Source organism: Streptomyces sp. NPDC093071 (genome assembly GCF_044754545.1).
Taxonomy (GTDB): domain Bacteria; phylum Actinomycetota; class Actinomycetes; order Streptomycetales; family Streptomycetaceae; genus Streptomyces.
Window position 1 is genome coordinate 401,822 of record NZ_JBIVPH010000001.1, and the last position, 57,671, is coordinate 459,492.

Genomic DNA, 57,671 nt, shown 5'->3' on the forward strand with positions numbered 1-57,671 from the left:
ACCAGGGACGGGTGGGCAGCCACGCGGCGAGCAGTTCCGTCTTGCCGGGCTGCATCGTGGTGCGGTGGACGACGGCCATCGTGCGCTTCTCCCTGTCGGTCGGGCTTCTCCGGATCACCGTACGAGGTCGCGCGGTCGGTCCTCGCGTCCCACGCGCACCACGCCTGATAACGTCATGAATTACTCATTTAGGATCTTCGCGGCATTCGTCCGCGTCCTCGTCTGAACGGGAGCAGGAATGACCGGTGGACCCGAGCCCATCAACGCCGTCGCCCGCGAGGAGCTGGAGAAGGAGCTGGCCCAGCTGCGCTCCGAGCGCGACGCGGTCGCCTCCACCCTGCGGGACGGCGGCGGCGACCAGACGGGCGACAGGGCCGACGAGGCCGACGAGTTGATGCGCGCCGACGAGGCCGACCGGCTGAACGGGCGCATCAGGGAGATCGAGGGCCGTCTGGAGGAGGCCTCCGCCGCCGCTCCCCCGCCGGCCGGCACGGTCGGCGTCGGCAGCAGCGTGACCGTGCGGTTCGACGACGGCACCGAGAGCACCGTGCGGATCGCCGAGCTGGCCGACGCGCTCGACCCCACCCTGGTGACCGGCGACAGCCCGCTCGGCAAGGCGCTGCTCGGCCACGGCGCCGGGGACACCGTGACGTACGAGAAGCCCGGCGGCCGGACGACCGCGACCGTGGTCTCGGTCGGCTGACCGCACCGTGCGGGAGGCGGACGCCGGGCGGGAGCGGAAGGGGCTCAGGGAGGCCGACCGCAAGGGCGGGCCCGGACACACCGTCCTGGTGGCCCTGCTCTTCGCCGTGCCGGTCACCAAGCTCACCTACACGGTCGGCGGCGGCGACGCGGTCCGGGACGTGCTCGTGGGCATGGAGCCGGCGAACTGGCCGGACATCCTGCTCGGGATGGTGATCACCGGTCCGCTGCTCGGGTCGGTGCTCGCCGTCGTCGTCTCCCGCGTGCTCTTCGCCCTCTTCGCCGCGCGCGGCGCGGTGCCGACGTGCGGCGGACGGACCCGGTCCCTCCAGCGACTCGGGCTCACGGCCGTCACCCCGATCGCCGTGGACGTCGTCGACGCCTGCTTCTTCGGGCCGTGGTGGGACTGGGCACCGGACTCGCCTCCTTCGCGCTGCGGCAGGGCGTGATCGAGGAGTACCGGACGGGCCGGCGCCGGGTGCACCGGCCGCGGGACGGGGAGGAGCACCACGACACCGGGTACCGGCCGCCGGGCCGGCTGCGCCGGGCCGCCGGGGCGGAGCAGGGGGTGGCGCTGGTCCTGACCGTCGTCGTGCTGCCGGTCCTGTTCTTCGTCTCGGCGCTCGACGGACAGGCGTGGACGTCGATCGTGACGTGCCGGGTGACGAGCGGCGCGGGGACGGCGGACGACCGGCTGATCGAGCTGAGCCGCAAGGGCGACGGCGTCGTGGGGTGGAACCTGGACGCCGCGGATATCTCCAACGGCCTCGACTGCGTGAGCGGGGAGAGCCGGTACGTCCGCGAACCGTGGTGGCGCGGCTGAACTCCCGGGGGCCCGGGGGGGGGTTCAGCCCGTGACGATGCCGGTGACCAGGTTGATGGTGGTGGCCAGGATGCTGGCCCCGAAGACGTACGACAGCAGGCAGTGGCGCAGGACGATCGCGCGGAGCCCGGCGGTGGAGACGTTGGTGTCCGAGACCTGGTAGGTCATGCCGAGGTTGAAGCTGAAGTACAGGAAGTCGCTGTAGCGGGGCGGGGCCTTGGTGTTGAAGTCGATCCCGCCGTCCGGTTCCAGGACGTAGTAGTGGTACGCGTAGCGGGTGGCGTACATCAGGTGGAGCGCCGCCCAGGCCATGAAGACGCCGCAGAGGGCCGTCGCGGCCGCCGCGTGGCTCAGGTCGGTGCTGCCGACCAGGAGCAGCACGACGATGCCGACCAGACCGGCCAGGGAGGTCGAGACGACGGCGAGTTCCTCGACGACGGGACGGAACTCCTCGCGGCGGACGTTGCGGTGGGTGGTGGCCGCGTCCATGGGCCACAGGACGGCCCAGCCCGCGACGACGAAGGCGGTCTCCGCCGCGGCGATCCCGGCGAGGACGCCGAGCGGGGCGTGGGTCGGGACGGCGACGAGGGCGCCGACCGCCGCGCCGACGAGCGCCGCCCCGACGAGCCGGGGCACGGCGCCGAGCAGCCGGGCGCGCACGGCTCAGACCTCCAGGACGACGACGGCCTCGTCCGTGTAGGCCAGAAAGGTCAGCGTCTCGTGGAAGTACAGCTCGACCGTGTCCGCGTCGTGGGAGGCGTAGCCGATGGCCACGTCCTCGCCGAGGCGCAGCTCGAAGTCGCCGCCCCGGGTGGAGAGGACGAAGCCGCCGTCGAGGGCGGGCGCCCAGATCGGGGGCCCGTCCAGCATCCGGGCGAGGTGCGCGGCGACGGGGTGGCCGTGGTCGGAGGTCTCGCTGACGGCCCGGTACTGGTCGGCGCCGAGGAGCAGCGCGTAGGGGCCGTCGACGCCCGCGAGCCGCAGCGCGGTCAGGGCGCGGCTGACCGCGTCGGGGTAGCCACGGGGCTCGGCCGGCAGCCGTACGACCGGGTCCGAGCTGCGGGCGCGCAGCCCCTCGACGCCGGCCGCCGCGTACCCCTCGAAGACCGTGCGGTCCTCCGCGAACGCCAAGGCGCGGGCGGCTTCCTTGACGGGCTGCCAGTCGGAGTCCTGGGCGCCGCGCTCGACGTCGTCGACGGCGGCCCGGGTGACGGTGAACGGCACCCTGAGCTCGACGAGGGGCCGCGCCTCGCGGAGCCGGGCCGTGACGCCGGAGGCGGGCGGGTCCACGGCGGAGAGGTGTCCGGTGCCGACGGCGGCGAGTTCCGGACCCGCCGGGTCGGGGACGTCCACGACGCGGCGGCCCGCGACGTGGCGCCGGAAGGTGCGGCGGGCCTCCTCCTCGATCCCGGCCCAGGCGGCCGGGGTGATCGGGGCGAGCGCGCGGTGCAGATTGGTGGTGCCCTCGGGGGTCGTCACGAGGCTCGGGCTCCTTTCAGGCCGCCGATGCCCAGGGACTCCCCGGGGGCGGCGGCGTCCGGCGCGCCGGGGAGGTCGTCGAGGAGGTCGGCGCTCGGCACGAAGAAGAGGCCGCCGGTCACGGCCCGGGAGAAGTCGAGGATGCGGTCGGTGTTGCCGGGCGGGTCGCCGAGGAACATGTTGCGCAACATGCGCTCGGTGACGGCGGGCGTCCGCGCGTAGCCGATGAAGTACGTGCCGAACTCGCCGCTGCCGACCCGGCCGAACGGCATGTTGTCGCGCATGATCTTCTGCTCGTCGCCGTTCTCGTCGGTGACGGTGTTGAGGGCGACGTGCGAGTTCGCGGGTTTGACGTCGTCGGGCATCTCGACGTTGGCCGCCTTGCTGCGCCCGATGACCCGCTCCTGCTCCTCGACGGGGAGCGCGTCCCAGGCCGCCATGTCGTGCACGTACTTCTGGACGACGACGTAGCTGCCGCCCTCGAAGCCCGGGTCCTCGTCGCCGATGTGGACGGACTCGGCGGCCAGGGTCCCGGAGGGGGTTCTCGCCGCCGTCGACGAAGCCGAGCAGGTCGCGCTCGTCGAAGTAGCCGAAGCCGTGCACCTCGTCGACGACGGCGACCGAGGGGCCCAGCCGGTCCAGGAGGAGCCGGGCCAGTTCGAAGCAGAGGTCCGCGCGCCGGGCCCGCAGGTGGAGGAGCAGGTCACCGGGGGTGGCGGGCGCGCGGTGACGGGGGCCCCGGAGGGCGGGGAAGGGGTGCAGGTCGCGCGGGCGCGGGTCGCCGACGAGCCGGTCCCACGCCTCGGAGCCGATGCCGACGACGCAGGTGAGGCCGTCGGCGGGGGCCCGGAAGGCGACCGAGCGGGTCAGCCCGGTGACGTCCTGGAGCGCGTCCCGGACGGCGGCCTCGGCGCCGGGGTGGACGGTCACCACCAGGAAGAGGGCCGCGCGGGAGGGCGGCATGAGGACGGGCTGGGGTACGGCCATGGCGCTCCCGCCGGAGAGGGCCCCGCAGAACAGAACGAGAACGATCAATCAGGCAAAGGGTGCTCAAGGGACAGCGCCAGCGTAGGCGGACGTGATCCCTCCCGCAGCCCGGCACGGCGGGCCCCTGCCGGGGGCCGGGTGGGGCGGGGTCCGTACGGTGGCCGCTTCCGGAGGCGAGCGGCGTGCGACCCGTACGGCGACCCCCGCCGGGCGGGCGGCGTGCGACCCGTACGGCGGCCCCCACCGGGCCGGGCGGCGTGCGACCCGTACGGCAGCCCCGCCGGGCCGGCGGCGCGCGGCCCCGTGTTGTCGGCCCTCCTCCGGGCCGAGTGGCATGGGCGAGGGGGCGGACATAGCCTGCCCGGAGGGGCTGTCCCGTCCCCGTACCGCCCGTGCCCCGGGGGGCGAGAGGGTGAGATCCTTGAGCACCGACCAGGAAAAGCCGGAGACCCTCCAGGACACCCCGGAGACCCTGGAGCCCCGTGTGGGCCCGGCCCCCGAGGGCGATCCGGAGTTCCACCCGTACCACCACCCCGCCGCCGGCTGGGGCGCCGCCAAGAGCGTGACCGGCTTCCTGGTGCGCGAGGGCGCCCTCCCGCTCGACGGGCCCCGGGCGATCATGAAGATGAACCACGAGAACGGCGGGTTCGACTGTCCCGGCTGCGCCTGGCCCGACGACACCAAGGGCCTGCACCTGGACATCTGCGAGAACGGGATCAAGCACGTCACCTGGGAGATGACCCGCAAGCGGGTCGGCCGCGAGTTCTTCGCCGCCCACTCGGTGACCGAGCTCGACGGGTGGAGCGACTACGCCCTGGAGAACGAGGGCCGGCTCACCGAGCCGATGGTCTACGACCCGGAGACCGACCACTACGTGCCGATCACCTGGAAGGACGCCTTCGCCCTCGTCGGAGAGACGCTGCGCGGTCTCGCCCACGCGGACGAGGCGACCTTCTACACCTCCGGCCGGCTCGGCAACGAGGCCACCTTCCTCTACCAGCTGATGGCCCGCGAGCTGGGCACCAACAACCTGCCCGACTGCTCCAACATGTGCCACGAGGCCAGCGGCCGGGCCATGCAGGCCTCCCTGGGCACCGGCAAGGGCACCGTCGACCTGGAGGACTGGCAGACCGCCGACGCGCTCTTCATCCTCGGCGTCAACGCCGCCTCCAACGCGCCCCGGATGCTGACCGCCCTCGCGGAGGCGTACCACCGGGGCGCGCAGATCGTGCACGTCAACCCGCTCGTCGAGGCGGCGGCCACCCGCACGATCATCCCGCACGACTTCAAGGACATGGCCACCTTCCACTCCACCCGCACCGGCACCCTCAACCTCCAGGTGCGCGTCGGCGGCGACATGGCGCTGCTGCGGGGCATGGCCAAGGCGCTCCTGAAGCAGGCCGAGACCGACCCCAAGGCCCTGGACCGGGAGTTCGTCGAGCGGCACACCACCGGTTTCGAGGAGTACCGGGCGCTGTGCGGGGCGACCCCGTGGGAGGAGCTGGAGACCCAGTCGGGGCTGAGCCGGGACGACATCCTGGAGGCGGCCCGCGTCTACCGCGAGGCCGACCGCTCCATCGTCAGCTGGTGCCTGGGGGTCACCCAGCACGAGCACGGCGTCGACACCGTCCGCGAGATCGTCAACCTGCTGCTGCTCCGCGGCAACCTGGGCCGCGAGGGCGCCGGCCCCTCCCCCGTGCGCGGACACAGCAACGTCCAGGGCAACCGGACCTGCGGCATCGACCACCGCCCGACCGCGGAGTTCCTCGACCGGCTCGCCGAGGTCTGCGGGATCGCCCCGCCCCGCGAGCACGGCAAGGACACCGTCGCGAGCATCGGGGCGATGCGCGACGGGAAGATCAAGGTCTTCGTCGGCATGGGCGGCAACTTCGCGCTCGCGGCCCCCGACACCCCGGCCACCTACGAGGCGCTGCGCGCCTGCGAGCTGACCGTCCAGGTGAGCACCAAGCTGAACCGCAGCCACGTCGTGCACGGGCGGCGGGCGCTGATCCTGCCCTGCCTCGGCCGGACCGAGAAGGACCACCAGCGCAAGGGGATCCAGAGCACCTCGGTCGAGGACTCGATGAGCATGGTGCACCTGTCGGTCGGCATGAAGCGTCCCGCCTCGCCGCACCTGCTCTCCGAGCCGGCGATCATCGCGGGCATGGCCCGGGCCGCGCTGCCGGACAGCGCCACCCCGTGGGAGTGGTACGTCGAGGACTACGACCGCGTCCGGGACACCATGGCCAGGGTGCTCGACGGCTTCGAGGACTTCAACCGGCGGGTGCGCCTGCCGCTGGGCTTCCGCATCAAGCAGCCCGCCCGCGAGCTGGTCTTCCTCACCCCGTCCGGCCGGGCCGAGTTCTCCGCCGCCGCGCTGCCCGACGTGGTGCCCGCCCCCGGCGAGCTGGCCCTGGGCACCATGCGCTCCCACGACCAGTGGAACACCACGATCTACTCCGACAACGACCGCTACCGGGGCGTCAAGAACCTGCGCACGCTCGTCTTCATGAACCGGGCCGACATGCGCGAGCGCGGCATCGCCGACATGGGCCCGGTCGACATCACGAGCACCGCGCGGGACGGCAGCCACCGGCACCTCAACGGCTACCTCGCCGTCCCGTACGACATCCCCCGGGGGTGCGCGGCCGGCTACATGCCCGAGATGAACGTGCTGTGCGCCCTGGGCGACTACAGCACCCAGAGCGACCAGCCGATCATGAAGCACGTCAGGGTCACGATCGTCCCGGCGGCCTGAGGACCGGGGGGCGGCGCGGGCCGACGAGCCGCGGTTCCGCCGCGGCCTGCTGTCCGGAGACCGACGTCCCGGTGCCGCTGGACGGCGTCGCCGACATCAGCGACTGCCCGACCTCCAAGGGCGTCGTGATCAGGCCGGAACCCGCGGATGCCCCCGTACGACCGGCGTGACACCGTGGACCCGGGGGTCCGGCGTACGGGTCCCCGGGCGGGATCACCGAGAAGGCCGGGCCGGAGGAAGGAAGAACCATGGGACGAGTGACCGCGCGGCGGCGCGTCCTGCGCGTGCGGGAGGGAGGGGCCTCCTACCGACCGGACACGCTGGCCGCCGAGGAGCCGATGGAGATCCGGGTCGGCGGGCGTCCGCTGACCGTGACGATGCGGACCCCGGGCGACGACTTCGACCTGGCGGCCGGATTCCTGGTCAGCGAGGGCGTGGTGCACTCCGCCGGGGACGTGGCGGGGATCCGGTACTGCGCGGGCGCCACCTCCGACGGCGGCAACACGTACAACGTGGTCGACGTCGTCCTGGCCCCCGGCACGGCCGCCCCCGACGCCTCCCTGGAGCGGAACTTCTACACGACGTCCTCGTGCGGCCTGTGCGGCAAGGCCAGTCTGGACGCGGTGCGCACCACGGCCGCCTGGTCCGTCGCGGAGGACCCGCTGCGGATCGGGACGGAGGTGCTCACGGCCCTTCCTGACCGGCTGCGGGCGGCCCAGCGGGTCTTCGACAGCACGGGCGGGCTGCACGCGGCCGGGCTCTTCTCGGCCGAGGGCGAGCTGCTCTGCCTGCGGGAGGACGTCGGCCGGCACAACGCCGTGGACAAGGTCGTCGGCCACGCCCTGCGGTCGGGACTGCTGCCGCTGCGCGGGACGGTCCTGATGGTGAGCGGCCGGGCCTCCTTCGAGCTGGTGCAGAAGGCGGTGATGGCGGGGATCCCGATGCTCGCGGCCGTCTCGGCGCCGTCCTCGCTCGCCGTGGACCTGGCGGCGGAGAGCGGACTGACCCTGGTCGGGTTCCTGCGGGGCACGTCGATGAACGTGTACTGCGGGGACGAGCGCCTGGAGACCGTGCCGGTGGCCTGACCGCCCTCCGGCCGGAGGGCCGACTGGTGTTCCCGGGGGCGGTCGGGTAGCCCCGGGGGGTGCTGTTCCGTCAACTCGCATACCTGGTGGCCCTCCCCCGGGCGTGCCACGCCTCCCAGCCCGCGCTGTCGGAGGCGATCCGGAAGCCGGAGGACGAGCTCGACGTCCCGCTGGTGCTGCGCACCGGGCTCGGCGGGCGGATGCGGATCGGCGCGGTGCCGACCGCGTCGGGGGCCGTCACCCTGCTCACGGCCCCGTTCTGCCGGGCGCACCCGCTGGTGACCGTGGAGGTGACGACGGACCTCCAGTCGGAGGGCGTCCCGCGCCGGCCGCGGAGCTTCGAGCTCGACGCCGGGATCACGTACCTGCAGGAAGGGCTCGCGGAGGGCTTCGAGACGGTCCCACTGTACGAGGAGCGGTACGTGCTCCTCACCGGCGCCGCCGACGGCGACGGCCCGCGCCCTCAGGGAGGTCGCGGGCCGTGCCGGTGTGGCCGCCGCTCTGGACCGCCTTCCGGAAGACCCCGTACAGCGGTGAGGAAAAAGGGGGGCCTACGCCGCTTCGGCGGGGCTCTCCGCGTCCTCGCGGTGCGCGCCGCCGCCGGTGTCGCCCTTGCGGACCGTGCAGTGGATCGAGTCGTCCACGACGTCGGCGACGATCGTGTCGCCGGGCTCGGCGTCGCCGCCGAGCAGCAGGGAGGCGACCCGGTTGTCGAGCTCCGTCTGGATGGTGCGGCGCAGCGGCCGGGCGCCGAACGCCGGCTGGTAGCCGTGGGCGACGAGGAGCTTCTTCGCGGCCTCGGTGACCTCCAGGGTCATGCCCTGCGCGTGGACGCGGTGCTTGCTGCGGTCCAGGAGGTGGTCGACGATCTCCGACAGGTCCTCCTCGGTGAGGCTGTGGAAGACGATGATGTCGTCGATGCGGTTGAGGAACTCGGGCAGGAAGCGTCCCCGCAGGTCCTCCATCAGCTGGTCCTTCAGCTCGGCCGCGTCGCCCTGGTGGTCGAGGATGCGGTGGGCGCCGATGTTGGACGTCATGATGACGACGCAGTGGCGGAAGTCGACCGTGCGGCCCTGCCCGTCGGTGAGGCGCCCGTCGTCGAGGATCTGGAGCAGGGTGTTGAAGACGTCCGGGTGCCCCTTCTCGATCTCGTCGAACAGGACCACGCTGTAGGGCTGGCGGCGGACCTTCTCGGTGAGCTGCCCGGCCTCCTCGTAGCCCACGTACCCGGGGGGCGCCCCGACGAGCCGGGCGACCGTGTGCTTCTCCTGGAACTCGCTCATGTCGAACCGGATCATCCGGTCCTCGTCGCCGAAGAGCAGGTCGGCGAGGGTCTTGGCGAGTTCGGTCTTGCCGACGCCGGTGGGGCCGAGGAAGAGGAAGGAGCCCACCGGGCGGTTGGGGTCGCCCATGCCGGCCCGGTTGCGGCGCACGGCCTCGGAGACCGCCGTGACCGCCTCGTCCTGGCCGACGATCCTGGCGTGCATCTCCTCCTCCAGCTTGAGGAGCTTCTCCTTCTCGCTGGCGGTGAGCTGGGAGACCGGGATGCCGGTGCGGCGGGACACGATGTCCGCGATGTCGGCGGCCGTGACGGAGACGACGCCCTCGCGGCGCTCCTCGATGCCCGCTAGCTCGCCCTCGACCTCGGCGATCCGCCGCTTGAGGCCGGAGGCCTTCTCGAACTCCTCGCCCGCGACGGCCTGGTCCTTCTCCCGGCGCAGCTTGGCGAGTTCGTCCTCGCGGCTGATCACCTCGGTGGAGCGGCCGCCGCTGCGCAGCCGCACCCGGGCCCCGGCCTGGTCCATCAGGTCGATGGCCTTGTCGGGCAGGAAGCGGTCGCTGATGTAGCGGTCGGAGAGCTCCGCCGCCGCCGCGAGGGCGCCGTCGGCGAAACGGACCTGGTGGTGGGCCTCGTAGGCGTCCCGCAGCCCTTCGAGGATCTGCACGGTCTCCTCGACGGTCGGCTCGGGGATCAGGACGGGCTGGAAGCGGCGTTCGAGGGCGGCGTCCTTCTCGATGTGCTTGCGGTACTCGTCGATGGTGGTCGCGCCGACCACGTGCAGCTCGCCCCGGGCGAGGGCCGGCTTGAGCATGTTCCCGGCGTCCATCGAGCCCTCGCCGGTGGCGCCCGCACCGACGACCGTGTGCAGCTCGTCGATGAAGAGGACGATGTCGCCCCGGGCCTCCTGGACGTCCTCGATGACCTTCTTCAGGCGCTCCTCGAACTGCCCCCGGTACTGGGCGCCGGCCACCATCCCGGAGAGGTCGAGGGAGACGACCCGCTTGTCCTTGAGGGTGTCGGGCACCTCGCCCGCCACGATGCGTTGGGCGAGGCCCTCGACGATGGCGGTCTTGCCGACGCCGGGCTCGCCGATGAGGACCGGGTTGTTCTTGGAGCGCCGGGAGAGGATCTCGATGGTCTGCTCGATCTCCTCGGCCCGTCCGACCACGGGGTCGAGCTTCCCGGCCTTCGCCTCCTCGGTGAGGTCCCGGCCGAACTCGTCGAGGGTGGTGGCCGGCTGCTTCGGGGCGGCGGGGGCGCCCTCGCCGCCGAAGGCCGCCTGGTCGGCGGCGCCGCGCAGCTTCGAGACGTCCATGTCCTCGGCGCGCAGGAAGCGGGAGGCGCCGGAGTCGGGGTCGCCGAGGAGGGCGCCGAGGATCTGCTCGGGACCGATGTACGAGACGCCGGCGGCCTGCGAGCGGGCGTGGGCGAGCGCGAGGGTGCGCTTGGCCGCCGGGGTGAGGCCGGGCTCCGAGGAGGGCTCGGCGGACTCCCGGGGCAGCACCTCGGCGATCCGGGCCGCGAGGGCGTCGGGGTCCACCCCGCCCTGGGCGAGCAGCCTGCGGGAGGGATCGACCTGGGTGGCGGCCCACAGCAGGTGCTCCGTGTCGAGGTCGGACGTGCCGTCCTCGGCCGCCTTGCGGGTGGCCAGGTTGAGCAGTTCGTACGAGGACTCCGTGAGCAGCCTTCCGATGGGCACACGCTGCACGGCCGGGGGCGAGGAGGCCGGCGACATGCCGAAGAAACGGTTCAGCATCTCGCTGAACGGATCGGAGGAACCGAAAGGTGAACCGAACGCCATCGACATGTCTGCTCCAGAGAAGCGTGGGGGGAACCCCTCTCACTGAAACGCCATGTCCACCGCTCCGCAAACGGAACGAACGCGGGCGGTCACCGGGGAGGACGGGGCCGCTCCCGGCCCCGTCCTCCCCTCCCCCGGGGCTCTCCCCTCCTCCTCTACTCCTCCCCTACTCCTCGTCCCACGGCGGTTCGGAATCGTCGAAGTCGAAGGGCGGCTCGTCGTCGTACGGGGCGGCGGGCGCGGGCGCGGATCCGGACGTCGTGGCCGCCCGGGCGGGGGCAGCCGGTGCGGGCGCGGCCGTCTCCCCCGACCCACCGGCCGGCGCGGCGGCCCCGCCCCCGGCCTCCGCCAGCGCCTCCAGGACGCCTTCGGCGTACTTGGTCAGCTTGGCCTCGCCGACCCCGCCGACGGTGCCCAGCTCCTCGACCGTGGTGGGAAGCAGCGTGGCGATCTCCCGCAGCGTCGCGTCGTGGAAGACGACGTACGCCGGGACGCCCTGCTCGCGGGCGGTCGCGGCCCGCCAGGCGCGGAGCGCCTCGAAGACCGGCACGGCCTCCGCCGGCAGATCGACCGGCACGCGGGCGCCCTTGCCGGAGCGGCTTCCGGACTCCTTCCGGGCCGGGGCGACCGCCTTCTCCTTGCGCATCTGGACGGTGCGGCGCCCGCCCAGGACCTCGCCGCTCTGCTCGGTGAGGACGAGCGTCCCGTAGTCCCCCTCCACCGCGAGCAGGCCCTGCGCGAGGAGCTGGCGGACGATCCCGCGCCACTCGGCGGTGCTCAGGTCGGAGCCGACGCCGAACACCGAGAGGGCGTCGTGGTCGAACTGGATGACCTTGGCCGTCTTCTTCCCCTGGAGGATGTCGACGATCTGCCCGGCGCCGAACTTCTGGCGCCGCTCCTTGGCGAGCCGCCACACCGTGGACAGCAGCTTCTGCGCGGCGACCGTGCCGTCCCAGGACTCGGCCGGGGTCAGGCAGGTGTCGCAGTTGCCGCAGGGCTCGCCCTTCTGCCCGAAGTACTCCAGGAGCCGCACCCGGCGGCAGTCGACGGTCTCGCAGAGCGCCAGCATGGCGTCCAGGTGCCGGGCGAGGCCCCGGCGGTGCTGCTCGTCGCCCTCGGAGCCGTCGATGAGCTTGCGCTGCTGGACCACGTCCTGGAGGCCGTACGCCAGCCACGCCGTGGCCGGCTCGCCGTCCCGGCCCGCGCGGCCGGTCTCCTGGTAGTAGCCCTCGACGGACTTCGGCAGGTCGAGGTGGGCCACGAACCGCACGTCCGGCTTGTCGATGCCCATGCCGAAGGCGATCGTCGCCACCACGACGACGCCGTCCTCGCGCAGGAAGCGGGCCTGGTTCGCGGCGCGCGTGCGGGCGTCCATGCCTGCGTGGTAGGGCACGGCGTCGACGCCCTGCTCCACCAGGAGCGCGGCGGTCTTCTCGACGGAGGACCGCGAGAGGCAGTAGACGACTCCGGCGTCCCCCGCGTGCTCGGTCCTGATCAGCTCCAGGAGCTGCTTGAACGGGTTGTTCTTGGGGACGATGCGGTACTGGATGTTCGGCCGGTCGAAGCCGGCGACGAAGTGCCGGGCGTCCTCCAGGCCCAGCCGCTTCGCGATCTCGGCGTGGGTGGCCTCGGTGGCCGTGGCCGTCAGCGCGATCCGGGGCACCTTCGGCCACCGTTCGTGCAGCATGGACAGGGCGAGGTAGTCGGGCCGGAAGTCGTGGCCCCACTGGGAGACGCAGTGCGCCTCGTCGATCGCGAAGAGCGACACCCGGCCCCGGTCCAGGAGCCGCTGGGTGCCCTCGGTCCGCAGCCGCTCGGGGGCCAGGTAGAGCAGGTCCAGCTCGTCCGCGAGGAACGCCTGCTCGACGGCCTGCCGCTCGTACGGGTCCTGGGTGGAGTTCAGGAATCCGGCCCGCACCCCGAGGGCCCGCAGCGCGTCCACCTGGTCCTGCATGAGCGCGATGAGGGGCGAGATCACGATGCCCGTGCCGTCTCTGACCAGGGCGGGGATCTGGTAGCAGAGCGACTTGCCGCCGCCGGTCGGCATCAGCACGAGCGCGTCGCCGCCGCCGACGACCTGCTCGATGATCTCCTGCTGCTCCCCCCGGAAGGAGCTGTAGCCGAAGACACGGTGGAGCACCCGGGCGGGCTCGGAGATCTCTGGGGAAGCGTCGGAGAGGACCATTCGTGAAGCGTATCCGCCCCCGCCGACACCCCGGTCCCGTCCGCCGCAACCTGTGGACAACCCGCCCCGGCCACCGTCCGGCAGCCTGTGGAAAACCCGCGCGGACCGCCGTCCGGCAGCCCGTGGACAACCCGTGCGGGGCGGTCCCCGGCCGCTCGTGGAGAACCCGCCAGGACCGGCCCCGGCGGCCCGTCATCGACTCAGGTCCGCCTCCTCGCGGGTGTCGTCGAGGAAGCCGCCCGACTGGTGCCGCCACAGCTTGGCGTAGGCGCCCTCCGCGTCGAGCAGCGCCTCGTGCGTGCCCTGCTCGACGATCCGGCCCCGGTCGAGGACGACGAGCCGGTCCATGCCGGCCACCGTGCTCAGCCGGTGGGCGACGACGAGCGCGGTCCGCCCCTCCATGAGGCGCCACAGCGCCTCCTGGACGAGGATCTCGCTCTCGGAGTCCAGGGCGCTGGTGGCCTCGTCGAGGAGGAGGATCGGGGCGTCGCGCAGGATCGCCCGGGCCAGGGCGACCCGCTGGCGCTGGCCTCCGGAGAGCTTCACGCCCCGCTCGCCCACCATGGTGTCGAAGCCGTCGGGGAGCCCGTCGACGAACTCCGTGACGTGCGCCGCGTCGGCCGCGCGCCGGATCTCGGCCTCGGTGGCGTCCGGCCGGGCGAAGGCGATGTTGTCCCGCAGGCTCCGGTGGAACATCGCCGGGTCCTGCGGCACGTAGGCGATCATGCTCCGCAGGTCGGCCTGGCGCAGTCGGCCGATGTCCTGGCCGCCGACCAGGATCCGGCCGCCGTCGACGTCCGTCATCCGCAGCAGCAGCCGGGTGAGGGACGTCTTGCCGCCGCCGGACCTGCCGACGAAGCCGACCTTCGCCCCGCCGGGCACGTCCAGGTCGAGCCCCTCGAAGAGGGGCTTCGCGCCCGCGTGGGCGAAGGTGACCTTCTCGAAGCGGACGCCGGTGCCCCGGGGCGCCAGGGGTTCCGGGGCCTCCGGGTCGAGCACGGTGGGCGGTTCGAGGAGCAGTTCGGTGAACTGCCCGGCCTCCGTCATGGCGCTCTCCAGGCGCCGGTAGATCTGGTTGAACTCGAACATGATCCGGGTGGCGTTGGAGTAGTAGGTGAAGGCCACGATGACGGCCTCCACGCCGTGCTCCCCGCCGCCGAGGGCGACGGCGAGGAGGAGCCCCAGGACGTTCGTCAGGACGGACATCGGCGCGACCAGCGTGTCGATACGCAGATTGCCGTAGTCCCAGGACCGCAGGGTGAGCCGCCGCGACTCCGCGACGCGGGAGCGGTGCTCGGCGGCCTCCCGGTCCTCGGCGGCGAACGACCGGACCGTGTCCATGTTCATGAGGGTGTCGGCGACGTGTCCCGAGACCCGGGCGATGGCCTGTTCCCGCTGGGCGACGAGCGCCTGGCGGCGGCGGATCAGCGGGGTGACGCACAGGCCGGTGAAGGCGATCAGCGTCAGGAGGCCGACCACGAGCAGCGGGTCGTACTGCCAGAGCACCACCGAGGCGAAGAGCAGCGGGACGACGTTGCCCATGACCGAGAAGGTCAGCGTGTCGACGAACACCTCGAAGCGGGAGGCGAAACTGAGGACCCGCTTGGTCAGCGATCCGGCGAAGTTGTCGTGGAAGAACGAGGAGTCCTTCGCGAACAGTTCGTCCATGCCGACGACGTACAGGTCCTCGATGCCCCGGGCGTCGAGGCGGTTCAGGCAGTGCAGTCCGACCCGCCACAGCCCCTCGCCGAGCAGCAGCACGCCGGCGAACCCGAGGACGTACGGAAGGTGCGCGCCGAGGTCACCGGCGTCGGTGCCGTCCCCGGCGACCTGCGCGACGAGCTTGGCGACGACGAGCGGCGCGACGTAGAAGATGCCGATGTTGCCGAGCGCCAGCAGCAGCATGGCCGGCGCGGTCAGCCACCGCAGACGGAGCAGTTGCCGTGCGTAGTGGCGCAGTGCGAGCAGCACCGAACCCTTGGACGGTAATCCTTCACGCGTTTCAGGTGATCCCATACCCAACCCTGTGGTGTCGTACCGAAGGTGAGGAAAGGGAGTCTCCCGCGCAAACGTCCGCGCGGTCCACGTGTTTTCGGCGGCCCTCCGGGGGCCGGGGCAACCCGTCGCGCCCGTCCCGCGTCCTTCCGCACAGGACCCGACGCCGCCCGGCGGCCACCGACCCAGGAGCCAGGACATCCCATGAGCGACAAGGCCCGGACCCTCTTCGACGCGCTCGACCTCGACCGGGACGGCACCCTGACCCGCGGCGAGGTCATCGACGCCCTGCGGTCCAAGGGGCCCACGCTGGCCGCGCGGGGCGTGATCCCCTTCTGGGGCGTGGGGACCGAGGAGGATTCCTCGGCCCTGTTCGACGAGGCGGACATGAACGGCGACCGCGTGCTGTCCTTCGAGGAGTTCGCGACGCTGGTGAACCGGCGTTTCGGCTGGTGAGCCCCGGGCCGTCGGCGGCCCGGGGAGGGGCGGGGAGGGACGGGTCAGACGGAGACCGCGGGGAGGACCCCGGTGACCGGCGCGGCCAGGTCGGTGAGCTGGTGGAGCTGCTGGAGGTCGTGGATCCGGTCGAGTCCGCCGAGCTGCTCGGCGAGGCCGGGGAGCTGTGCGGCCTGCTCCTCGGGGAGGCCGGTCGCGGCGAGGGAGTCGAGCTCCGTGACCGGGTTGACCGGCGGGCCGAGCGGGCCGGCGGCGGGAGCGGCGCTCGCCGCGGACGCGCCCAGGCAGGAGAAGGCGGCGGCGACGGCGAGGACGGAGGAGATGCGTCGTGCTGAGGTCATGCCCTCACCAACGCGTCCGGCCCGCCGGCGGACACGGCCGCCCCCGCCCGCACCGTCCGAACGGGGGTCGGCGACGGCCGGGGGGAAGCTGAGAGGCGAGGAAAGCGAAGGGACTAGTAATAACTTTTTGGAGAAGTTAGGAGAAGGAAGCCCCTTCATGGCCTCGCCCGGTACGACCGTAGCAGTCAGGCGGGGATCAGGTCGCGCAGATTTTCCGGGGTGAACACGCGCGAGCCCGGGGGCAGTCCGGCGGGGCGGTCCAGACCGATGTACGTGACGGGGCCGTCCGGCACCGTCGTCCCGTCCCACAGGGTCGTCGTCAGGGCGTCGTCCGCCATCAGGTCCACGAGGTGGCGGACCGTCAGCGGGGTGCGGGCGAGCAGTCCCCGGAGCAGGACCGCGACCGACACCCGGTTCTCCTCGACGCGGTTCGCCGCCGGGTGGCCCTTGAGGTACAGGTGCAGCCAGCGGGCGTGCCAGCGGCCGTCGTCGTCCCGCGCGAACGCGAGCGGCAGCGCGACCCGGCCGGGCCCGCGCAGGTCCGACTTCATGCGGACCGTGCGCGGTTCGAACGGGCGCCCCTTCTGTTCGGCGTCGCGCAGCATGAAGCCGAAGAACGACTCCTCGACCTCCTCGAAGCCCTCGCCGTCGTAGATGTTGACCTGCGGGACGACATACGTGCCGCGCACGGCTCCGAGCCGCAGGTCGATGAACTCCGAGGCGCCCTCGGGGGCGTCGGTGATGTCGCCTGAGTGCGCGCCCTCGACGGCGGTGAGGGCGGTGTACGAGAGCCAGGTGACGGTCTGGTGGTCGGCGTCCAGGACGAGGGCCGAGAGGTCGTAGTCGGTCCTCCGGCCCGTCTGCTTCCAGTACGTGAAGAAGCGCAGCAGGTCGCCCTCGACGGGCGAGACGGAGCCGCGCGGCAGGACGCCGAGGCCGTCGGCGGTGGCCCGGCCGCTGAGCGGGAGCGCCACGTCGAGGACGGCGGGGTCGACGAGCAGGTGGCCCGGGGCGGGGAGCCGGCGCCGGGTCTCGGCGTCGAGGACGGCGCACAGGCGCTCGCGCACGGCGGCCGGCAGCAGCGGCCTGGTGTCGGCGGTGACCCAGGCGCCGCCGAGCCGGTTGACGAAGACCCGGGGCTCCCCCTCCCCGTCCGTCCGGTTGCGGAGGTGGTCGCGGAGGGAGAGGACGACGCGGCCGGACACCTCCGGGAGGGCCCGCTCGCAGGCGGTGACGACGGCGTCCAGCGCCTCGGGGCCGTCCGCCGTGCGCAGCAGCCGGTCGAGGGCGCGCAGGAGCCGGCCGGGGGCGGAGGTGAGGAGCGCGGCCGCGCCGGTGACGTCGTCGCGGCCGAGCAGCGCCTCCACGCGGCCGTCGAAGGACGGGGCCGCCTTCTCGCCCCGGGCGACGGCGAAGACCTCGGCGGCGTGCGGCCACCGGGGGTGTTCGTGCGGGTGGAGCCGCTCGCCCAGGCGCTTCCAGGCCTCGCGGTGCGCGGAGACGTCGGAGAGCTTGGCGGGGCTCGCGGCGACGACGGCGTCCAGACCGCCGAGCAGGGCGCGGCGGACCGGCCGGGACAGGGAGCGGAAGCGGGTCGGCTCGCGCAGGGTGACGTCGCCGCCGGAGAGCGCGCACGCCAGCCGGAGGACGTCGGTGACGGTGTCCAGGAGCGGGTCGGCGCCGGCCGCGAGCCGGGCCCGGTTGACGACGGCGCGGATCTCCCGGACCGGTATCGCCTCGGGCTGGGGCCCGTCGGCGCGGTGCTCGGCGAGGACGGCGAGGTCGCTCAGGTGGTCGTCGCCGAGCGGTGTGGTGCTTCCGGCCAGGGAGAGGTAGAGGGCGGTGGCCTCGTCGGCGAGCGGGCGGCCGGGGTGGAGGGCGGTCAGGCGGTCGGCGGCGGAGGCGATCAGCTCGTCGTGGGCGGCGATCAGCTCCTCGTAGGTGTGCCGGTAGCTGCCGTAGGACGGCAGGTCTAGCAGGTTCACCACTCCGGCGCGCAGCCGCTCGATCACGGTTCCGCGCGCGGCGGGGGCGGTGAGGGCCTCGGCGAGGCACTGCGCCCAGAAGTCCCGGGTGTCGGGCACGCCGTCCGGGAAGTCCTTGAAGTAGGCGTTGTGCCGGACGTGGTCGCCGACCAGCTCGCGGACGGTGTCCAGGGTGCGGGCGGCGGTCGCGAGGACCGTCTCCCGGGCGAGGCCGGAGAGCGCTTCGAGGAGGTCGGCGGAGAGCTTGAAGCCCACCGAGATCAGGGCGGCGTCGAACTGCCGGGCCGCCCCGGCGCCCTCGCCGGCGGGGCCGGCCGGGACGGGGAGGCGGCGGGTGTGCCGGACGACCAGACGTTCGAGGGCGTGATCCATTCCGGCATGGTGTCAGCCGTTCGCACGCACGTGCATACGGTTTTCGCCCGGGCGCGGAGGCCCCGGTCACCGGGATCGCGCGAGGAGGGTTGCCGAGCGGGATTCGGGGAACCCGCCTAACGTGACCGAAGTACCCCAGTCGACCAGAAAAGGGGCGTATCAGTCATGGGTGAGAGCCACATGGACAAGGCCAAGGGCAAGCTCAAGGAGGCCGCCGGCAAGGCGACCGGCAATGAGCGCCTGAAGAGCGAGGGCAAGGCGGACCAGATGAAGGGCCAGGCCCGCGAGGTGGGCGAGAAGGCCCAGGGGAAGGTCGAGGGCGTCCGCGACTCCCTCAAGCGCGACGACTCCTAGGCTCGCACCACCACCGCTCGGGCCGCCGTACCGCGCTCTGGAGGACGGTCCGAACAGGAAGGGCCGCCCGGCACCCGCCGGGCGGCCCTCCTCGCGTGCGCGGACCCCGAAGGGCCGCAAGGGCCACAGGGACCCCCGGGCCTCAGGGAGCCGTGCGTACGGGGAAGCTGAAGCCGTGCCCCTGCTGCTTGAGCCACGGCAGCACCTGCCGCAGGGCCGCGACGGTCTGGGCGCGGTCGCCGCCGCCGTCGTGGAAGAGGATGGTCGGGCCGTTGGACAGCTCGTTCTTGACCGTGTTCACGATCGCGGCCGTGCCGGGCAGCTCGAAGTCCTTGGTGTCCACGTTCCAGCCGAGCGGCCGCATCCCCGCCGCCGCGGCGATCCGCCGGCTGTCCGGGGTGAAGGCGCCGCCCGGCGCCCGGTAGTACTCGACCTTCGCTCCCCCGGCCGCGTCCTCGATCATCTTCTTCGCGTCCAGGATCTGCCGCTTCTGGTAGTCGACGGACTTCTTGTCCATCGAGGTGTCGTGGGAGATGGTGTGGTCGCAGAGCCGGTGGCCGTCCGCGACGACCTTCCTGACGAGGTCGGGGTGCCGCTTCGCCTCGGGTCCCACCATGCAGAACACGGCCTTGACCCCGTGCTCCTTCAGGATGTCCAGCATCTGGGGCGTCCAGCGCGGGTCGGGCCCGTCGTCGATGGTGATGTTCACGGCCGTGCCGCCCGCCTCGGCGTCGTGCGCGATGCTCTCGGGCATCTTCTTCGGCGGCGCCTGGGCCGGCCCCTCGGCGGCCGGCGCGGGCCCGGCCGTCACGCGCCCGGTCCCGGCGTCGGCCTCCGCCTCCGTCTGCGTCACCGCGCTGGCCGCCCACACCGCCAGGCTGAGTCCGACCGCGGAGGCGACCACCGCTATGTGCGCCGTGTACTTGTTCCGCCCCATGGAATTGTCCACTCCCCGTTGTTCCAGGTCCTGCTCCCGGGTGAGAGGACGGTGCGAACGGCGGGAAGGTTTCATCCGGCGGGGTCGAAAGTCGGCCCCCTGGCCGGGACCGGGCCCCCTCCGGCCGACACGGCGGGCATCGTGGACTGTTGCGTACGCGCCAATGGTGTACGCCACACTGTGGGCACGCGCCGGATTCCGGTCCGGCCGGCGGCGCGCGGGCGCACCCGTCGCGGCGTGCGGGAATGCGTCCGGCCGGCCCGCGTCACACTTTCTCCGCAAGCCCTTCACGGGAAGCACGCTTTCGGCCGCGGGCCGCCCGGACGGCCCGTGCGGGGGCAGACGCCGGGCCGCGCCCGTCCCTAGCCTCCCGGGCCATGCGATCCCACCTCACGAGACGCCTGGGTCTCACCGCCGTCCTCGCCCTCTTCCTCGCCGTCTTCGGCCTGGCCCCGGCCGCGAGCGCGTCCGAGCCGCTCGCCCCCGCCGAGCTGACGTTCGGCACCGACGCCGCCACGACCACCCCCGGCGGCACGGTGAACCTGACCGTCACGCTGAAGAACAACAAGTCCTACGACATCTGGTTCGTCTACCAGACGATCGACCCCACCTGGCTGACCACCCAGCGCCCGGACCTGAAGTACTCCTTCACCGGCTGTTCGCTGGCCGGCCCCGGCGGCACCAGCACTCCCTGCACCGGCACCGGACCCGCCAACCTCGGCGCCAACTACGGGGCCACCGTGCCGCCCGGCCAGAGCCGCACCGTGACCCTGACGCTCCAGGTCGCCGCCGACTCCGGCTGCAACGGCAACATCGGCTTCTACTCGTACTTCTACGCCGAGTTCAGCGACAGCTCCAGCACCAGCGGCGGTCCGGTCTACACGCCCGAGACCCGCGTCCTCTGCGCCTGACGGTTCGGTGGCCGGGCGGGGCGCGTCCGGAAATAGACCACGCCCCGATCGGCCCATCGGTCTAAACCAATGGCGGAAGCCCCGGCGGTCCCACGGTCCGCCGGCGCCCCTCCTCCCCCTCCCACCTGGGCATCGGACCCGTGGCGGGAGGGGCGGCCGGGGTCCGGGAGGGGTTCCGGTCCGATCGTCACACCGGAACCACCGCCCCGGGCGCCCGCGTTTTTCCGTCAGCTTTCGCGGCGGGACCACAAAAGCTCCACAGATACCTCACCATTTGACGCGACGGATGCGTGAACGACCGGCCTTCGAGGGGGATGCCGGCGTCCACGAGGGGGTGCGTCCGCTCCTCGGAGCCGTACTCACCCCTGCTCCGGGAGGGGACACCACCGCATGAAGCGGCTCATAGGCACCACCTTGTTCACCACGGGCGCGCTCGTCGCCGCCCTCGTCCTGCCGAGCGCCTCGGCGCAGGCGGTCGAACTGGCTCCCCGCGTCGACCTGAGGGTTCTCGTCGTGAGCGACGGCGGTCCGGCCACCGCCGCCATCGCCGCCGAACTGGACGCCGCGGGAACGCCGTACACGGAGATCGACCTCACCCGTGCCGACCGTCCCGTCATCACCGCCGGCTACCTCGCGGACAGCGTGGGCAACCGGAACCGGGCGAAGTTCCAGGCCGTCGTCCTGCCGAACGACAACCCGTTCCCGGCCGGCTCCGCCGAGATGACCGCGCTCGCGAACTACGAGCGGGCCTACGACATCCCGCAGGTCGACGCGTACACCTACGCCCGGCCCGAGGTCGGCCTCCAGTACGCCGTCTACGGCGGGTACGCGGGAAGCCTCGACGGGGTGCAGGCCCAGACCACCGCGGCCGGGCTCTCGGGCCCGTTCGGCTACCTCGAAGGAGCCGTGCCGTTCGAGGACAACTCGCCGACCGTCGGCGAGAGCTACGCCTACCTGTCGACACCGCTGGCGGGCGCCGACTTCACCTCGTACGTCGACGCCGCGATACCCGGGACGACCCAGCGCGGGTCCCTGGTCGGCGAGTACCGGCACGACGGGCGCCGCGAGCTGGTCGTCACCTTCGTCTACAACCAGTACCAGCAGCAGTTCCGCCTCCTGGCCCGCGGCATCGTGGACTGGATGACCGGCGGGACGCACCTGGGCGCCTCCCGGAACTACTTCGCCGTCCACGTCGACGACGTGTTCGCGGCGGACGACCGCTGGAACTCCACGCTCAACTGCACGCCCGGCGACGTGGACTGCACCGACCCCAACGCCGTGCCGGACCCGATCCGGATGACGGCCGCCGACGTGGACCACGCCGCCTCCTGGCAGACCTCGCGCGGCTTCACCCTGGACATGGCCTACAACGCCGCCGGCACCGTCGACTTCCGCGCGGACAACAACGGCGCGGACCCGCTGGCCGACCGGTTCGTCGCGAAGCGGAACGACTTCCGCTGGATCAACCACACCTACACGCACGCCTTCCTCGGCTGCCAGCAGGACACCAGCGCGGTGCCGTGGCGCTGCGCCACGAACCCCGACGGCTCGGTCAAGTGGGTCTCCCGGCAGGACGTCTCCGACGAGATCGCCCTCAACCGCGTGTGGGGCCAGACCGCCGGACTCCCGCTGGAGAACGACGAACTGGTCACCGGCGAGCACTCCGGACTGCGCGTCCTGCCCCAGCAGAACGTCGACAACCCGAACCTGGGACCGGCCCTCGGCGACAACACCATCGGCTGGCTGGCCTCGGACAACTCCCGCGAGCCCGGACAGCGCCAGGTCGGAACGGCCACGACCGTCCCCCGCTACCCCATGAACGTCTTCTACAACGCGGGCCGGGCGGCCGAGCAGGTCGACGAGTACAACTGGATCTACACCAGCCGCGCGCAGGGCGGCAGCGGGATCTGCGAGGACAACCCGGCCACCACCACCTGCCTGGCCGCCCCGCTCGACCCCGCCACCGGCTACACGGACCACATCGTGCCCCTGGAGCGGCAGATCGCCCTGGGCCACGTCCTCGCCAACGACCCCAAGCCGCACTTCATCCACCAGTCGAACCTGGCCGAGGACCGCATCGCCTACCCGGTCCTGGACGGCGTCCTCGACGCGTACGACGCGCTGTTCGCCCCCGGCACCCCGGTGGTGAACCTGCGGATGAAGGACATCGGGCAGGAGCTCCAGCGGCGCTCCGCCTGGCGCACGGCCGTGCAGAACGGCCAGATCACGGCGTACCGCATCAACGGCACGGTGACCGTCGAGGGCCCGAGCGGCACGACGGTCCCGGTGACCGTGCCCGAGGGCACCCTGCGCTCCGGCTCGGCCTTCGGCGAGGCGTACGCGGGCGGGCGCTCCGGCTGGACGTCCCTCGCGGGCGCGCCGCTGACCCTGGAGCTGCCCTCCGCCCCGGCCCTCGGCGCGGGCGGCTCCGCCCCGGCCGCGGTCACGGTCCCGGCCCCGGCCGCCCGCGTCCCCGAGGGCGTGGCCGAGCCGGTCGCCCCCGGCACGGACGGCTGACCGCCGTACCCCCGGCGAGGTCCCGGCCCGCCCCACCGGCGGCCGGGACCGGCACGACCACTCCCACCACGGCCGTGGAGCACACACCTATGCACGTTCACCACGGCGCGCCGCGCTCCGGCGCCCCGCGCGTCACCCTCCTGACCGAAGGCACCTACCCGCACAGCCACGGGGGCGTCAGCGTCTGGTGCGACCAGCTCGTCACCGGGATGCCGGACGTCGACTTCGACGTCCTCGCCGTCACCGGCTCGGGCCGCGAACCGCTCGCCTGGGACCTGCCGGCCCACGTCTCCCACGTCCTGTCCGTGCCCATGTGGGGCCCGGCGCCGGAGGGCAGGCCGCCCCGGGGCAGGGCGGGCAGGCGGCTCGCCGACGCGTACGAGAAGTTCCTGACGGCGCTGCTCGACCCGGCCGCCGAGGCCGGTTTCGGCCCCGCCCTGTACGCCCTCGCGCACGCCGCCGGGGACGGTCTGCTCAGCCCGTTTCTGCGGAGCGACGCGGCGATCACGGTGCTCACCTCCGTGTGGCGGCGGCCGGGGCTCGCCGTGCGGGAGGCCCGGCCGACCCTGCACGACGCGATCACGGCCACGGCCCTGCTCGAACACGCGCTGCGGCCGCTGTCCGCGCCGCCGCCGGTGGAGGGCGTCGCGCACGCCGTCAGCGGCGGGGTGGCCGTCCTGCCGGGCCTCGCGGCCCTCGAACGGAACGGGGTGCCGCTGCTGCTCACCGAGCACGGCGTGTACCTGCGCGAGCGCTACCTCGGCTACCGCACCGCCCCCTACCGCTGGCCGGTGAAGGCCGTGGTCCTGGGCTTCTTCCGGCTGCTCGCGGAGGAGAGCTACCGCAAGGCGGCCCTGATCACCCCGGGCAACCGCTACAACCGGCTGTGGGAGGAGGAGGGAGGCGCCGACCCCGAGTCGATCCGCACCGTCTACAACGGCGTCGACCCCGCCGCCTTCCCGCCCGCCGGCCCCGAGCCGGACGCCCCCACCCTCAGCTGGGCCGGGCGCGTGGACCCGATCAAGGACCTGGAGACGCTGATACGTTCCCTCGCCCTGGTCCGGGAGCGGATGCCCGACGTCCGGCTGCGGCTCTTCGGCGGCACGCCCCGGGGCGGCGAGGCCTACCGGGAGCGCTGCGAGGCCCTGGCGGCCGAGCTCGGCCACGCGGACGCCGTCACCTTCGAGGGACGCGTCGACGACATCAAGGACGCCTACGCGGCCGGGAACGTCGTGATGCTCTCCAGCATCAGCGAGGGCTTCCCCTTCACCCTGATCGAGGCGATGTCCTGCGGGCGCGCGACCGTCTCCACCGACGTCGGGGGCGTGCGGGAGGCCGTCGGCGACACCGGGCTCGTGGTGCCGCCGCGCGACCCGGCCGCGATGGCGGAGGCCGCGCTCACGCTCCTCGGCGACCCCGCCCGGCGCCGGGCGATGGGCGAGGCCGCCCGGCTGCGGGTGATCGAGCGGTTCACCCTGCGGCAGACCGTCGACACCTTCCGCGCCATCTACCACGAACTGGCCTCCGGGCAGCGGCGCCCGGAGCCGGTCCGGATCGTCCTGCCCGTCCCGGCGGTCAGCGGCACGGGGAGTCTCGCCGGATGAGCGGCCCGATATTCCTCGAACCCGGCGGGGCCGAGCAGGACACGCTCGCCATCCGGCTCGCGGTGCCGCGCGCCCGCCGCTTCCTGGACGACGCGACCCTCGCGATCCGGCTCCCCGCGAAGGGCCCCGACGAGGAGGCGGTCAGCGCGCTCGCCGCCGAACTCGCCGACCGCGTCGGCCCGGCCGTCCACCCCTACGAGGTGGCCGCGCTCCTGGAGGCGGACGGCCTGTCGGCCTCCGTGATCAAGGAGCGGTACGGCCACCCCACCCTGTTCTCGCTCGCGGCGGCGCTGTACGAGCGGGTGCCCCGGGCGTTCCCCGAGCCGGCCGCGCCCCCGGACCCGTGGCGGCCGGACACCGTGCGGTGCCTGTTGCGCGGCCTGCTGTTCGCGCTCCCGGCCCTGGCGTACCTGCTCACCTCCCCGCTGTGGCGGATCGACGAGCACGCTCCCGTCCTGGTCACGGCGGGCATTGTGTCCTGGGCGTGGGGGCAGGGGCTCGGGCACCGGGCCCACCTGCGGCTCACCACGGGCCGGCGGGAGGCGTCCCGCACGCTGCTCTCCGGTTCCGTGCTCGGGGCGTGCGTGGCCACGGGCCTCGCCGCGATCCCCGCCGGGGGCGGTCCGGCCACCGTGGCGGCGGCGGCCCAGTCGCTGTACCTGGCGGCGGCGGGCGTGCTGCTGGTGCTCGGCCGGGAGCGGCTGCTGCTCGTCGCGCTCAGCCCGCTGATCGCCGGTGCGGCGGTGCTGCCCTGGTGGGAGCCCGGCACCCTGCTGCGGCTCACCTTCCCGCTGCTCGCGCTGCTCGCCACGCTCGCCCTCGCCCTGCGGGTCCTGGCCTCCGGCCTCGCCGTCCCGGCCGCCGCCGAGGGGCCGCGGCCCCGGATGCGCGGCTCCGTGCCGTACGGCCTGTTCGGGCTCGCCGCGGCGGTGCTCGTGATGCTGGAGGGCCGGCAGGACCCGTACGCGGTGATCGTCCTGACGCTGAGCATGGGCCCGGCGGAGTGGCTGCTCTACCGCTACCGGGGCTGGTCGGTCGCCGCGCTGCGCGCCAGCGCGACGCCCCGGGCGTTCCTGCTGCGCTCCTCCGGCGTCCTCGCGCTCTGCCTCGTCTGCTATCTGCTGCTCCTGCTGGTCCCCGCGCTGCTCCTGGGCTCGGGACCGGTCGCGCTGCTGTCCCTCGCGGCGGTCCTGTGGACCGCCCTGCTGCTCCAGGCGTTCGGCGTGGCCTGGCCGCCGGCGGTCGTCTGCCTGACGACGGCCGCGGGCGCCGTGATCATCACCCGGGCGGACCTGCCCGACGGGTCCGCCGTGCTGCCGTCGGTCTGCGCCGCGGCCGCGGTCTGTCTGGCGGCCTGTGTCGTCGCCCTCCTGGGCCGGCCGTCCCCGCACGCCTGACGGACCACCCGCCCTCCGCTCCTCCGCCCCACCACCCTGCCGTCCCCCGTCGAAAGGACCGAAGAGTTGACCTCCGCACCGCTCGCCGCCGTCACCGGAGCCGAAGGATTCATCGGCTCGCACCTCACGGAGGCGCTCGTCGCCTCCGGCCACCGGGTCAGGGCCATGGCCCAGTACAACTCGTTCTCCTCGTACGGCTGGCTGGAGACCCTCTCCCCCGACGTCCTCGACCAGGTGGAGATCGTGCTCGGCGACGTCCGCGACCCGGGCTCGGTGCGCGGCCTGCTCGACGGCGCCGACTGCGCCTACCACCTGGCCGCGCTCATCGCGATCCCGTACTCCTACCAGGCGCCGCACAGTTACGTGGACACCAACGTGACCGGCACCCTGAACGTCCTCGAAGCCGTGCGCGCCCTGGGCACGCCCCGCCTGGTGCACACCTCGACCAGCGAGACGTACGGCACGGCGCAGACGGTCCCGATCACCGAGGACCACCCGATCAACACCCAGTCGCCGTACGCCGCGTCGAAGGCGGGCGGCGACCGGCTCGCGGACAGCTACCACGCCAGCTTCGGCACCCCGGTGGTGACGCTCCGCCCGTTCAACACCTTCGGCCCCCGGCAGTCGATGCGGGCCGTGATCCCCACCGTCATCGGCCAGGTGGCGGCCGGGGAGCGCACCCTCACCCTCGGGGACCTGCGCCCCACCCGGGACTTCACCTACGTGAAGGACACCGCGCGGGCGTTCCTCACGGTGGGCACGGCCCCGGCGGAGGACGTCGTGGGCCGCACCTTCAACGCGGGCACCGGCGGGGAGATCTCCGTCGGCGACCTGGTCGCGCTGATCGGGAAGGTCATGGACACCCCGCTCGACGTCCGCGAGGACCCGGCGCGGCTGCGTCCGGCCGACTCCGAGGTGATGCGGCTGGTCGCGGACGCCTCCCGGCTGACCGCGGCGACCGGCTGGGAGCCGGGCCACTCCCTGGAGGAGGGCCTCGCGCGGACCGCCGAGTGGTTCACCGACCCCGCGAACCTGGCCCGCTACAAGACCGGCATCTACAACATCTGACCCGTCCGGCACGTCCCGCAGGAGGTATGCCATGCACGCTGTGATCCTGGCCGGTGGAAAGGGCGTCCGGCTGCGGCCGTACACCACCGCGCTGCCCAAACCGCTCGTCCCCATCGGCGACGAGCACGCGATCCTGGAGATCGTGCTGCGCCAGCTGTCGCAGGCCGGCTTCACTCACTGCACCCTCGCCATCGGGCACCTGGGCGAGATCATCCGCGCCTACGTGGGCGACGGTTCGCAGTGGGGCCTCAGCATCGACTACGCCACCGAGGAGAACCCGCTCGGCACCATGGGCCCGCTGCTCAACCTGCGCGACCGGCTGCCGGAGCACTTCCTCGTCATGAACGGCGACGTGCTCACCGACCTCGACTACGCCGACGTGCTGAACCGGCACGAGGTGTCGGGCGCGCCGCTGACCATCGCCACGTACGCCCGCAAGGTGCACATCGACTTCGGGGTGCTGACCACCGACGACAGCCGGGTGGTCGCCTTCACCGAGAAGCCGAGCATCGACTACCGGGTGTCCATGGGGGTCTACGGCGTCTCGCGGAAGACCCTCGACGCCTACACCCCGGGGCTCCCCCTCGGCTTCGACGAGCTGGTGCTCGACCTGCTCGCCGCCGAGACCCCGCCGCACGCCTACGACTTCGACGGCTACTGGCTGGACATCGGCCGTCCCGACGACTACGACCGGGCCAACGCGGAGTTCACCAGCCGCAAGTCCCTCCTGCTCAAGGGAGCCTGAACAGCAATGCGGATCCTCGTCCTCGGCGCCGGCGGATACCTGGGCGGCCACGTCACCGAGCGGCTGCGCGCGCTGCCGGGCGCGCGGGTGCTCGTCGGCGGCCGTTCCCCGGGGGCCGACGTCGCCGTCGACCTCGCCTCCGACCGCCCCTACCTGCTGGCGGGGGCGCTCGCGAAGGCGGCGCCCGACGCCGTGGTCAACTGCGCGGGCGCGACCGGCGGCGACGCCGTCACCCTCGCGGAGGTGAACGCGCGCGGGCCCGCCGCGCTGTGCGCGGCCCTGCGCGAGGCCGCCCCCGGGGCCCGGCTCGTCCATCTGGGGTCGGCCGCCGAGTACGGCCCGGGGACGCCCGGCCTGCGGGTGGCGGAGTCGGAGCCGTGCGCCCCGGCGGGGCCGTACGGCGCGACCAAGCTGGCGGGCACGGTGGCGGTGACGTCCTCGGGCCTGGACGCGGTGGTGCTGCGGGTGGGGAATCCCGTGGGTGCCGGGGCGCCGGTCACGGGCCTGCCGGGCCGGGTGGCCGCGCTGCTCGCCGAGGCCGAGTCGGCGTCCTGGGACGGGCCGGAGGGGGAACTGCGGCTCGGCGACCTCTCCGCGTACCGCGACTTCGTGGACGTACGGGACGTGGCGCGGGCGGTGGAGCTGGCGGCGACCGCGCCCGGTCCGCTGCCGCCCGTCCTGAACGTGGGCGGCGGCGAGGCCCTGCCCGTACGGGAGTTGGTGCGGCGGCTCGCGGACGCGGCCGGGTTCCGGGGCCGGATCGTGGAGGCGGTCGGGGACGGGGACGGCGGCGGTTCGGAGCGGTCCGCGCGGGTGTCCTGGCAGTGCTCGGACATCGGCGCGGCCGGCGCCGCCCTGGGCTGGGGCCCGGTCCACTCCCTCGACGCGTCGCTCGCGGCGCTGTGGGAGGCCCGGTCCCGCTCCTTCGTGCCCGGCGAGGTGGCGGCGCCGTGAGCCTGCTGATCCCGCTGTACGTCCATCCCGCCGAGGACCCGGACGCCTGGCACCGGCTGATCACCGGGGCCGCGCACACGTACGCCGTCGTGCTCAACCCGGCGAGCGGCCCCGGGGACGCGCCGGACCCGGCGTTCGCGGCCGCGGCCCGCGCGCTGCGGTCCGCGGGGGCCCGGCTGCTGGGCTACGTGGACACGGACTACGGGATGCGCGACACGGAGGTCATCGCGGAGGAGGCGCTGCGGCACCGGGAGTGGTACGGGGTGGACGGCTGTTTCCTGGACCAGACGACGGCGGGGCGCGACGGACTGCCGGCCTGCCGGCGCACGGTGCGCGCGCTGCGCCGGGAGGGCATCTCTCCCGTGGTCATCAACCCGGGGGTCCATCCCGCCCCCGGCTACGTGCGGCTCGCGGACCTGACGGTGACCTTCGAGGGCCACTGGTCGACGTACGTCTCGACGTTCAGCCGCCCGTCGTGGACGGCCCGGCTGCCGTCCGAGCGCCTCTGTCACCTGGTGTACGGGGTGCCCGCCCCGCTCGTCCCGCTGGCCGTGCGCACCGCGCGGGAGCGGGGCGCGGGGGTCTGCGGCCCGGTGACGGGGGAACCGCCGAACCCCTGGTCGGGGCTAACCCCGGCCCTGGCGGAGGCGGACCGATGAGGTGGCGGCCGGGCACGGCCCCGGCGGCCGTGCTCCTGGTCCTGGTGACCGCCCTGGCGGGCTGCTCGGGCGGTGCGGAGGGACCGGCCGAGGGCGCGGGAGGAGACACGCGTACGACCACGGGCCCTTCCGCGACCGCCCGGCCGACGACCCCCGCGCCCACCCCCACGACCGGCACCCCGACACCGTCCCGCCCACCCGGCTCCGCGACGGGCCCCGCGCCGGGCCCCACCACCCCCCGGCCCACCACCGACCGCCCCGCACCGGACCGCACGCCCACCCGCCGCCCCGCGTCCGGCGCGCGCTGGCAGCCGCGCCCCGGCCTGGCCTGGCAGTGGCAGCTCGACGGCAGGGTGGACCCGTCCGTGAACGTGCCGGTGTACGACATCGACGGCTTCGAGAACAGCGCGGCCGACGTGGCCCGGCTGCACCGGGACGGGCGCAAGGTGATCTGCTACGTCAACGTGGGCGCGTGGGAGGACTACCGCCCCGACAAGGACGCTTTCCCGGAGTCCGTCCTGGGCGGCCCGAACGGCTGGCACGGCGAACGCTGGCTGGACATCCGCCGCCTCGACGTCCTGCGGCCCCTGATGGAGCGCCGGTTCGACATGTGCCGCGACAAGGGCTTCGACGCGGTGGAACCGGACCTGGTGGAGGGCTACGGCAACGACACCGGGTTCCCCCTGACGGCGGACGACCAGCTCCGCTACAACCGCATGATCGCGGACATCGCCCACGAGCGCGGTCTGGCGGTGGGCCTCAAGAACGACCTCCACCAGATCCCGCTGCTCGTGGACCACTTCGACTTCGCGGTCAACGAGGAGTGCGCCCAGTTCGACGAGTGCGGTCTGCTCGAACCCTTCATCGCGGCGGGCAAGGCGGTCTTCCACGTGGAGTACGAGGAGGCCCCGGCCCACTTCTGCCCCCGGTCCCGTTCCCTCCGCCTGTCGTCGATGCTGAAGAACCCGGAACTGGACGTGTGGCGGAAGCCCTGCTGACCGGGACGGTTAAGGTGTCTCCGCGACGACACCACGCCCGCCGCTCGCCCAGGAGGTCATGAGTGGGGCCAGCCGAACCCCCGCCGATACGCGTACCGGTCGGGGAGGGATCCCCCCGCTGGACGAGCCGCACCGTCCGGCGCCGGGTCCTGCTGGTGGTCCACAACGCCACCTCGGCGGGCCGGCTCCTCGACCTCCTGCCCCTCTTCCACGACGACTTCCGCGTCCAGCTCCTGGTCACGTCCACGGGTTCCTCCGCGTTCCAGAGCGGCATCCGGGAGATCTTCGCCGAGCTGGAACTCCCGGTCCTGCCGTGGGAACAGGCGCTGGCGACGCGGGTGGATCTGGCGATCTCGGCGAGTTTCGGGGGTGAACTCGCGGGGATCCAGGGGCAGTTGTCGGTCATCTCACACGGTGTCGGATATACTAAGAGACTGGGCACGCCGGGAGCCGGGAGCCGGGAGCCGACGTTCGGGTTGTCGCCGGAGTGGCTTCTGGCCGACGGGCGGCCGTTCGTCGACGGCTTCGTCCTGTCCCACCCGGAGCAGTTGGAGCGACTGGCCCGCACCTGCGCCGAGGCGGTGCCCTCCGCCGTACTGGCCGGTGACCCCTGCTTCGACCGGATGCTCGCGGCCCGCCCGTACCGGGACAGGTTCCGACGGGCCCTGGGGGTGCGTCGCGGGCAGCGGCTCGTCGTCCTGAACTCCACCTGGAACCCCGAGGGGTTCTTCGGCAGCGGCGGCCGGGACGTCCTGCCCGGCCTGCTGCCCCGGCTCGCCGCCGAACTGCCCGCCGACGACTACCGGCTGGCCGCCGTCCTCCACCCGAACATCTGGCACGGGCACGGCCCCGGCCAGATCCGGGCGTGGCTGGACCGGGCCCGGCGCGGCGGGCTGACCCTGATCGACCCCGTCCACGGTTGGCGGCAGGCGCTCCTCGCCGCGGACCTGGTCCTCGGGGACTTCGGGGCGGTGACCTACTACTCCGCGGCCCTCGGCATCGCCGTGCTCCTGGCGGCGGACGGACGGGAGAAGCTCGATCCCGAGGCGCCGCTCGCGGAGTTCGTACGGCGCGCGCCCCGGCTCGACCCGTACGCTCCCCTGCGCCCGCAGGTGGAAGGGGCCCTGAACGAGCACCGCCCGGACCCCGGACCCGCCGGGTTCGTCACCTCGGACCCGGGCCGGTCGGCCGCGCTGCTGCGCCGGCACTTCTACGCGCTGATGGATCTCCCCGAGCCCGCCGCCCCCGCGTCCCTGGAGCCGCTGCCGCTCCCTCCGTACGATCCGCCGAGGCCGACCGCTCCCCTGTACGTGCGGACGCGCGTCCACGGGACCGGCATCACGATCGAGCGCTCCACGGAGCAGCCGTACGACGCGGCCGGAACCGCCCACCTCGCCGTGCACGAGGACACCCGCCACCCCGGGGACCTGGAGACGGCGGACGTGATCACCCGCGACGGGCGGCCGGACGATCCGCGCCTGGGCGGCCCGGACCTGTGGACCGCCGAAGTGCTGCGGGAGCATCCGCACTGCGCGGCGGCGGTGTACGTGACCGGGCCGGACGCCTGCACCATGCGCACCCGGGACCACGGCGCGTTCCGGCTGACCGCCGGCGCCGGGGCGGACGCGGACCCGGCGGCGTACGCGTCCTCGCTGTACGCCTGGCTGGCGCACGGCGGGACGGTCCCCCCGGACGGGGTCACGCTCCGGACGCGCACGGCGGGCGGCGCGCACCCCTTCTTCGTGGAGGGCGGGGATTCGCGGCGAGCGGCCGATGGCTAGCCGGCCGCGCCCCCGCAGCGTCTCCGCAGACCGGCCAGGTACCGGAGGTGCGGAGCGGCGGCCGGGGTGAGCAGGGCCTCCGCGTCGGCGATCCGCTTCAGGGCCTCTCCGTCGTCGCCCGCCTCGTGCAGCGTCTCCGCGAGGTCCGTGAGGGCGCGGGCCCGGTTGTACGGCTCCGCGGGCCGCTCCTCCGTTCCCGCGAAGAAGTCGACGGCGCGCTCCAGCAGACGGCGGGAGTCGTCGAGGCGGCCCATGCCGCGCAGGGCCCGTCCCTGGTGGCGCTCCACCAGGGCGAGGGCCCGGGGCAGGTCCGCCGCGCCTTCGTGGTGTTCCTGGCCGGAAGTGATCCTTCGGTAGACGCTCTCGGCCTCGACGAACCTCTCGTACGCCTCCTCGTACAGCCACCGGTTCAGGCACAGCAGTCCGAGGAGTTCCACGGACGAGGCCTCGCCCCGCAGGTGCCGGGCCGCCCGCTCGTAGGTGACGGCGGCGCGCGCCGCGCGGTTCGCCTGCTCCCAGCGGCCCAGCTCGCCCAGGCAGTGCGCGAGCTGGAAGTGCAGCGCTCCGGCCATCCGCGCGTCCGCCTCGTTCTCCTCGGCGCACCGGGCCGCGGCACGGAGCGCCGGGAGCACCTCGTCCCAGTGCCCGGCCTTCAGCTGCAGCGGCCACAGGGTGCGGGCGAGCCGCAGGGCGGTGGTGATCCGCCGATGGTCCTCGGCCACGGACACGGCGTGGACCACGTTGGCCGCCTCGGCCGCGAGCACCGCGATGCCGTCCGTCTCCCCGCCGGGCGCCGCCGCCGGGTCCTCCGGCGGGGGCTCGGTCCGCCAGCTCGTCGGCAGGGCGGCGTGCGCCGCGCGCAGGGCCCGGTCCAAGAGTGCGTCGAGCACCCGGGCCACGGCGTCCGAGCACTCCTGGGCTCCGTATTCGGAGGCGGCGTCGGCCAATTGGCGCCTGACCTCGGGCCGGAAGCGGTAGCGCAGGTCGGGGAGGCGTTCCAGGAGGTCGGCGTCCGCCGCCTCGGCGAGCATCCGGGCCGCCCGCTCCTCGTCGAGGCCCGCGGCGGCGGCCGCGATCCCGGCGCTGACGGACGGCCAGCCGCCCAGTGCCGTGAGCCGGCAGAGCCGTACCGTCCCCGGGTCGAGCAGGAGCGAGGCGTGCTCGGCGGTGGCGCGCACCGGATGGTGCCGCCAGGCCCCGGCGCCCCGGTCCGGGGCGGCCCCGCCCGCGGCGAGCAGCCGCGCCTCGGCGTGGAGGGCGAACGGATTGCCCCGGCAGCGGTCGAGCAGTTCGGGCAGCTCCGCCTTGACGCGCGCGGCGTTCTCCGGGCCTGCCACCTTCCGCACCATCTGCTTCGCGTACCGGTCGCTCAGCGGCGGCACGGAGACGCGCTCCGCCTCCAGGAGGAGGGGCGGGCCGGACACGACGACGAGCAGGAGGACGTCGGGAGTGGCCGGTACGAGGCCTCGGACCTGGGCCAGGGAGGTGGCGTGGTCGATCACCACCAGTATCCTGCGGTCCACGGTGAGCTGCCGGTAGAGCCGCTCCCGCTCCGCTTCGGCGGTCGGCGTCCGGTCGGGATCGACGCCCATCTCCCCCAGCAGCCGCAGCAGCACGGCGGCCGGTTCCGGTCCGCTCTCCCCGGCCGATCCGCGCAGGTCGACGTAGAACTGTCCGTCGGGAAAGCGGTCGCGGCTCTCGGCGCCGAGGCGGAGGGCCACGGAAGTGGTGCCGCTGCCGGGCGGCCCGGAGAGGAGCGCGACCCGGGGCCGCCCCTCCCAGGGGCGGTTCGCCTCCCCGAGGAGCCGCTTCAGCACCTTCCGGTGGTTGGTGAACGCCCGGGGAGCGGGGGGCATACCGGCGCCGGACGGGGCGTCGATCCGCTCCTGGCCGCTCTCCACGAGCAGCGCCCACTCGTCGGCCCGCCCGGGATCGTGGGCCAGCCTCGCGTACAGCCTTCCGGCCAGTTCCCGGCGGTCCTCGGCACCGGCCGGGAGCGGGGTCTCCCGTCCGAGCGTCCTCCTCACGAGGGCGCCCGCCGACAGGGCCAGGTTCTTGCCGACCTCTCCCGCGGCCCCGTTCCCCACTCCCAGCAAGAACGTGGTGAGCGCACTGAGCGCCACGACCTCCAACACGCCGGCCCCTCCCCCTGGTCGCCCGTCCGCCTCTGGCCGGACTGTATCGCCGTGACTCGGGCGCACGGAAACATTCAGGCCTCCGTGGTTTCCCCCGTCGACGCGAGAACTTCCCTCCCCGACGCGAGACATGCGGCGCTGTGGCGGTCCCGGGGGAAAGTCAGGGGGAAAGGTCCGGTGGAAATCAGGGCGGCGGCCCGCGTCGGCCGCGCCCCGGATGTGTCACCTCCGTGGGCCGGGGCCGCCCGCCGGATCGGGAGGCCGTCGCGGAGACCGGCCGCATGGCTCACGACAGGCGGGGCAGACGCCCCTCGCATACCGTCGACGAAGGCGAAGACGAGGAGGAGACCCCGTGGAACCCGTGGACCGGACCACACCGCCGGGCGAGGCCCCGGACGTCGCTCCCGAGACCGCTTCGCGCCTCACCCTGCGGGTCAACGGCACGGCCCACGCCCTCACCGTCGACAACCGCACCACCCTTCTGGACGCGCTGCGCGACCACCTCGACCTCACCGGGTCGAAGAAGGGGTGCGACCACGGGCAGTGCGGGGCCTGCACCGTCCTCCTCGACGGGCGGCGCGTGAACGGCTGTCTGCTGCTCGCCGTCGCCTGCGCGGGCGCGTCCGTCACCACGGTCGAGGGCCTCGCCGACGGCGACCGGCTCCATCCGGTCCAGGAGGCGTTCGTCGCCCGGGACGCCCTGCAGTGCGGCTACTGCACCCCCGGACAGATCTGCTCGGCCGTCGCCCTCCTCGACGAGGCCGCCGCCGGGCAGCCGTCGTACGTGACGCCGCCGGAGCGGCCGGCGGACGGCCCGGTGTCCCTCACCCCGGAGGAGATCCGCGAGCGCATGAGCGGGAACATCTGCCGCTGCGGCGCCTATCCGAACATCGTCGACGCGATCGAGGAGGCCGCGCGGTGAAGCCCTTCGCGTACGTCAGGCCGGAGCGCACCGAGGAGGCGATCGACCGGTTCGCCGCCCAGCCCGGCGCCCGGTTCCTCGCGGGCGGGACCAACCTCGTGGACCTGATGAAACTGGGGGTCGCGGGCCCGCCGCTGCTCATCGACATCAACGGGCTGCCGCTCGACGCCGTCGAGGAGACCCGGGCGGGCGGTCTGCACGTCGGCGCGACCGCGCGCAACAGCGACGTCGCGGCCCATCCGCTCGTGCGCGCCCGCTACCCCGTCCTCTCGCAGGCCCTCCTGGCCGGCGCCTCCCCCCAGCTGCGCAACGCGGCTACCACCGGGGGCAACCTGCTCCAGCGCACCCGCTGCCCGTACTTCCAGGACGCGTCGAAGCCCTGCAACAAGCGCCTGCCCGGTTCCGGCTGTCCCGCCAGGGAGGGCGTCCACCGCGATCTGGCGGTGCTCGGCCACTCGGCCCACTGCGTCGCCACGCACCCGTCGGACATGGCGGTCGCCCTCGCCGCCCTGGACGCGGAGGTCCTGCTGCGCGGGCCGTCGGGTAGCAGGACGGTGCCGGTCGCGGAGTTCCACCGGCTGCCCGGCGACCGCCCGGACCGGGACACCGTCATCGAGGACGGCGAGCTGATCACCGGCGTGACGCTGCCCCCGCCCCCGCCCGGCGCGCGCGGCGCCTACCGCAAGGCCCGCGACCGCGCCTCGTACGCCTTCGCGCTCGCCTCCGTCGCCGCCGTCCTGACCGTCGAGGACGGGCGGATCGGTCACGCGGCCCTCGCCTTCGGCGGCCTCGCCCACAAGCCCTGGCGGGCCCGCGCGGCGGAGGAGGTGCTACGCGGCGCCCCGGCGACCGCCGAGACGTACCGGCGGGCCGCCGACGCCGAGCTGGCCGCCGCCGAGCCGCTGCGCGACAACGGCTTCAAGGTGCCCCTCGCCCGCAACCTCGCCGTGAGCGTGCTGCACGGCCTCGCGTCCCGCGCCGACACGGCCTGACTCCCCGACCGCCCACCACAGGAGGCACCGCGCCATGACCAGCCAGCTCGTGCGGCCGACGACGGGAGCCGTCCGTCGCGACGCCCGGCAGAAGGTGACGGGCGAGGCCCGCTACGCCGTCGACCGGACGCCGCCCGGCTGCCTCCACGCCTGCCCCGTGCCCGCCACCGTGGCCCGCGGCCGGGTCACCGCCGTGCACGCCGACGCGGTCCTGAAGCTCCCCGGCGTGCGCGCCGTGCTCACCCACGAGAACGCGCCCCGCCTCGGCGAGGCGGACGACCCGACGCTGCTGCTGCTCCAGGACGACCGGGTCCCGCACCGCGGCTGGTACGTGGCCGTCGTCGTCGCCGACACGCCGGAGATCGCGCGGGAGGCCGCCGAGGCCCTCGGCGTCGACTACGCGGCCGAGGACCACGACGTCCTGCTGCGCGCCGACCACCCGGACCTCTACACGCCGGAGGAGGCCAACGGCGGCCATCCGGCCGTGCGCGAGCGCGGCGACTTCGCCGCGGCCTTCGCCGCCGCTCCGGTACGGCTCGACGCCACGTACTCCATGAGCGCCCTGCACAACCATCCGATGGAGCCCCACGCGTCCACGGCCCACTGGGAGGACGGCGGGCTGACCGTGTACGACTCCAGCCAGGGGGCGTCGACGGTCCGGGACGTCCTCGCGGGCCTCTTCGGGCTGCCCCCGGAGCGGGTCACGGTCGTCTCCGCCTTCGTCGGCGGCGGCTTCGGCTCGAAGGGCACGCCCCGGCCCCCGTGCGTCCTCGCCGCGATGGCCTCCCGGCACACCGGCCGCCCGGTGCGCCTGGTCCTGCCCCGCCGCGAGCTGGCGGCGGTGGTGGGGCACCGCGCGCCCACCGTCCAGCGGGTGCGGATCGGCGCGTCCGGCGAGGGCGTGATCGGCGCCCTCTCCCACGAGGTCGTCACCCAGACGTCGGTGGTGAAGGAGTTCGTGGAGCAGGCCGCCGTCCCGGCCCGCGCCATGTACACCTCCCCCCACAGCTTCACCGGTCACCGGGTGGTGGCCCTGGACGTGCCGTCGCCGTCGTGGATGCGCGCCCCGGGCGAGGCCTCCGGCATGTACGCCCTGGAGTCGGCGATGGACGAGCTGGCCGGGGCGGCGGGCGTCGACCCGGTGGAGCTGCGGCTGCGCAACGAGCCCGACGCGGAGCCCGACAGCGGGAAGCCGTTCAGCAGCCGGGGTCTCGCCGCGTGTCTGCGGGAGGGCGCGCGGCGCTTCGGCTGGGAGGGCCGCGACCCCCGGCCGGGCGTCCGCCGCGACGGGGACCTGCTGTGGGGCACGGGCGTCGCCTCGGCCACCTATCCCGTCCTCCTGAGTCCGTCGAAGGCCTCGGCGCACGCCGGTCCGGACGGGCGGTACACCGTACGGGTCGACGCCACCGACATCGGTACGGGCGCGCGTACCGTCCTGGCGCAGATCGCCGCCGAGGCCCTCGGCGTCCCGCTCGATTCCGTGGGGGTCGAGCTGGGCAGCAGCGGTCTGCCCGACGCCCCGGTCGCGGGCGGCTCCTCCGGCACGGGTTCCTGGGGCTGGGCCGTGCACAAGGCCTGTACGGCCCTGCGCGAGAAGCTGGCCGGCCGCTCGGGCCCGCTGCCGTCCGGGGGCGTCGCCGCCGAGGCGGACACCGAGGAGGAGACGGGGCAGGAATCCCCGTACGCCCGTCACGCGTTCGGCGCCCACTTCGCGGAGGTCCGCGTCGACACCGTCACCGGCGAGGTCCGGGTGAGCCGGCTGCTCGGCGTGTACGCGGCGGGGCGGATCCTCAACTCCCGTACGGCCCGATCCCAGTTCATCGGCGGGATGACGATGGGGCTCGGCATGGCGCTGACCGAGCACAGCACCATGGACCCCGCCTTCGGCGACTACACCGAGCGCGACCTGGCCTCCTACCACGTGCCGGCCTGCGCCGACGTGCCGGAGATCCAGGCGCACTGGCTGGACGAGCACGACCCCCATCTCAATCCGATGGGGAGCAAGGGCATCGGGGAGATCGGCATCGTCGGCACGGCCGCGGCGATCGCCAACGCCGTCCACCATGCGACCGGCGTGCGCCTGCGCGAGCTGCCCCTGACCCCGGACCGGCTCCTGCCCCACCTGCCGGCCTGAGGGCGCGGTCGGTCCCGGGACGCACGAAAGGCCGCCCTCCCATGGATGAGAGAACGGCCTCCGACCCGCGTTTCCGCGTGGTCGGGACGACAGGATTTGAACCTGCGACCCCTTGACCCCCAGTCAAGTGCGCTACCAAGCTGCGCCACGTCCCGATGCCCATCTGACCTGGGGTTTTCCCCTGGCCGAACGCGCATGAGAACAATACCGCACTTTCCCGGATGGTCACGAACCCCTTTCCCGGCGCCCCCGGGCGACGCGGACGGGAGGGGGCGGGGAGGGGCGGATGAGAGGACGGAATGCCGCTCTTCTGCGGAGGAAAGCGCTCATGTGGCGAAGAAAACGGCCTCGCCACCCTTTGTCCAGACCTTTCTTGCCCCTGGCATGTGGCAGAAACATGCCCACGTGCACGGGGCCCGGATAGGGCCGAGCAGGCCAAGTCCACCCGAAACATAGTCGAACTCAATCGTCAACCGCTCCTGTTTCAGACAAACTTCGTTCCGTTATTGATCCATCACAGAAAGATCAACACCATGAAGAGGTCGGCCTGTTCGGGACGGGACCACTGCCGATGCACCACCTGATCGGACAACCCGCCGATCAGGCGTTTCGCGGGAGGGACTCGTCATGGACAGCTACTTCAGCAGCAGGCTGCATCGCGACCTCAGGCAGACGGTCCGGGACTTCGCGGAGCGCGAGGTCCGGCCGCGCATAGCCGAGATGGAGGCGTCCCGTACGGTCCACCACGAGCTGTCCCGGCTGATCGCCGAGCAGGGCTGGCTGGGTGCGACGATCAGCCCCGAGTACGGCGGCATGGGCGCCGGCCACCTGGCCAAGACCATCATCATCGAGGAGCTCTCCCGGGTCAGCGGCGCCATGGGCGCCATGGTCCAGGCCTCCCAGCTGGGCACCGCCAAGATCGTCCACTTCGGCAGCGACGAGCAGCGCAAGACCTGGCTCCCGGCGATCGCCGCCGGTGAGTGCCTGCCGACCATCGCGGTCACCGAGCCCGACGCCGGCGGTCACGTCCTCGGCATGACCGCCAGCGCGGTCCGGGACGGCGACGACTACGTCCTCAACGGCAGCAAGGTCTACGTCGGCAACAGCCACGTGGGCGATCTGCACGGCGTCGTGGTCAGGACCGGTCCCGGCTCGAAGGGACTCAGTGCGTTTCTGGTCGAATCCGATCGGCCGGGTTTCAGGACCGGTCCGCAGCAGACGGCCATGGGGCTCCACGGCTTCAGCTTCGGCGAGCTGATCTTCGAGAACTGCCGGGTGCCGGCCGCCAACCGGCTCGGCGACGAGGGCGACGGCCTCTCCGTCGCGTACTCCTCCAGCGTGCTGTACGGGCGGGCCAACCTCACCGCCGTCTCGCTCGGCATCCACCAGGCGATCCTGGAGGAGACCACCCGCTTCGCCTCCGAGCGCATCCGCTACGGGAAGCCGCTCCACGACCTCCCCACGGTCAAGCTGAAGCTGGGCCAGATGCAGTCCCGGCTCATGACCGCCCGGCTGGCCGCGTACCACGCCGTGCACCTGCTCGACCAGGGCCTCTCCTGCGACGCCGAGCTGATGAACGCCAAGCTCGTCAACGTCGAGTCGGCGCTCGACTCCGGCCGCAACGCCATGGAGATCCACGCCGCCGCCGGTCTCTTCACGGACCGGGCCATCGAGCGGTACCTCCGGGACGCGCACCACATCTTCGCCCCCGCCGGCACCTCCGACATCCAGCTCCTGCGGCTGGCCGAGGTCGCCCTCGGGCAGGACAAGGGCAGCTGGTCGGAGCGGCTGTCCGAGCTGGTCCGCACGCCGGAGCCGGAGCCGCTGTCCGTCTGATCCGCGCACGGCACCGACCTCGTACGGTTCCGATCCCCGTACGGCTCCGATCCCCGTACGACGCCGATCCGCGTATGGCACCGACCGTGTACCGCTCCCCGACGGGCCGGGGCCCGGTACGGTCATCGCCGTACCGGGCCCCGGCCCGTCGTCGTGCGCCCGCGGTCAGAGACCGCCGTCCTCACGGCGGTTGATCTGCTCCATCAGCTCCGCGGCCATCGCCTTGATCGTCTCCAGGCCGGCACGTCCCCACGGGCGCACGTCGGTGTCGACCACGCAGATGGTGCCGAGCGCGACCCCGGTGCGGTCGATCAGCGGCGCCCCCATGTAGGAGCGGATGCCGATCTCGTCCACGACGGGGTTGCCCGCGAAGCGCGGGTAGTCGCAGACGTCCTCCAGGACGAGCGCCTTGCGCCGCACCACCACGTGCGGGCAGTAGCCGTGGTCACGGGCCATGAAGCGGCCGACGCCGCCCGCGCCCGCGGCGGCGGCGCCCAGGTCGCTGCCGGAGTGGGTCCCCTCGGGGGTGTGGAGGCCCGCGAAGAACTGCCGGTTCTCGTCGATGAAGTTGACCATCGAGAACGGGGCGCCGGTCATCTCGGCGAGCCGGTGCGCGAAGTCGTCGAACGCCGGCTCCGGCCGCTCCCCCAGACCCAGTTCGCGCAGCCGTCGCACCCGGGCCGGCGCGTCCTTGTCGTTCGGGGTCAGCAGGAGGTGACCGGTCGGGTCGTAGGTCATGGCGTGGCTCCGTAGCTCGGCACGGTGTCCGGGAGGGTGGTGAGCAGGTACTGGACGAGGGTGAGCAGGGTGCTGATGCCGGAGCTGGAGATCCGGGCGTCGCAGAGGACGACCGGCACGTCCGGGTCGAGGTCGAGCGCGGACCGCACCTCGTCCGGCTCGTAGCGGTGGGAGCCGTCGAACTCGTTGATCGCGACGACGAAGCGGATCCCCCGCCGCTCGAAGAAGTCGACGGCGGCGAAGCACTCCTGGAGCCTGCGGGTGTCGGCGAGGACGACCGCACCGAGCGCGCCCTCGGAGAGCTCGTCCCACATGAACCAGAAGCGCTCCTGGCCGGGGGTGCCGAAGAGGTACAGCACGTGGTTGTTGTCGAGCGTGATGCGGCCGAAGTCCATGGCGACGGTGGTCGTGGTCTTGGACTCCACGCCCTCCAGGCTGTCGGTGGCCGCGCTGACCGAGGTCAGCAGCTCCTCGGTGCTCAGCGGTTCGATCTCGCTGACGGCGCCCACGAGGGTCGTCTTGCCCACGCCGAATCCGCCCGCCACCAGGATCTTGACCGCGGTGGGGAAGGAGTCGGTCGCGAGGCTCTCGTGACGCTCAGAGCCGTTGTCGTAGGCCATCGAGCACTGCCTCCAGCAAGGAACGGTCGGTTGGGTTGGCGTGGAAGCGGGGCGCCCGGGCGGTGAGCGCCCCGCAGTCCACGAGGTCGGAGAGCAGGACCTTGGTGACGACGGCCGGCAGCCTCAAGTGCGCCGCGATCTCGGCCACCGAGGTGGGCCCGTCGCACAGCCCGAGGGCCAGGCTGTGCTCGGGGCCCATGTGTGCCTGGGGGGACGAACCGGTCGCCATCACCATCGACAGCAGGTCGAGGGCGGTGGTGGGCTTGGTCCGGCCGCCGCTGACGGTGTACGGACGGATCAGCCGGCCGGCCGCGTCGTCGAGCCAGGGTCCTTCCTGAGGGGACGTCACGATTACTGCCCGAAGCCGCCGAGGGCGCCGGCTGCCTGCCGGGCGGGAGTGACCAGATAGGGCCGGACGCTCTTGACGAGCATCGCCATCTCGTAACCGAGGACGGCGGCGTCCGCCTCGCGCCCGGCGAGGACGGCCAGGCAGGTGCCGGAGCCGGCGGTGGAGACGAACAGGAGGGTGGAGTCCAGCTCCACGACCACCTGGCGGACCTCGCCGCCGTCGCCGAAGCGGGCGCCCGCGCTCCGGCCGAGCGAGTACAGGCCGGAGGCGAGCGCCGCCATGTGGTCGGCGGCGTCGGGGTCGAGTCCGTGGACGGATTTGACGAGGCCGTCGGAGGAGAGCAGAACGGCGTTGCGGGTGTACGGGACCCGCTGGACCAGTCCGCTCAGCAGCCAGTCGAGGTCCGAGGAATGGCCGGTCGGCGCATTGCTCGCCATGGTGCATCTACTCCTTGTGGGGGTCGCCGGGACGCGGCGACTCATGGGGGGCGGGCTGGGATTCCGCGAGCCCGATGCCGCGCTGGAACGCGGCCATCAGACCCGGATCGTGCAGGGCGTGCTCCTCGGTCCTGCGGACGGCGGGTTCCTCGCGCAGCTGCGGGACGAGGTGCTCCTGGGCGCGCCGCTTGGGAAGCAGAGGACGGCCGTTGTCCTCGGCGGGGGGTGCCGGGGGCAGCGGCGAGACCAGGGAGGGCGGCGGGCCGGCGTGTCCGGTGTCGGCCGGACGGTCCGGGACCGCGGGGGTGTGGCCGGTGTCGCCGTACCCGCCGTGCCGCTCGGTCGTACGGGGGTACGCGTGCGAGCCGGTGGCGTGGGTGTCCTCGTGGCGGACGGCGGTCGGCTCCGGGGAGGGCGGGGACGCCGGGGCGTGGGAGGGGGACGCTCCGTCGAGCAGTGCGGGCGCGGGGGCCTGCGGGTGGGAGGGGACGGGGGACGGGACGGTGGGCGACGGAGTCTGGTACGGCGAGACCTGAGCCGGTACGGGGGCCGGGTGCCGGCCCGGGTCCGGCGCGTGGACCGGGGCCTGGGCGGGCGCGTGGGCCGGGTTCTGGGCCGGTGCCTGCTGCGGGGCCGTGACGGCGGGCTGGGCCGGGGGCTGGGGCTGCAGCTGCACCTGGCCGGGCGGGATCGCCGAGGATCCCGCGGTCGCCGCGGCCTGGCGCTCGTGCTGGGCGAGGCCCTCCGGGTCGGCGCCGAGGAGGCCCTGCGGGAGGACGAGCACGGCCTGGACGCCGCCGTAGATGTTGGACTGGAGGCGTACGGCGATGCCGTGCCGCCGGGCGAGGGCCGAGACGACGAAGAGTCCGATGCGGCCGTCCTGGAGCAGGTGCGAGACGTTGACCTGGTCGGGGTCGGACAGCAGGGCGTTCATCTTGCTCTGCTCGGCGGCGGGCATACCGAGTCCGCGGTCCTCGACCTCGATCGCGAGGCCCGCCGTGACGTACTGGGCGCGCAGCAGCACCGTGGTGTGCGGCGCGGAGAACAGCGTCGCGTTCTCGACGAGTTCGGCGAGGAGGTGGATGACGTCGGCCACGGCATGGCCCCGGAGCGTACCGTCGATCGGGGGGACGAGCTTCACGCGCGGGTACTGCTCGACCTCGGCGATGGAGGAGCGGAGGACCTCGGTCATGGTGACCGGGTTCGACCACTGGCGGCGGGAGATGGCGCCGCCGAGCACGGCGAGGTTCTCGGCGTGGCGGCGGATGCGGGTGGCCAGGTGGTCGACGTGGAACAGGCCCTTGAGCAGCTCCGGGTCCTCGACCTCGTTCTCCAGCTCGTCGAGGAGCTGGATCTCGCGGTGGACCAGGGACTGGAGGCGCCGGGCGAGGTTGACGAAGACCTCGACCTTCTGTTCGTTGCCGACGCTGCTGGAGAGCCGGGACGCCTGGACGACGGAGGCGACGGCGGCTTCGTGAGAGCGCGTCAGTTCCTGCGAGAGGAGGTCGAATTCGTCACCTGTGGTGGACGCGGCCGCCGGGGCTGGGCGGGGCGGGACGCCCTCTCCCCTGCGCAACTGTTCGACGATCGCACGCAGTTCGCTCTGGCCCCGGGCGCTGGTGCGGCGCAGGGCGTTGCAGCGGTCGAGGACCGCCTTGGCGGCACGGTCGGCACCCAGGGCCGCGGCCGCGACGGAGGCGACGGTGAGGGCGGCGGCGCCGGTGAGCGCGGCCCAGAGGCCGGGGGTGGGGCTGGCTCCCGTGGAGCGGATGGTGAAGAGGACCGCTGCCGCGCCGCCGAGGGCCACCGCCACGGCGGGGAGCACGGAGGTGCGCAGGAGTTGGGGCCGTATGCGGGCTTCCGCGGGGAGGGGCGCGGGGGACTGCGCCGTGGGGTTGCTGCCGTTACCGGTGGCGGAGCGGGCGCCCGGCCGGCCGTGCCGCCCGCCCTCGCGTCGGTCGGAACGCGAGGCGGGTGCGCGAAGTTGAGACATGAGTGTCCTTGGTACGTGCCCAGGAGTCGGCGTACTGCGGGGAGCGTGCGGAGGGGGCGTGCTGGGTGTTCTACCGGGGTGGACTACAGGGGTCGTCTACGGGGGTGTGGTGAGCCTACCGATGATCATCAACCACACACTGTAGTCGTCAACCGTTCATGTGCGGTGCGCAGTTGGCAAACTTACCCGTAGAGCGACCCCCTCTGGTATCGCCTCTCGCACAACAGGCCGAGAACAGTCGGCCGAAAGCCGTCGCCGTGGCGCGGAGCGTTCGCCGGGGAGCGGGAACGGAAGGGGGTACGGGCACCCCCGCGCCTCCGCCCCCTGCGGAAATCGTCCCCGACCGGAATCCCCTGGCGGGGATGCGGATCGGGCCGGTCCGCCCGCCCCCGGGGACGTGCGCGATCTCCGACACTCTCGATCCGCTTCCACGAAGGACGCCCTTGGAGGCCCGGCCGGCGCCCGGGGCGGTGGCCGGATCCGTACGCCCGGCGGTCCGGCGGCGACGGGCACGTCACCTTGGGTGAAGAAGCAACTTTCTCGATCGGCCGCCGGGTGCGCCTTGTCCTTCACGCTCCGAGAGCTTAGGGTGCCCTTAGTTAGGGGGGGTAACTATGAAGGACGAACAGACGCGGAGCGCGCGAACCGGTGGTCGGCCGCGTCAGATCGAGACGGCCGACATCGTCCGGGCCGGACGGGAGCTCGGGCTGCGGAACCTGAGCATGAACGCCGTGGCGGCGCGCCTCGGGGTGACGTCCACGGCCCTGTACCGCCATGTGGACGGGCGGTGGGGGCTGGAGCGGCTGGTGGGCGAGAGCCTCCTGGCGGAGCTCGACCTCCACGACGACCCGGCCGACGGGCCCGTACCCCATCTGCTCTCCACCGCGCTCCAGTTGCGGGCCTTCCTGCTGCGGCACCCCGGCCTGACCTCGTACGTGCAGACCCTGTTCCCCCGGGGCGAGGGCGGCCGGCGGCTGCTCGCCGCCGCGGCCGGATCGCTGGCGCGGCGCGGGTACTCCACGGACGCGGGCATCGTGCTCTCGGCCGCCGTCGCGGCGGTGGCCATCGGGTACGCGGCGACCGAGGAGGTCCAGCGGGAGCGGGCCGGGGAGCTCGACGCACAGCGGCGGGGCGCCGAGGAGGCCCTCCGGGCCGACGCCGACCTCGGGGAGGCGCACCGCGCCCTGCCGACGATCACGCCCGACGAATACGTCCGGCTGTGGCTGGGGGCCGCGATCCGCGGCTTCGTCGAGGCCGCGCCCCCCGGACGCCCCGTGGACGAGATCAGAGCGGCGCTGCGGGCCGCCGGAGAGGGACAGTGATGGCCAGACGCGGCATCAACGGGGTGATCATGCGTGCCTACGGCGCGCGCGACCACGAGGCGACGGTCACCGGGACGGAGCTGCTCGCCCCGCACTTCCTGCGCGTCCGGATGACCTCCCCCGCCCTGCTGGAGGACGTGGTGGTGGCCCCGGCGGCGTACGTGCGGTTCTGGATGCCGGACCCGGACGACCCCGAGGTCGAGCACCAGCGCGGCTACACGCTGTCGGAGGCGGACCCCGCCGCCGGGACGTTCGCGGTGGACTTCGTCCTGCACGACCCCGCGGGCCCGGCGTCCACGTGGGCGCGGCGGGCGGAGCCGGGAACGAGCGTACGGGTCACCACGCTGGGCTCCACGCGTTTCGACCTGCCGCCCGACCTGCCCGCCGGGTACCTGCTGATCGGTGACGCCGCCTCCGTACCGGCGATCAACGGCATCCTCGGAGCCCTGCCCGCGGAGGTCCCGGTGGAGCTCTACCTGGAGGAGCACCGGGAGACGGACCGCCTGATCCCCCTCGCCGGCCACCCCCGGGCGAACGTCCACTGGGTGCCGCGCCGGGGCGAGGCGTCGCTGGCCGCCGCGATCCCGGACCGGGACTGGTCGGACTGGTACGCCTGGACCGCGCCGGAATCCGGTTCGCTCAAGCACCTGCGCACCCGGCTGCGCGACGAGTTCGGCTTCCCGCGCAGCGAGATGCACGCCCAGGCGTACTGGTACTACGGGCGGGCCTTCGGCTCCAACCGGCGCAAGGCGGCCGAGGAGCCGGTGCCCGCCGGGGAAGCGGCGGAGGCCGTCCCGGAGACGGGCACGGACGCGCCCCCGACCTCAACCCCGCCCGCGTCTGCGCCTGCGTCTGCGTCCGCGTCCGAGGACGCGGTCGAGCCCAAGCCGCGCCGGGGCACTTGGCGGGCGCAGGCCGGCGGGCGGCTCCTCGCTCCGCTGCGCCCCACCCTGATCGCCGCCGGAGTCGCCCAGGCGCTCGTCACCCTCGTCCAGCTCGCCCCGTTCGTCCTGATGGTGGAGCTGGCCCGGCGGCTGCTCTCGGGAACGGGAACGGACCGGCTGTGGGCCCTGGGCGCCTGGGCCGTCGGCCTGATGGGGGCCGGAGTGCTGCTGGCGTCCGGTCTGCTGCTCTGGCTGCACTGGGTCGACGCCCGGTTCGCCAGGAACCTGCGGCAGCGGCTGCTGGCCAAGCTCTCCCGGCTGCCGCTGGGCTGGTTCGACAACCGGGGCTCGGGGCAGGTCAAACAGATCGTGCAGGACGACACCCTCACGCTGCACTACCTCGTCACCCACGCGGTGCCCGACGCGGTCGCGGCGGTGGTCGCCCCGGTCTCGGTCCTCGTCTACCTGTTCGCCGTCGACTGGCGGATCGCGCTGCCGCTGCTCCTGCCCGTGTTCGTGTACCTCGTAGCGATGACGATCATGGTGGTGCGGTCCGGTCCCCTCACCGCGGAGGCGATGCGCTGGGGCGAGCGCATGAGCGTCGAGGCCGGCGCCTATCTGGAGGGCCAGCCGGTCGTCCGGGTGTTCGGCGGCGCGGCGGCCTCCGCCTTCCACACCCGCCTCGGCGCGTACATCAGGTTCCTCGACAACTGGCAGCGGCCGCTCTGCGGGCAGAAGACCTTCATCGACCTGGCCACCCGGCCCGCCACGTTCCTGCTGCTCATCTGCGCCCTCGGCACCCTGTACGTCACCACCGGGCGCATGGACCCGGTCTCCCTGCTGCCCTTCCTGCTCCTCGGCACGACGTTCGGCGCGCGCCTGATGGGCATCGGTTACGGGCTCTCCGGCCTGCGCGAGGGGCTGCTCGCGGCCCGCCGCGTCCAGGTGACGCTCGACGAGCGCGAGCTGGAGACGGACGGGAGCCGGGAGGCCGCGCCGGAGGCACCGGCGGGCAGGGTCGAGTTCGACCGGGTCGGCTTCTCCTACCGTCCCGGCACCCCCGTCCTGGAGGACGTCTCGCTCACCCTCGAACCGGGCACCGTGACCGCGCTGGTCGGCCCCTCCGGTTCGGGCAAGTCCACGCTCGCCGCGCTCCTCGCCCGCTTCCACGACGTCACCGGCGGCGCGATCCGGGTGGGCGGCCGGGACGTGCGCGAACTGACCGCGGACGAGCTCTACTCCCGGGTGGGCTTCGTGTTCCAGCGGACGCAGCTCGTGCACGGAACGGTCCGGGAGAACATCGCCCTGGCCGTTCCCGACGCGAGCGAGGAGCGGATCGTGGCCGCCGCCCGCGCGGCCCGCGTCCACGACCGGATCCTGCGGATGCCCGACGGGTACGACACGGTCCTCGGCCCGGACGCCGCCCTCTCCGGCGGGGAGCGGCAGCGGCTCACGATCGCCCGGGCGATCCTCGCGGACACCCCGGTGCTGGTGCTCGACGAGGCCACGGCCTTCGCCGACCCCGAGTCCGAGTACCTGGTCCAGCAGGCGCTGAACCGGCTGACGGCCGGACGCACGGTCCTGGTCATCGCGCACCGCCTGCACACGATCACCGGCGTGGACCGGATCGTGGTGCTCGATCACGGACGGATCGCGCAGACCGGCACCCACACCGGGCTGCTCGCCCACGACGGCCGTTACCGGCGACTCTGGGACGCCGCGACGGCGGACGCCGACACCACGGGAGCCCACCGATGATCCGTACCCTACTGTCCCTGCTCCCCGCCGGCAGCCGCCGGGCGATCGGCGTCCACCTGGCGCTGACCGTCCTGGGCGTGGTCCTGCGCGCCGTCGGCGCGGTGCTCCTCATCCCCCTGGTCGCCGCGCTGTTCGGCGACGAACCGGCGACGGCGTGGCCGTGGCTGGGGGCGCTCGCGCTCGTCACCGCGGCGGGCTGGGCCGTCGACGGCGCGGCGGCGCGGCGCGGCTTCGCCCTCGGCTTCGGCCTGCTCGACACCGGCCAGCGCACGGTCGCGGACCGGCTCGCCGACATCCGCCCGACCTGGTTCACCGCCGAGAACACCGCGACCGGCCGGCAGGCCGTCGCCGCCACCGGGCCCGACCTGGTCGGCCTCGTCATCTACCTCGTCACCCCGCTGCTGAGCGGGGTGCTGCTGCCCGCCGTGATCGCCGTGGCGCTGCTGCCGGTCTCCTGGCAGCTCGGGCTCGCGGCGCTGGCGGGCGTCCCCGTGCTCCTCGCCGCGTTCTGGGCGTCCGGGCGCCTCGGGCGCGACGCCGACCGGGCGGCCTCCCGGGCCAACAGCGCGCTGACCGAGCGCGTCATGGAGTTCGCCCGCACCCAGCAGGCGCTGCGGGCGGCCCGCCGCGTCGAACCCGCCCGCAGTCACGCCGGGGCCGCCCTCGCCTCCCAGCACGGCGCCTCGACGCGGCTGCTGCTCCTCCAGGTCCCCGGGCAGCTCGTCTTCGGCCTGGCCGGTCAGCTCGCCCTGCTCCTCCTCGCGGGGACCGCGGTCGCGCTCACCGTGGACGGCACGCTCACCGCGCCCGAGGCCATCGTCCTGATCGTGGTCGTCGTCCGCTACCTCGAACCGTTCACCACGGTCGCGGAGCTGTCGCCGGGGGTCGAGACCAGCCTCGGTACGCTCCGCCGCATCCGCGAGGTCCTCGACGCGCCGACCGTCGGCGCGGGCACCCACCGGGCCGACCCGGGCGCGGCCCCCCGGATCGAACTGCGCGGGGTCTCCTTCGACCACGACGGCGGGACGCCGGTGCTCGACGGCCTCGACCTGGTGCTCGAACCCGGCACGACCACCGCGATCGTCGGCCCCTCGGGCTCCGGCAAGAGCACCGTTCTGGCGCTCGTCGCGGGGCTCCACCGGCCCGCGTCCGGCAGCGTCCTCTTCGACGGGGTCGACAGCGCGGAGCTGGACGCCCGGTCCCGGCGCGAGCTCGTCAGCGTCGTCTTCCAGGAGCCGTACCTGTTCGACGGAACCGTCCGGGAGAACGTCCTGGCCGGCGCCCCCGGTGCGGACGACGGGGCGGTGGAGCGCGCCGCGCGGCTCGCCCGCGTCGACACCCTCGTCGACCGCCTGCCCGACGGGTGGGGCGGCCGGGTCGGCGAGGCCGGCACGACGCTCTCCGGCGGCGAGCGCCAGCGCGTCTCCATCGCCCGCGCGCTCCTCAAGCCGTCCCCGGTGCTCCTGATCGACGAGGCCACCAGCGCCCTGGACACCGAGAACGAGGCCGCCGTCACGGCCGCCCTCACCACCGACCCGGTCCCCCGCACCCGGGTGATCGTCGCCCACCGGCTCAGCAGCATCCGCACCGCCGACCGCGTGGTCTTCCTGGAGGACGGCCGCGTCGTCGAGGACGGCCCGGTCGACGAACTCCTCGCCGCCGGCGGCCGGTTCGCCGACTTCTGGCGGCGGCAGGACAAGGCCGGCGGCTGGCGGCTCGGCGGATAGGGTACGGCGCCGCCGGGAACCAGCGGTTCTTCTGGAGCGTCTGATTCCAGGGTGTCGCAGGTGACCGGGGAAGAGGGAAGAGGAAAGGTTCGTGGAGCAGTCCAGGACGACGTTGGCGGAGCGGATCGCCGAACGCAGGGCGGGGATCGGCGATCCCCGGGCGCTGGTGGGCGAGATGAGGCGTTCGATCCTGCTGGTGCCGGTCTCCGGCGGCGGCCTGTGGTCGGCGCGTTCGGGCGGGGTGCGGTGGATCTGCGGCTTCACCGACGAGGCTGCCCTGGCCAGGTTCGCCCTGCGCCACGGGCCGGGCGACCGGCCGATGGACTACGCGGCGCTCCTGGGAGCCCGCATCGTGGACGAGGTCGTGCCGTCGCTGAGCGAGCCCGGGGGCCTTGCGGTGGACATCGCCGACGAGGACGGGTCGATGTTCTTCCCGCCGGTCACCGGGATCGTCCCGGACGGCGTCGCCGTCGACCGCGGCGTACGGGACGAGGAGGGCCGCCGTGAGCGGTGACGGGGCGGACCTGAACTTCGACGAGGCGTCGGTGGCGAAGTTCACGCAGGGGGTGGGCGCCACCATCGACGGTCTCGGTGACCTGGGCGGCGCCACCGGTTCGGTGATGGGCAAGGGCTTCTCCGGACTGTCGATGACGGGGATGGAGACCGGGCACCACGGCCTGTCGACCGACTTCGAGGACTTCTGCGAGCGCTGGGAGTGGGGCGTGCGGGGGCTGGTGGGCGACGCCAGCGCGATCGCCTCCCGCCTGGGCCTTGCGGCGGGCACGCAGTGGGAGCACGACCAGTACGTCGAGGGCTCGCTGAAGGTGGGCCTGAACTCCGTGATGGGCGGCAGCCCGCACGCCTCGGAGGAGGAGATCGTCAAGCAGGGCTGGGGCGACCTCTTCACCCCCGACTACCTGGACCCCGACTGGAGCGCCGAGTCGTTCGAGAAGGCCGGCCAGGACATCGGGCAGACCTGGAAGGACACCGGCCGCACCGTCCTCACCGAGGGAGAGGGCGGCCGGCGGGCGCAGCTGCTCAACGACGCGCTCGGCGTCTCCGACGAGCAGTGGGACCGGGCGCTGGACGACACCTTCGGCCCGTCGCCGGAGGAACGCGCCCGGCAGGAGCGACAGGACGGGAACGGGGGCCACTGAGCGTGGGCATAGGCGACTTCATCAGCGACATCACGCCCGACTCGGTGGAGGACGCCGTCGAGGACGGCGTCGAGTGGGTCGGCAACCGGGTCGAGGACGCCGGGAACTGGACCGCCGACCGGCTGAACGACGTCGGCTGGGAGTCCGGCGCCGACTGGGTGCGGGAGCAGTCGCGCTCGGTGGCGAACCGGATGGGCGCCGAGGTCGACGAGATGGACCTCGGGCAGACCGAGGACAAGACCAAGCTGATCTACGGCAGTCCCGACGAGCTGCGCTCCACGGCGAAGCGGCTGCGGTCCTTCCAGAAGGCCTTCGACGACGCGGGCGGCGGGCTGAAGGGGCTGGACTCCTCGCGGCTGAAGGGCGAGGCGGCCGAGGCCCTGCGCAAGGCGGTGAGCACCCAGCCGCCGAAGTGGTTCGCCGGCGCGGACGCGTGCGAGAAGGCGGCCGGCGCGCTGGAGGCGTTCGCCGGGACCGTGACCTGGGCGCAGGGGCAGGCGCAGACGGCGATCGACAAGTGGAAGGAGGGCGTGAAGGCGTCCGAGGAGGCCGCCGACGCGCACCGCGAGAAGGTCGACGGCTACAACCGGGCCGTCGACCACTACAACGCCCTGCCCGCCGACCGGCGCGACCCCGCCGCGCTCCCGCCGCGCCCCGCCGCCACGTTCACCGACCCCGGCAAGAAACTGCTGCAGGAGGCGCAGGACATCCTCGCGGAGGCGCGCAGGCAGCGGAACACGGCCGCCGAGACCGCGCGCGGCGCGGTCCGCGCCGCGCGCGACCTGGCGCCGGAGAAGCCGTCGTACGCGCAGCAGCTGGGCGACGGCCTGGGGGAAGCGCGGATCATGGGCGACCACGTCGGCGGCGGGATCATCAAGGGCACCGCGGGCCTGCTGAACTTCGCCCGCGGGCTCAACCCGCTCGACCCGTACAACCTCACCCACCCCGCCGAGTACGCCACCAACCTGAACAACCTCGCCGCCGGGCTCGTCCTCGCCGCGAACGACCCGGTCGGCACCGGCAAACAGATGGTCAACGACTTCATGAAGGACCCCTACGAGGGTCTGGGCCGGCTGGTGCCCGACGCCGCGCTGACCGTGGCCACCGGGGGCGGCGGCGCCGCCGTCAAGGGCGTCCGCATCGCCGCCGACGCGGCCGACGCGGCGCGCGTGCGCAGGCTGATCGACGACGTTCCCGAGGGCACCCGCAGCCGCCCCGACGGCGAGCGGACGACCGACGGCACCGACCCGGTCGACCTTGCCTCCGGCCGGATGTTCCTGCCCCAGACCGACCTGGCGGTCCCCGGCACCCTGCCCCTGGTCTTCACCCGCCGCACCGAGTCCGGCTGCACGGCCGGCCGCTTCCTCGGCCCCTCCTGGACCTCCACCGTCGACGAGCGCCTGGAGGTCGACCCGGTCGGCGTCGTCCACGTCACCGCCGACGGCCTCCTGCTCCCCTACGCCCATCCCGTCCCCGGCGCCCCCACCCGCCCCGAGTCCGGCCGGGCCCGCACCCTGCTCGCCCGCGACGCCGACGGCGACTACACCGTCACCGATCCCGACACCGGTCTGACCCGCCGCTTCACCGCCCCGCCCGGCAGCGGGCCCGGCGGCGACGGCACCGCCTGGCTGGCCTCCCTCACCGACCGCAACGGCCACACCGTCACCGTCGACCGCGCCGACGACGGCCTGCCCCTGGCCCTCGTCCACTCGGCCGGCCACCACGTGAGGCTGGCCACCGCCGACGGCCGGATCACCGGGCTCTTCCTGGCCGGAGCGGGCGAGGCGGGCGCGGACCTGCCCCTGATGCGCTACGGCTACCGGGACGGCGACCTCACCACCGTCACCAGGCCCTCCGGCGCCACCACCGCCTTCGCCTACGACGAGCGCCGCCGGGTCGTCACCTGGACCGACTCCAACGGCAGCCGCTACGACTACGTCTACGACGATCTCGACCGCGTCGTCGCCGAGGGCGGCGAAGCCGGGCACGTCCAGATCACCCTGGCGTACACCGGGCCCGACCCCGAGACCGGGCACCGCACCACGACCCTCACCACCGCCGACGGGCACACCACCCGCCATCTGGTCGACCGCCGTTCCCGGATCGTCGCCACCACCGATCCGCTCGGCCACACCACCCGCTTCTCGCACGACGCCGACGGCAACCTCCTGACCCGCACCGACCCGCTCGGACGCACCACCGCCTGCGGCTACGACGAGCACGGCCGGCTGGTCTCCGTGACCCACCCGGACGGCAGCGCGCTGCGCGCCGAGCGGGACCCGTCGGGGCTGCCGACCGCGATCCACGCCCAGGACGGAGCCCGCTGGACCCTGGAGTACGACGAGCGCGGGAACCGGACGGCGACCACCGACCCGGCGGGGCGCACCACCCGGCACGCGTACGACGCCCTGGGCCGCCCGGTCTCCGTCACCGACGCGCTCGGCAACGTCACCGGGGTCCGGTGCGACGCGGCCGGCCTCCCGGTGGAGGTCACCGACCCGGCCGGGGCCACGACCCGGCTGGAGCGCGACGCCCTGGGCCGCCCGGTGCGGATCGTCGGCCCGCTGGGCACGGCCACGCACCTCTCCTGGACGGCGGACGGGTACCTGGCCTCACGTACGGGGCCCGACGGGGCGACGGAGTCGTGGACGTACGACGGGGAGGGCAACCGCCTCACCCACACCGACCCGGTCGGCGGCGTGACCCGGTTCGAGTACACCCACTTCGATCTGCTCGCCGCCCGCACCGGGCCCGACGGCTCCCGCCACGAGTTCCGGCACGACGCGGACCTGCGCCTCACCGGGGTGGTGAACCCCCAGGGGCTCCAGTGGAGTTACGCCTACGACCCGGCGGGGCGGCTGACATCCGAGACCGATTTCGACGGGCGCGTCCAGAGCTACCGCCACGACGCGGCCGGGCAGCTGACGGCCCGCACCGACCCGTTCGGCGCCACCGTCGAGTACGCCTACGACGCACTCGGCAGGGTCACGTCCAAGGGCGGGGCGGACCGCGTCACCTCCTACCGTTACGACCCCGCAGGCCGCCTGGTGCACGCGGCGGGGCCCGACGGCGAGGTGATGCGGAGTTACGACCGCCGCGGGCTGCTCAAGACCGAGCTGGTCGACGGCCGCACCGTCGACTACCGCTACGACGCGGCGGGCCGCCGGGTGCGCCGCACCACCCCGACCGGACAGGTCACGACCTACGCCTACGACGCGGCGGGCCGCCCGACGCGGCTGACCACCGGCGGCCACGAGGTGGCCTTCGCCCACGACGCGGCCGGCCGGGAGCTGGAGCGCACCTTCGACGGCACGCTCACCCTCGCCTCCGCCTGGAGCGCCGCGAGCCGGTTGACCGAGCAGCACCTGCGCACCGGGACCCGGACGCTCAACCACCGCGCATACTCCTATCGCGCCGACGGCCACCTCGCCTCCGTCAGCGACCGGCTGGCGGGCACGCGCACCTTCGACCTGGACGCGGTCGGACGGGTGACGGGGGTGTCCGCCGAGGGGTGGAGCGAGCGCTACGCCTACGACGCCGCGGGCAACCAGACCTCCGCCTCCTGGCCCGGCTCGCACCCCGGGCACGTGGCCACGGGCCCCCGCGCGTACCGGGGCACCGCGCTCACCCGCGCCGGGTCGGTGCGGTACGAGCACGACGCCCGCGGGCGCGTCACCCTGCGCCAGAAGACCCGGCTGTCCCGCAAGCCCGAAACGTGGCGCTACACGTGGGACGCCGAGGACCGCCTCACCGAGGTGACCACTCCGGACGGCACCCGCTGGCGCTACTCCTACGACCCCCTGGGCCGCCGCACCGGCAAGCGGCGCCTCGCCGACGACGGCCTGACCGTCGTGGAGGAGACCCTCTTCACCTGGGACGGCTCGACCCTCTGCGAGCAGACCACGGTCTCGGCCGAACTGCCCCGGCCGGTCGCGCTCACCTGGGACCACCGCGGTCTCACGCCCCTGGCGCAGACGGAGCGCATCCTCGGCCCGGACAGCCGCCGGCAGGAGATCGACCGCCGCTTCTTCGCCATCGCCACCGATCTCGTCGGCACCCCCACCGAACTCGTCGACGAGACCGGCGACATCGCCTGGCGCGCCCGCGCCACCCTCTGGGGCACGACGGCCTGGGCCAGGTCCAGCACCGCCTACACCCCCCTGCGGTTCCCGGGCCAGTACTACGACCCGGAGACCGGGCTCCACTACAACCTGCACCGGCACTACGACCCCGAGACGGCCCGCTACCTCACCTCCGACCCCCTCGGCCTCGCGGCCGCCCCGAATCCCGCGACCTACGTGGGGAACCCGTTCGCCTGGACCGACCCGCTGGGGCTGGCGCCGTGCGGCGGCCGGGACGGCATGGACTACATGAGCGACAACGCGATCCCCTCAGGGGCGCCGGTGACGCACGGTCCCACGGGCACCCTCGTCGGCGAGGACGGGCCGAGCGTGCGGAACTTCCGCAACGTCCTGAACGAGGGACAGCACGACGTGGTCGCCCACGGTTCGCGGGACGGCTTCCTGGAGATGCCGGACGGCCCGGTGAACGGCGGACAGCTCGTCGACGCCATCCGCAACAATCCGAACTACGATGGCGGTCCGCTCCGGCTCATGGTGTGCCATTCCGGGGCGGACGAATCGAGGATCGCCCAGCGCATAGCCAACGAGATGGGCGTCACCGTGAAGGCGCCCACGGACCGGGTGGGCACCAACCCGCTGCTCGGCACGGGCCAGGTGCCGCTGATCGACAACGGCGGCTACTGGCGGACCTTCCTGCCCATCATCGGAGGTTGACGTGCGGCTGATCGGCTTCTATCGGGAGATGGATGCGCGCTACGACGCGGCCTGGGGCGGACCCGTGCCCGCGCCCGAGTCGGGCGCGGGGCGGTACCCGGTCGAGGAGGTGGTGGACTACCTCTCCTCCGGCCACCCCCTCCTCGACGTCACCGAGCTGACGACCGACGTCGTCGGCGGCGCGTTCCGCGTGCCGGGCGGTTCGTCCGTGCTCACCGACGGCACGTTCGTCTGGCGTGCGGACCTGGAGAAGTACGTCGAGCGGTACCGGATCGCCCTCCCCGAGGACTTCCTGCGCGCCGCCCGCGAGAACGGGTTCCGCGTCCCTCCGGCCGACTACGAGGCCCTCCTCCCCCTGTCGGTCGAGGTGAGCGGCCTGCTGGGCTTCCGGGCCGCGTCCTGAGGGACTGGGGGGCTGAGGGGACTGAGGGGCTGAGGGACCGGCCCTCCGCGGGCCCGCCTCCGGGCCGCGTCAGCGGTCGCCCGCGAGGTCGAGGTCGCCGCGCGGCTCGGGCGCGGTCCCGACGGGCCGGGTGCGGCGCCACGGGCGGGCGAGGGGCCGGGAGATCCCGCGCCACCACGGGTCCGAGGGCAGTTTCCCGGCCGGTTCGAACGGCTCGCCGGGCCGGGGCAGCGCCACCGCCTGGCCCGCCTCGTCGGCCGCGTCCTTGGTCCACTCCCCCGGCTCGGCCCACGGGTGCGGGGCGAGGTTGAAGGTGGCCCAGTGGATCGGCAGCAGCACGCCGGCCAGACCGCCGCCCTGGAGGTCCAGGTGGGCCCGCAGCCCCTCGGCGGGGGTCATGTGGATGTCGGTCCACAACCCGTTGCTCGAATTCGAGGGGGAACGGCGGCAACTGCCCGTTCGGGCCCAGTCGGCCTCCAGGGGGCCGCTCGCCGTCACGCTCACGGGCGGCGACCGGACATGACGTCACCCCGGATCCCGCCGCCGTGTCACTCGCGGTTCCGGACTTGAGACCTCATGAACGGCCGGTCCGCCCAAGGCCATCGAGCGCGCATGACGGCTGGTCGGCGCCGCTGCGGCGGTTTCGGTTCACGCCGCGTCCAGTCAAGTGGCAAACATCACTCCGGATCTTGGACCGGCGAAGCGCACCTTGATCATCATCATTCCGATTTCGCCGAATTTCATCCTCGATACATTCACACAGGCATCACACAGGTGATGCACAGAAAGTAGAGATCGAGGAATCATGACGCTTCGCGTGTCTCCGCAGTTGAGGCGGAGGCGGGCTTGGTCGGGTTCGGGTTCGCGCTTCACAGCAGGGGGCCTTGCCCTGGCCGTGTCCGTTGCCCTGCTCAACGGTGCGAGTCCAGCCACGGCAGAGCCGACCCGAAAAGCCGCAGCTCCGAAGAAGGCAGCTGCCACACAGGCGGCGGACGTCGCCTCCGCGCGTGTGGCGGCACGGCTTTCGGGGAAGCGGGTCGAGGCGCTGTCCGAGCGCACCGAGACGTCGACGACGTGGGTGAACAAGGACGGTTCGCTGACCACCGAGCTGTCGGCCGGCCCCATCCGGTTCAAGGAAGCGACCACCGGCCAGTGGCGGGACGTCGATGTCACGCTCGACGCGTCACCGGACGGGTCGGTCGTCTCGAAGGCGCATCCGACCGGCCTGAGGCTGGCGGGGAAGACCGGCGCCAAGGCCGCCTCGCTCAGAGCCGCGCAGTCCGCCCCCGCGA

43 protein-coding genes, 1 tRNA gene and 3 pseudogenes (2 of these 47 running past the window's edge) are annotated in these 57,671 nt (G+C 73.6%); 28 read left to right on the plus strand and 19 right to left on the minus strand.

The window, feature by feature from the left end:
- Nucleotides 1–79, minus strand: the 5' portion of a protein-coding gene (locus ACIQD7_RS01620) for a 1,4-alpha-glucan branching protein (RefSeq protein WP_402438511.1). 608 nt of this gene lie to the left of the window's left edge; only the first 79 of its 687 coding nucleotides appear in the window; the start codon lies at nucleotides 77–79; its stop codon lies off the left edge, out of view.
- A 159-nt stretch (nucleotides 80–238) separates the two neighbouring features.
- Between ACIQD7_RS01620 and ACIQD7_RS01625 the strand changes: the two genes are divergently transcribed.
- Together ACIQD7_RS01625 and ACIQD7_RS01630 are read left to right on the plus strand one after the other, a co-directional pair.
- Entirely contained in the window at nucleotides 239–703 is a 465-nt protein-coding gene (locus ACIQD7_RS01625; RefSeq protein ID WP_402438513.1) for a GreA/GreB family elongation factor, read from the plus strand.
- Between the two features lie 7 nt (nucleotides 704–710).
- A pseudogene (locus tag ACIQD7_RS01630) lies at nucleotides 711–1,525 on the plus strand (hypothetical protein).
- A 24-nt stretch (nucleotides 1,526–1,549) separates the two neighbouring features.
- On the opposite strand, the gene ACIQD7_RS01635 reads toward ACIQD7_RS01630, so the two are convergent.
- The 3 genes and pseudogenes from ACIQD7_RS01635 to ACIQD7_RS01645 all read right to left on the minus strand — a co-directional run bounded on the left by ACIQD7_RS01635 (nucleotide 1,550) and on the right by ACIQD7_RS01645 (nucleotide 3,991).
- Nucleotides 1,550–2,185 carry a DUF1345 domain-containing protein gene (locus ACIQD7_RS01635; protein ID WP_402438515.1) on the minus strand — a complete coding sequence of 212 codons (636 nt, stop codon included), beginning with the start codon at nucleotides 2,183–2,185 and terminating at the stop codon, nucleotides 1,550–1,552.
- 3 nt (nucleotides 2,186–2,188) lie between these two features.
- A complete protein-coding gene (locus ACIQD7_RS01640; RefSeq protein ID WP_402438517.1) occupies nucleotides 2,189–3,004 on the minus strand; it encodes a family 1 encapsulin nanocompartment shell protein in 816 nt (271 codons plus the stop codon).
- A pseudogene (locus ACIQD7_RS01645) lies at nucleotides 3,001–3,991 on the minus strand (Dyp-type peroxidase). The gene ACIQD7_RS01640 and the pseudogene ACIQD7_RS01645 overlap by 4 nt, the downstream one beginning before the upstream one ends.
- 421 nt (nucleotides 3,992–4,412) lie before the next feature.
- On the opposite strand from ACIQD7_RS01645, the gene ACIQD7_RS01650 reads away from it, so the two are divergent.
- On the plus strand, nucleotides 4,413–6,749 hold the full coding sequence (locus tag ACIQD7_RS01650; protein ID WP_402438519.1) for an FdhF/YdeP family oxidoreductase: 2,337 nt from the start codon (nucleotides 4,413–4,415) through the stop codon (nucleotides 6,747–6,749).
- 248 nt (nucleotides 6,750–6,997) lie between these two features.
- Nucleotides 6,998–7,834: a formate dehydrogenase accessory sulfurtransferase FdhD gene (gene fdhD, locus ACIQD7_RS01655; RefSeq protein WP_121833158.1), complete on the plus strand. Its 837-nt coding sequence runs from the start codon at nucleotides 6,998–7,000 to the stop codon at nucleotides 7,832–7,834.
- 70 nt (nucleotides 7,835–7,904) lie between these two features.
- Here fdhD and ACIQD7_RS01660 read toward each other — a convergent pair whose 3' ends face one another.
- The 4 genes from ACIQD7_RS01660 to ACIQD7_RS01675 form a co-directional block, all read right to left on the minus strand.
- Nucleotides 7,905–8,084, minus strand: a complete 180-nt coding sequence (locus ACIQD7_RS01660) for a hypothetical protein (protein WP_402438522.1) — start codon at nucleotides 8,082–8,084, stop codon at nucleotides 7,905–7,907.
- Nucleotides 8,085–8,385: 301 nt separating this feature from the next.
- Nucleotides 8,386–10,923 (minus strand): ATP-dependent Clp protease ATP-binding subunit, encoded by a 2,538-nt coding sequence (locus ACIQD7_RS01665; RefSeq protein ID WP_402438524.1) that lies wholly within the window; start codon nucleotides 10,921–10,923, stop codon nucleotides 8,386–8,388.
- A gap of 160 nt (nucleotides 10,924–11,083) precedes the next feature.
- Nucleotides 11,084–13,102, minus strand: a complete 2,019-nt coding sequence (recQ, locus tag ACIQD7_RS01670; protein ID WP_402438526.1) for a DNA helicase RecQ — start codon at nucleotides 13,100–13,102, stop codon at nucleotides 11,084–11,086.
- 192 nt (nucleotides 13,103–13,294) lie between these two features.
- Complete coding sequence (locus ACIQD7_RS01675) at nucleotides 13,295–15,118, minus strand: ABC transporter ATP-binding protein (RefSeq protein ID WP_402438527.1); 1,824 nt, start codon at nucleotides 15,116–15,118, stop codon at nucleotides 13,295–13,297.
- Between the two features lie 183 nt (nucleotides 15,119–15,301).
- Here ACIQD7_RS01675 and ACIQD7_RS01680 point away from each other — a divergent pair, with 183 nt between their 5' ends.
- Nucleotides 15,302–15,553: an EF-hand domain-containing protein gene (locus ACIQD7_RS01680; protein WP_121833253.1), complete on the plus strand. Its 252-nt coding sequence runs from the start codon at nucleotides 15,302–15,304 to the stop codon at nucleotides 15,551–15,553.
- A 44-nt stretch (nucleotides 15,554–15,597) separates the two neighbouring features.
- Here the strand turns inward: ACIQD7_RS01680 and ACIQD7_RS01685 are convergent, their stop codons facing one another.
- Nucleotides 15,598–15,894, minus strand: coding sequence for a hypothetical protein (locus tag ACIQD7_RS01685; RefSeq protein WP_121833252.1), 297 nt, complete (start codon nucleotides 15,892–15,894; stop codon nucleotides 15,598–15,600).
- A 185-nt stretch (nucleotides 15,895–16,079) separates the two neighbouring features.
- Nucleotides 16,080–18,251, minus strand: a complete 2,172-nt coding sequence (locus ACIQD7_RS01690) for a hypothetical protein (protein ID WP_402438530.1) — start codon at nucleotides 18,249–18,251, stop codon at nucleotides 16,080–16,082.
- 165 nt (nucleotides 18,252–18,416) lie between these two features.
- Here ACIQD7_RS01690 and ACIQD7_RS01695 point away from each other — a divergent pair, with 165 nt between their 5' ends.
- Nucleotides 18,417–18,605, plus strand: coding sequence for a CsbD family protein (locus ACIQD7_RS01695; protein WP_121833250.1), 189 nt, complete (start codon nucleotides 18,417–18,419; stop codon nucleotides 18,603–18,605).
- A 142-nt stretch (nucleotides 18,606–18,747) separates the two neighbouring features.
- Here the strand turns inward: ACIQD7_RS01695 and ACIQD7_RS01700 are convergent, their stop codons facing one another.
- On the minus strand, nucleotides 18,748–19,542 hold the full coding sequence (locus ACIQD7_RS01700) for a polysaccharide deacetylase family protein (protein WP_402438533.1): 795 nt from the start codon (nucleotides 19,540–19,542) through the stop codon (nucleotides 18,748–18,750).
- A 377-nt stretch (nucleotides 19,543–19,919) separates the two neighbouring features.
- On the opposite strand from ACIQD7_RS01700, the gene ACIQD7_RS01705 reads away from it, so the two are divergent.
- The 10 genes from ACIQD7_RS01705 (at nucleotide 19,920) to ACIQD7_RS01750 (ending at nucleotide 32,176) form a co-directional block, all read left to right on the plus strand.
- The gene (locus ACIQD7_RS01705; RefSeq protein ID WP_402438535.1) at nucleotides 19,920–20,453 is read left to right on the plus strand and encodes a hypothetical protein; all 534 of its coding nucleotides are present in this window, start codon (nucleotides 19,920–19,922) and stop codon (nucleotides 20,451–20,453) included.
- Between the two features lie 390 nt (nucleotides 20,454–20,843).
- Nucleotides 20,844–22,970, plus strand: a complete 2,127-nt coding sequence (locus tag ACIQD7_RS01710; RefSeq protein ID WP_402438537.1) for a hypothetical protein — start codon at nucleotides 20,844–20,846, stop codon at nucleotides 22,968–22,970.
- Nucleotides 22,971–23,059: 89 nt separating this feature from the next.
- Nucleotides 23,060–24,574, plus strand: coding sequence for a GT4 family glycosyltransferase PelF (gene pelF / locus ACIQD7_RS01715; protein WP_402438539.1), 1,515 nt, complete (start codon nucleotides 23,060–23,062; stop codon nucleotides 24,572–24,574).
- Nucleotides 24,571–25,971, plus strand: coding sequence for a hypothetical protein (locus tag ACIQD7_RS01720; RefSeq protein WP_402438541.1), 1,401 nt, complete (start codon nucleotides 24,571–24,573; stop codon nucleotides 25,969–25,971). Before pelF ends, ACIQD7_RS01720 begins: the two co-directional genes overlap by 4 nt.
- A 66-nt stretch (nucleotides 25,972–26,037) precedes the next feature.
- Nucleotides 26,038–27,039, plus strand: coding sequence for a GDP-mannose 4,6-dehydratase (locus tag ACIQD7_RS01725; RefSeq protein ID WP_121833860.1), 1,002 nt, complete (start codon nucleotides 26,038–26,040; stop codon nucleotides 27,037–27,039).
- Nucleotides 27,040–27,070: 31 nt separating this feature from the next.
- Nucleotides 27,071–27,784: a nucleotidyltransferase family protein gene (locus ACIQD7_RS01730; protein WP_121833861.1), complete on the plus strand. Its 714-nt coding sequence runs from the start codon at nucleotides 27,071–27,073 to the stop codon at nucleotides 27,782–27,784.
- Nucleotides 27,785–27,790: 6 nt separating this feature from the next.
- Nucleotides 27,791–28,738, plus strand: coding sequence for an NAD-dependent epimerase/dehydratase family protein (locus ACIQD7_RS01735; RefSeq protein WP_402438543.1), 948 nt, complete (start codon nucleotides 27,791–27,793; stop codon nucleotides 28,736–28,738).
- Nucleotides 28,735–29,397 carry a spherulation-specific family 4 protein gene (locus ACIQD7_RS01740; RefSeq protein ID WP_402438545.1) on the plus strand — a complete coding sequence of 221 codons (663 nt, stop codon included), beginning with the start codon at nucleotides 28,735–28,737 and terminating at the stop codon, nucleotides 29,395–29,397. The genes ACIQD7_RS01735 and ACIQD7_RS01740 overlap by 4 nt, the downstream gene beginning before the upstream one ends.
- Complete coding sequence (locus tag ACIQD7_RS01745; protein ID WP_402438547.1) at nucleotides 29,394–30,395, plus strand: endo alpha-1,4 polygalactosaminidase; 1,002 nt, start codon at nucleotides 29,394–29,396, stop codon at nucleotides 30,393–30,395. Before ACIQD7_RS01740 ends, ACIQD7_RS01745 begins: the two co-directional genes overlap by 4 nt.
- A 62-nt stretch (nucleotides 30,396–30,457) precedes the next feature.
- Nucleotides 30,458–32,176, plus strand: coding sequence for a hypothetical protein (locus tag ACIQD7_RS01750; RefSeq protein ID WP_402438549.1), 1,719 nt, complete (start codon nucleotides 30,458–30,460; stop codon nucleotides 32,174–32,176).
- Here the strand turns inward: ACIQD7_RS01750 and ACIQD7_RS01755 are convergent.
- Nucleotides 32,173–34,311 carry an ATP-binding protein gene (locus tag ACIQD7_RS01755; protein ID WP_402438551.1) on the minus strand — a complete coding sequence of 713 codons (2,139 nt, stop codon included), beginning with the start codon at nucleotides 34,309–34,311 and terminating at the stop codon, nucleotides 32,173–32,175. The genes ACIQD7_RS01750 and ACIQD7_RS01755 overlap by 4 nt on opposite strands.
- A gap of 361 nt (nucleotides 34,312–34,672) precedes the next feature.
- On the opposite strand from ACIQD7_RS01755, the gene ACIQD7_RS01760 reads away from it, so the two are divergent.
- From ACIQD7_RS01760 to ACIQD7_RS01770, 3 genes are read left to right on the plus strand one after another with little or no spacing between them, the layout of a single operon-like run.
- Nucleotides 34,673–35,233, plus strand: a complete 561-nt coding sequence (locus ACIQD7_RS01760; protein WP_402439679.1) for a (2Fe-2S)-binding protein — start codon at nucleotides 34,673–34,675, stop codon at nucleotides 35,231–35,233.
- Nucleotides 35,230–36,225, plus strand: coding sequence for an FAD binding domain-containing protein (locus ACIQD7_RS01765; protein WP_402438553.1), 996 nt, complete (start codon nucleotides 35,230–35,232; stop codon nucleotides 36,223–36,225). Before ACIQD7_RS01760 ends, ACIQD7_RS01765 begins: the two co-directional genes overlap by 4 nt.
- 34 nt (nucleotides 36,226–36,259) lie before the next feature.
- Nucleotides 36,260–38,359 carry a xanthine dehydrogenase family protein molybdopterin-binding subunit gene (locus tag ACIQD7_RS01770; RefSeq protein ID WP_402438555.1) on the plus strand — a complete coding sequence of 700 codons (2,100 nt, stop codon included), beginning with the start codon at nucleotides 36,260–36,262 and terminating at the stop codon, nucleotides 38,357–38,359.
- A 78-nt stretch (nucleotides 38,360–38,437) separates the two neighbouring features.
- On the opposite strand, the gene ACIQD7_RS01775 is transcribed toward ACIQD7_RS01770, so the two are convergent.
- Nucleotides 38,438–38,514, minus strand: a tRNA-Pro gene (locus ACIQD7_RS01775).
- 472 nt (nucleotides 38,515–38,986) lie between these two features.
- Between ACIQD7_RS01775 and ACIQD7_RS01780 the strand changes: the two genes are divergently transcribed.
- Nucleotides 38,987–40,195, plus strand: coding sequence for an acyl-CoA dehydrogenase family protein (locus tag ACIQD7_RS01780; RefSeq protein WP_402438557.1), 1,209 nt, complete (start codon nucleotides 38,987–38,989; stop codon nucleotides 40,193–40,195).
- Between the two features lie 165 nt (nucleotides 40,196–40,360).
- Here the strand turns inward: ACIQD7_RS01780 and ACIQD7_RS01785 are convergent, their stop codons facing one another.
- The 5 genes from ACIQD7_RS01785 to ACIQD7_RS01805 are packed head-to-tail and all read right to left on the minus strand — an operon-like array spanning nucleotide 40,361 to nucleotide 44,332.
- On the minus strand, nucleotides 40,361–40,933 hold the full coding sequence (locus ACIQD7_RS01785) for a GAF domain-containing protein (protein ID WP_121829548.1): 573 nt from the start codon (nucleotides 40,931–40,933) through the stop codon (nucleotides 40,361–40,363).
- Nucleotides 40,930–41,553, minus strand: coding sequence for an ATP/GTP-binding protein (locus tag ACIQD7_RS01790; RefSeq protein WP_121829549.1), 624 nt, complete (start codon nucleotides 41,551–41,553; stop codon nucleotides 40,930–40,932). Before ACIQD7_RS01790 ends, ACIQD7_RS01785 begins: the two co-directional genes overlap by 4 nt.
- Nucleotides 41,531–41,902: a DUF742 domain-containing protein gene (locus tag ACIQD7_RS01795; protein ID WP_073812833.1), complete on the minus strand. Its 372-nt coding sequence runs from the start codon at nucleotides 41,900–41,902 to the stop codon at nucleotides 41,531–41,533. The genes ACIQD7_RS01790 and ACIQD7_RS01795 overlap by 23 nt, the downstream gene beginning before the upstream one ends.
- 2 nt (nucleotides 41,903–41,904) lie before the next feature.
- A complete protein-coding gene (locus ACIQD7_RS01800; protein WP_030215496.1) occupies nucleotides 41,905–42,339 on the minus strand; it encodes a roadblock/LC7 domain-containing protein in 435 nt (144 codons plus the stop codon).
- A 7-nt stretch (nucleotides 42,340–42,346) separates the two neighbouring features.
- Nucleotides 42,347–44,332, minus strand: coding sequence for an ATP-binding protein (locus tag ACIQD7_RS01805; protein WP_402438561.1), 1,986 nt, complete (start codon nucleotides 44,330–44,332; stop codon nucleotides 42,347–42,349).
- 614 nt (nucleotides 44,333–44,946) lie between these two features.
- Between ACIQD7_RS01805 and ACIQD7_RS01810 the strand changes: the two genes are divergently transcribed.
- The 7 genes from ACIQD7_RS01810 (at nucleotide 44,947) to ACIQD7_RS01840 (ending at nucleotide 56,379) form a co-directional block, all read left to right on the plus strand.
- Nucleotides 44,947–45,654 carry a hypothetical protein gene (locus ACIQD7_RS01810; RefSeq protein ID WP_402438563.1) on the plus strand — a complete coding sequence of 236 codons (708 nt, stop codon included), beginning with the start codon at nucleotides 44,947–44,949 and terminating at the stop codon, nucleotides 45,652–45,654.
- The gene (locus ACIQD7_RS01815) at nucleotides 45,654–48,296 is read left to right on the plus strand and encodes an ABC transporter ATP-binding protein/permease (RefSeq protein ID WP_402438564.1); all 2,643 of its coding nucleotides are present in this window, start codon (nucleotides 45,654–45,656) and stop codon (nucleotides 48,294–48,296) included. The genes ACIQD7_RS01810 and ACIQD7_RS01815 overlap by 1 nt, the downstream gene beginning before the upstream one ends.
- Nucleotides 48,293–50,023: an ABC transporter ATP-binding protein gene (locus tag ACIQD7_RS01820; protein WP_402438566.1), complete on the plus strand. Its 1,731-nt coding sequence runs from the start codon at nucleotides 48,293–48,295 to the stop codon at nucleotides 50,021–50,023. Before ACIQD7_RS01815 ends, ACIQD7_RS01820 begins: the two co-directional genes overlap by 4 nt.
- A gap of 91 nt (nucleotides 50,024–50,114) precedes the next feature.
- Complete coding sequence (locus ACIQD7_RS01825) at nucleotides 50,115–50,537, plus strand: hypothetical protein (protein ID WP_402438568.1); 423 nt, start codon at nucleotides 50,115–50,117, stop codon at nucleotides 50,535–50,537.
- Nucleotides 50,527–51,180 (plus strand): hypothetical protein, encoded by a 654-nt coding sequence (locus ACIQD7_RS01830; RefSeq protein ID WP_402438570.1) that lies wholly within the window; start codon nucleotides 50,527–50,529, stop codon nucleotides 51,178–51,180. Before ACIQD7_RS01825 ends, ACIQD7_RS01830 begins: the two co-directional genes overlap by 11 nt.
- Before the next feature lie 2 nt (nucleotides 51,181–51,182).
- Nucleotides 51,183–55,976 carry a putative T7SS-secreted protein gene (locus tag ACIQD7_RS01835; protein WP_402438572.1) on the plus strand — a complete coding sequence of 1,598 codons (4,794 nt, stop codon included), beginning with the start codon at nucleotides 51,183–51,185 and terminating at the stop codon, nucleotides 55,974–55,976.
- A gap of 28 nt (nucleotides 55,977–56,004) precedes the next feature.
- Entirely contained in the window at nucleotides 56,005–56,379 is a 375-nt protein-coding gene (locus tag ACIQD7_RS01840) for a hypothetical protein (RefSeq protein WP_402438574.1), read from the plus strand.
- A 69-nt stretch (nucleotides 56,380–56,448) separates the two neighbouring features.
- On the opposite strand, the pseudogene ACIQD7_RS01845 reads toward ACIQD7_RS01840, so the two are convergent.
- Nucleotides 56,449–56,793 (minus strand): annotated as a pseudogene (locus ACIQD7_RS01845) (MBL fold metallo-hydrolase); the annotation flags it as partial.
- 481 nt (nucleotides 56,794–57,274) lie between these two features.
- Between ACIQD7_RS01845 and ACIQD7_RS01850 the strand changes: the two are divergent.
- A protein-coding gene (locus ACIQD7_RS01850; protein ID WP_402438576.1) for a DNRLRE domain-containing protein crosses the window boundary here: on the plus strand, nucleotides 57,275–57,671 show its start. 5,804 nt of this gene lie beyond the right edge of the window; 397 of the gene's 6,201 nt are visible here — the first part of the coding sequence; the start codon lies at nucleotides 57,275–57,277; its stop codon lies beyond the right edge, outside the window.

Coding starts and splice junctions, on each gene's coding strand:
- ACIQD7_RS01625 (WP_402438513.1), top strand. CDS start 239: ATGACCGGTGGACCCGAGCCCATCAACGCCGTCGCCCGCGAGGAGCTG.
- fdhD (WP_121833158.1), top strand. CDS start 6,998: ATGGGACGAGTGACCGCGCGGCGGCGCGTCCTGCGCGTGCGGGAGGGA.
- ACIQD7_RS01665 (WP_402438524.1), bottom strand. CDS start 10,923: ATGTCGATGGCGTTCGGTTCACCTTTCGGTTCCTCCGATCCGTTCAGC.
- recQ (WP_402438526.1), bottom strand. CDS start 13,102: ATGGTCCTCTCCGACGCTTCCCCAGAGATCTCCGAGCCCGCCCGGGTG.
- ACIQD7_RS01675 (WP_402438527.1), bottom strand. CDS start 15,118: ATGGGATCACCTGAAACGCGTGAAGGATTACCGTCCAAGGGTTCGGTG.
- ACIQD7_RS01680 (WP_121833253.1), top strand. CDS start 15,302: ATGAGCGACAAGGCCCGGACCCTCTTCGACGCGCTCGACCTCGACCGG.
- ACIQD7_RS01685 (WP_121833252.1), bottom strand. CDS start 15,894: ATGACCTCAGCACGACGCATCTCCTCCGTCCTCGCCGTCGCCGCCGCC.
- ACIQD7_RS01690 (WP_402438530.1), bottom strand. CDS start 18,251: ATGGATCACGCCCTCGAACGTCTGGTCGTCCGGCACACCCGCCGCCTC.
- ACIQD7_RS01695 (WP_121833250.1), top strand. CDS start 18,417: ATGGGTGAGAGCCACATGGACAAGGCCAAGGGCAAGCTCAAGGAGGCC.
- ACIQD7_RS01700 (WP_402438533.1), bottom strand. CDS start 19,542: ATGGGGCGGAACAAGTACACGGCGCACATAGCGGTGGTCGCCTCCGCG.
- ACIQD7_RS01705 (WP_402438535.1), top strand. CDS start 19,920: ATGCGATCCCACCTCACGAGACGCCTGGGTCTCACCGCCGTCCTCGCC.
- ACIQD7_RS01710 (WP_402438537.1), top strand. CDS start 20,844: ATGAAGCGGCTCATAGGCACCACCTTGTTCACCACGGGCGCGCTCGTC.
- pelF (WP_402438539.1), top strand. CDS start 23,060: ATGCACGTTCACCACGGCGCGCCGCGCTCCGGCGCCCCGCGCGTCACC.
- ACIQD7_RS01720 (WP_402438541.1), top strand. CDS start 24,571: ATGAGCGGCCCGATATTCCTCGAACCCGGCGGGGCCGAGCAGGACACG.
- ACIQD7_RS01730 (WP_121833861.1), top strand. CDS start 27,071: ATGCACGCTGTGATCCTGGCCGGTGGAAAGGGCGTCCGGCTGCGGCCG.
- ACIQD7_RS01735 (WP_402438543.1), top strand. CDS start 27,791: ATGCGGATCCTCGTCCTCGGCGCCGGCGGATACCTGGGCGGCCACGTC.
- ACIQD7_RS01745 (WP_402438547.1), top strand. CDS start 29,394: ATGAGGTGGCGGCCGGGCACGGCCCCGGCGGCCGTGCTCCTGGTCCTG.
- ACIQD7_RS01770 (WP_402438555.1), top strand. CDS start 36,260: ATGACCAGCCAGCTCGTGCGGCCGACGACGGGAGCCGTCCGTCGCGAC.
- ACIQD7_RS01780 (WP_402438557.1), top strand. CDS start 38,987: ATGGACAGCTACTTCAGCAGCAGGCTGCATCGCGACCTCAGGCAGACG.
- ACIQD7_RS01785 (WP_121829548.1), bottom strand. CDS start 40,933: ATGACCTACGACCCGACCGGTCACCTCCTGCTGACCCCGAACGACAAG.
- ACIQD7_RS01790 (WP_121829549.1), bottom strand. CDS start 41,553: ATGGCCTACGACAACGGCTCTGAGCGTCACGAGAGCCTCGCGACCGAC.
- ACIQD7_RS01800 (WP_030215496.1), bottom strand. CDS start 42,339: ATGGCGAGCAATGCGCCGACCGGCCATTCCTCGGACCTCGACTGGCTG.
- ACIQD7_RS01805 (WP_402438561.1), bottom strand. CDS start 44,332: ATGTCTCAACTTCGCGCACCCGCCTCGCGTTCCGACCGACGCGAGGGC.
- ACIQD7_RS01810 (WP_402438563.1), top strand. CDS start 44,947: ATGAAGGACGAACAGACGCGGAGCGCGCGAACCGGTGGTCGGCCGCGT.
- ACIQD7_RS01815 (WP_402438564.1), top strand. CDS start 45,654: ATGGCCAGACGCGGCATCAACGGGGTGATCATGCGTGCCTACGGCGCG.
- ACIQD7_RS01820 (WP_402438566.1), top strand. CDS start 48,293: ATGATCCGTACCCTACTGTCCCTGCTCCCCGCCGGCAGCCGCCGGGCG.
- ACIQD7_RS01840 (WP_402438574.1), top strand. CDS start 56,005: ATGGATGCGCGCTACGACGCGGCCTGGGGCGGACCCGTGCCCGCGCCC.